Raw genomic sequence first — 55,166 nt, forward strand, 5'->3', positions numbered from 1 at the left:
TCACCACATAGTCGTCGGCACCGGTGGCAAGGCCGCGGATGCGCTCCTGCTCCTCGCCGCGGGCGGTGAGCATGATCACCGGCAGACGTTCCGTCTCGGCACGCGAGCGCAGGCGGCGGCACAGTTCGATGCCGGACAGACCCGGCAGCATCCAGTCGAGAAGCAGCAGGTCCGGCTGGCTCTCGCGCAGGAGAAGATCGGCCTCGTCACCGCGCATGCAGGTCTCGACCGTGTAGCCCTCGGCCTCGAGATTGTAGCGCAGCATCATGATGAGAGGCTCTTCGTCCTCGACAATAAGGACCTTCGGCATGTCGGATACCCTTGTCCAATCGACCCGGCCGGGAGGCATCGGCGCGGCTTTTCGCTCGCGCCGCCTTGCCGGCTCTCGTTGTCAGCGGCGGCGGACGGCAGGGCCGTCCGCGCCATCGTCAGGTTGCCAGGGCGTCCTCAGGACGCGGTATCGGTCTCGATGCCGGTCTCGTCGACCTTCTGACGCTCGTCGGTCGGCAGCACGCCGGTCGACATGTACATGACGTTTTCGGCGATGTTGGTTGCATGGTCGCCGATGCGCTCGATGTTCTTGGCGCAGAACAGCAGATGGGCGCAGACCGAGATCTGCCGCGGATCCTCCATCATGTAGGTGAGGAGTTCGCGGAAGATCGAAGTGTAGAGCGCGTCGACCTCGTCGTCGCGGTCGCGCACGGAGGCCGCCGCCACGCCGTCCCGGCCGGCATAGGCATCCAGCACATCCTTGAGCTGGCTCTGGGCGAGCTCGGTCATGTGCTCCACGCCGAGGGCGAACTTCTTGGAGTCGAAGGTACCCTCGATGGCGATGACGCGCTTGGCGACGTTCTTGGCGAGATCGCCGACGCGCTCAAGGTCGTTGGAGATGCGCATCGCCGAGATCACGTCGCGCAGGTCGCTGGCGACCGGCTGACGGCGGGCGATGATCAGGATCGCCTGCTCCTCGATCTCGAACTGCAGGGCATCGACCCGCTTGTCCTGTGCGATCACGCGGCGGGCAAGTTCCTTGTCCATGCGCACCAGGGCCTGCACGGAATCGTTCAGCATCATCTCGGCGAGGCCGCCCATCTCCGACACCCGGCCGGCGACTTCCTTCAGCTCCTCGTCGAACGACGAAACGGTATGTTGGCTCATGTCTCTTCTCCATTCGGGGCGCGGCAAGGTGCACGCGTCATCCCGTCTGTTCCCGCGGCTGGTCCAGACTAGCCGAAGCGGCCGGTGATGTAGTCCTGGGTGCGCTTGTCCCGGGGGTTGGTGAAGATGTCGTTCGTCGCCCCTTCCTCGACCAGGTTGCCGAGGTGGAAGAAGGCCGTGCGCTGCGAGACGCGGGCGGCCTGCTGCATGGAGTGGGTGACGATGACGATTGTGTAGTTCTCACGCAGCTCGTCGATCAGCTCCTCCACCTTGGCGGTGGCGATGGGATCGAGGGCCGAGCAGGGCTCGTCCATCAGGATCACTTCCGGGCTGACGGCGATGGCGCGGGCAATGCACAGGCGCTGCTGCTGGCCGCCGGACAGGCCGGTGCCCGGCTCGTCGAGGCGGTCCTTCACCTCGTTCCACAGGCCGGCCTTCTGCAGGCTGGAGGCGACGATCTCCTCCAGCGCCGCCTTGTTGCGGGCCAGGCCGTGGATGCGCGGGCCGTAGGCGATGTTGTCGAAGATCGACTTGGGGAACGGGTTCGGCTTCTGGAACACCATGCCGACCTTGGCGCGCAGCTGCACGGGGTCGACCTTGGGATCGTAGATGTCCTCTCCGTCGATCAGGATGTTGCCCTCGACGCGGCAGACGTCGATCGTGTCGTTCATCCGGTTGATGCAGCGAAGGAAGGTCGACTTGCCGCAGCCCGACGGGCCGATGAAGGCGGTGACCGTCTTCTCCTCGATGCGGATGCTCACATCCTTGATGGCGTGGGTGTCGCCGTAGAAGACCTGGACCTTCTCGGCTGAAATCTTGGCCTCGTTCATGGCGGCGACTTTCTCAGGCTTGGTCATTTGGTTCATGGCTTGGAAAGCCCCCTTACCAGCGACGCTCGAAACGACGGCGCAGGATGATCGCGACGATGTTCATGGTCATGAGGAACAGCAGCAGGACGATGATGCCGCCCCATGCCCGCTCGTAGAAGGCCGGGTCCGCGCGCTTGGCCCACTCGTAGATCTGGGCCGGCATGGCCGAGTTCGGATCGAGGAAGCCGGATGCGAGGCTGCCGGGGTAGTTGGAAGCGATGAAGCCGACCATGCCGATGAGCAGCAGCGGCGCGGTCTCGCCGAGTGCCTGGGCAAGGCCGATGATGGTGCCGGTGAGGATGCCGGGTGCGGCCAGCGGCAGCACATGGTGGAACACCGACTGCATCTTGGAGGCGCCGACACCCAGCGCTGCATCGCGGATCGACGGCGGCACCGCCTTCAGCGAGGCACGCGTCGAGATGATGATGGTCGGCAGCGTCATCAGCGTCAGGACCAGGCCACCGACGATCGGTGCCGACTGCGGCAGGTGTGCGAACTGGATGAACGCCGCAAGGCCGAGGATACCGAAGACGATGGAAGGCACCGCCGCGAGGTTCGAGATGTTGACCTCGATCAGGTCGGTGAAGCGGTTCTTCGGTGCGAATTCCTCAAGATAGATCGAGGCGGCGACACCGATGGGCAGCGACAGGAACAGCACCACCAGCATCATGTAGAGCGAGCCGATCATCGACACGCCGATGCCTGCCTGCTCGGGACGCGAGTCCGAGGCGTCGGACCCGGTGATGAAGTCCATGTTGAAGCGCTTCTCGACGACACCCTTGTCGGCCATCTGGTCGACCAGGTCGAGATGTGCGGCATCGAGGTTCTTGTCGTTGACGAGCGCTTCGCGGGTGACGCGTCCCTTGAGGTAGCCGTCGACCCGCGAGGAGGCCAGCAGCTCGAACGTCACCGTCTCGCCGATGCGGCCCGGATTGGCGAGCACGAAGCTGCGCACCTGGGCGGCGGCGCCGGAGGACAGCATCTTGCGCAGGTCCGCCGGCTTCATGTCTGTGGAGATGCCGGCGCGGCCCAGCTCCGCGACGAGAGCCTGGTCGATCATCGCATTGTAGCGCGATGTCTTGACGATGGAGGCTTCCGCCTGCTCCACCGCGCTCTTTTCCAGCGTCACCGGAACGGAGACGAAGGTCTGGTTGAAGGCGGTGAGGCCGTTGCTGAAGATGGCGTAGAGAAGCGCCATCAGGAAGAACAGGCCGATCAGGATCGCTACGATGCCGTAGATCTTGAAGCGGCTCTCGGCGGCATTGCGGCGGCGCGTCAGGGCGTCGACCTCGAGCAGCGACGTCTTCTTGCGGACGGCCTGCCCGGCTTCCTTGCCCGCGGGATAGCTCATGGCCGTGTCGGTCATTCGTACTGCTCCCGGTATTTGCGCACGATGTAGAGCGCGAAGATGTTCAGCCCCAGCGTGACCACGAAGAGGGTCATGCCCAGCGAGAAGGCGACCAGGGCCTCAGGGGAGGCGAAGTCGGCATCGCCGGTGAGCTGGCTGACGATCTTGGCGGTGACGGTGGTCATCGCTTCGAAAGGGTTGAGGCTCAGCTTGGCGGCGGCGCCCGCACCCAGCACCACGATCATGGTCTCGCCGATGGCACGCGAGGCGGCGAGCAGGATGGCGCCGACGATGCCCGGAAGCGCGGCCGGCAGGATCACCTGCTTCACCGTCTCCGAATGGGTGGCGCCGAGACCGAGGGAGCCGTCACGCATGGCCTGCGGAACGGCGTTGATGATGTCGTCGGATAGCGAGCTGACGAAGGGGATCAGCATGATGCCCATCACCAGACCGGCGGTCATGACCGCCGTGCCGCCGGCCATCCAGTTGACGCCGAGCAGGCCGCCATTGCCGAAGACGTCGACCAGCAGCGGGCCGACCGTAAGCAGCGCGAACAGGCCGTAGACGATGGTGGGGATGCCGGCGAGCACCTCCAGCAGCGGCTTGGCCACGGCGCGGACAGCCGGGGTGGCATACTCGGAGAGATAAATCGCCGCGAAGAGGCCGACGGGAACCGAGACCGCCAGGGCGATCAGCGAGATGTAGAGCGTTGCCCAGATCAGCGGCACGATGCCGAGCTCGGAGCCGCCGCCGAAGCTCGGGCTCCAGGTCAGGCCGAAGAAGAAGTCGGCAGCCGGGTAGAGGCGGAAGAACTCGACCGTGTTGAAGATCAGCGACAATGCGATGCCGACGGTCGTCAGGACGGCGATGGAGGCGGCTGCGATGAGGATCCAACGCACGACCCGCTCCACGGAGTTGCGGGCGCGAAAATCCTTGTTGGAGCGCTGCCAGGCCCAGGCCGCGCCGAGAACGGCAAGGCCGAGAACCACGATGGCCCGGCCGAGGTCGCCAAGGCCGGACAACTCGCGGTAGCGCTGTGCAGCGTGCAGGGTCTCGGAGGTCACGTCCGAGCCGAGTGCGACGCCGACCTGGCCGAGACGGTCGCGCACGTCGGTGAATTCGGTGCGGATCGATCCCGCCTGCTCGGAGGTGAGAGCGCCGGCGGCGACCGCGGTATCAAGTCCCTCGGCGACGCGGCGCACGTCGCTCATCACCAGGTCCAGCGAACTCTGGTCGATGGAAGCCTGCGAGATCATGGACGACACCTGGCCGTTGATCACCACGGGCTGGATGGCAAGCCAGAGCACGAGGGCGAGAAAGGCCGGGATCATCGCGGCGAGCGCAACGTTCCAGCCATAATATCCGGGAAGGGAATGCAGCAGGCGGATGTCTCCGCCGGCGCTGGCCATCGCCCGGCCGCGACCCAGAACGAAGCCGGCCGCCGCAAGGGCAAGTATCACGAGAACGATCAGCGGCAAGGACATGAGGCTGAAAATCCGGAGCTCGGGGAAGAAAAAGGGGGCGGCAAAGCCCTGAAAGGCGCCGCCCCCTTGCTAGTCCGACCGGCTCAGTGCGTGAGCGTGGTCTCGGAGGCGACCGCTTCCTGGACCTTGGCCAGCTCCGGGTCGGAGACCAGGCCGTACTGGGCCAGCGGGCCGTCCGGACCGGCCAGCTCGTCGGAGACGAAGAACTGGGCGAACTCCTTCAGGCCCGGGATCACGCCGATGTGCGCCTTCTTGACGTAGAAGAACAGCGGGCGGGAAACCGGGTACTCGCCGGAAGCGATCGACTGGGTCGAGGGGACCACGTCCGACATGGTCGCGACCTTCAGCTTGTCGGTGTTGTTCTCGTAGAAGGCGAGACCGAACACGCCGATGCCGGCCTTGTTGGCGTCGAGACGGGCGAGCGTCTCGGTGTAGTCGCCATCGATGTCAACCGAACGGCCGTCGGTGCGAAGCGTGATGCACTTCTTCGCAGCTTCCTTCTTGTCCATGCCGCCGTCGACGAGGGCCTTGAGCGCGCCGCTGTCTTCGCAGCCCTGCATCATGACCTTCTCTTCGAAGACTTCACGGGTGCCGTGCTTGGTGCCCGGGACGAAAGCCTGGATTTCCTGCTCCGGCAGGGCGTCGTTGACCTGCTTCCAGCTCGTGGCGGAGTTGGCAGCGAGCTTGCCGTCGACGACGACTTCAGCGGCGAGCGCCTTGTACCAGTCGGTCGGGGTGAAGGCGAAGTCGGCGCCATTGATGTCCGAGGCGAAGACGATGCCGTCATAGCCGATACGGACTTCCATGATGTCGGTCACGCCGGCCTCGGCGCAGGCCTTGATCTCGCTCTCGCGGATGGCACGCGAAGCGTTGGCGATGTCGATGGTGTTCTCGCCGACGCCGGTGCAGAACTTCTTCAGACCGGCGGAGGAACCGCCCGACTCGACCACCGGGGTCGGGAAGTCGGTGTTCTCGCCGAAGGCCTCGGCAACGATGGAGGCGTAGGGAAGAACCGTCGAGGAGCCGGCGATCTGGATCTGGTCGCGAGCGATGGCGGCGCCAGCGAAGGCGACCGAAGCGACCGCGGTCGCGCTGAGAAGAGCTTTGATGTTCACCTGACCTCTCCCTGGATTTCAGGATTTCTCACGTTACCTCGCAGACTTATTCCCGCGAGGTCGAGGGCACCCTAGTCCTGGCCCGTGATGCTTATATGAAGGTCCGGTATCAGTTTTGTGACAGTTCAACGCCTTGATCGGAAATGACTTTTCGATCAGCAACAGAGAGTTCGGCGTCTTTTGCGACAGGAAACCTGGCGGTGAAGACCGCACCCTTGCCGGGCGCGCTGTCGATCTCGAGCCTTGCCTTGTGACGGGTCAGGATGTGCTTGACGATGGCAAGCCCAAGGCCGGTGCCCTTGGTTTCCCGGCTACGGGACGCATCCACCCGGTAGAACCGTTCCGTCAGGCGTGGGAGGTGTTCGGCCGCAATACCGGGACCGAAGTCGCGCACGCTCATGACAAACGTGCCTCCCGTGCGCGCGCCCTCGCCCGCAGGAGGGGCAAGAGAGAGCCGGATCTCCACCTTCTTGCCGGTGGCGCCATACTTGATGGCGTTGCCGACCAGGTTCTCGATCACCTCAAGCAGTTCGTCCCGGTCGGCCCGCACCGGGCACGGCGTCGGCGGCGTCTCGATATCGAGCACCACATCGGCCTCGTCGGCGACGGGTTTCAGCGCGTCGCAGGCATGCCGCAGCAGGGATGCCAGATCGAGCACGGTTTCCGGCTGGACATGCGCCTTCAGCTCGATACGCGACAGGGACAGCAGGTCGTCGATCAGCCGGCGCATGCGGTCGCCCTGCTGCTGCATGATCGACAGGAATCGCTCACGGGCGACGGGATCATCGCGCGCCGGGCCCTGCAGCGTCTCGACGAAGCCGGTCAGCGAGGCGAGCGGCGTGCGCAGCTCGTGGCTGGCATTGGCGACGAAGTCGGCCCGCATGCGCTCCAGACGCCGCTGCTCGGTCAGGTCCTGCAGGGTCACCAGAACGAAGCGCCCTGCCCCGCCTGCCGCTCCCGCACGCGCCGGCTCGCCGGGCTGCGCAACCAGCTCCGCGATCGGGGTGACATAGGCCTCGAGCCAGCTTTCGGTGGGAACCCGCTCGCTCCACTCGATCCGCTGGGCCGGGCCGCCTCCCATCACCTTGTCGAGCGCTTCAAGAAGAACGGGCACGCGCAGGCGCAGCGAAATCGGGTCGCCCGGCAGCGGATCGCCGAAGCGCACGCGCGCTGCCCGGTTGACGTAGCGGGTGATGCCGCGCCGGTCGACGATGAAGCAGGGGTTCGGCAGCGCGTCGGCCAGCTGCTTCATGCCCGTCTCCGGCCACGGCGTCAGGGACCGGGCCTCGCGGCGGCGGCGGGTGACCAGAAGGCGGCGCGTAGGGGGAACGAGCGCGGCAAGGAGCAGGAGCGCCCCCCCAACGGTGACCAGAAGTGGCGGCACCCGGGCAACGAAGATCGCCATCAGGGCGACCGCGACGAGAGCGACCAGCACCCAGCGCTGCTCGGCGATGCGCTCGCGAAGCCGGCTGCGCAGGCCGGGACGCGCTGCGGGGCGCTCTGTGGTGTCGTCGCTCATTCCGGTCGCCGGTCGGGTCTTTCGGTTTGCCGTCCGGCGATCATGCCCGCAGGGCGGCGGAAAGACGCTGAGCGGAACGGCCGGAAACGGGACGCTCTGAATAGCATGGTCAACATGACAGCCCCAAGACGGAAACCGAAGACGGGAAACAATCTGGAGCCCCGCTTTGCGAAACCCCGTGCGGATGCTATCTGCCGGATGAAGCATCGCCCCGAGGGGCACGATGTCTGGGAGGTTTCGCGCGATGACACCGGCCAGGGCGGCGGAGCTGCTGCCGCAGGCATTGGCGGCACAGGACTGGGAGACGGCCCGCAAGGCGCTCAAGCGTCTGCTGCGGGCTGACGCCGGCAACGCCTCGCTGCACTACAATCTCGGTCTGGTCCTGCGCCGCCTCGGCGAGGCGGACGCAGCGGAGGCGAGCTTCGCGGCCGCCCTCAAACTCGCGCCGGATCATCTGAACGCCCTGTTCGAAAAGGCGGCCGCCGCCATGGATGCCGGCCGGCATGAGGCCGCGGAAGCCGGCTTTGCGCTTTATGTCGGGAAAGCCCCGCAGGATGCGGACGGATGGCTGAACCTTGCCCGCCTGTACCTGCGCCGCGATGCGGCACACGAGGCGGAAGAGGCATTCGGCCGGGTGCTCTCCTTGCGCCCCTCCGACAGGGACGCGGCCATGGGCCAGGCGGAGGCTGGGTTGCGGCTGGGACGGCCGGAGGCGGCCTCGACCCTGAGAACCCTGTTCGCCGAGTTGCCCGGCGAACGGCCACGCCTGCTGAAGGCGATAAGCCAGGGACCGCGCGGGACGATCCCGCTTTCGAGCCTTGCCTTGACCAGCAAGACACAGCCTGCCGGCGCCGGCTGAAGGCTATCGCTCGCGCGGCGCGCGGAAGCTCTTCCGGTAAAGCCCGGGGTCCTGCTGCAGGCCGTCCTGCACCTTGAGATGCCGGGCGAGTTCGCCCCTGTCCATCGCGCGGATGTCCAGCTCCAACGCCTCCCGGCGGATCGGAAAGGCCTGCGCGACCGGCGTTCCGGCGGGCAGGCGCCCGGAAAAGCCTGCATCCTGCCAGATGGCCGGGAAATGGACGAAGCCGTCGCGGTAGCGGTCGCAGTCGACAAGGCCGGCGAGCGTGCGGAACGGCAGATCCTCGCGGTTGAGCGGATGGGTGAAGAGCAGAGACACGCCGCCGGGCGCCTCGACCGTCCAGAAGTTGGTGAACTTGAGCACGAACTGCCCATCGGGAAGCCCAAACGGCAGCCCTTGCGCCTGTTCCGGCACATGCAGGCCGACAGGCGAGCGCGTCTGGCGCGCCGTCTCCGTGACCGGCGGCGACCAGTCCCATGAGATCTCGCCGCCCGAGATATCGAGATCGGCGGCAAGGCGGAACATCACCCCTTGGGCCAGGGCATCGATCAGCGGCGGGCAATGCTTGAACGTGCGCACCTCCGCCCCGCCCAGAACCTCGCTGGCAACGAGCGAGGGCGCCGCCTTCAGCCAGTCGGGCAGGCTGGCGCGCGCCGGCACCGGCTCCGGCACATGGCCGGCCAACTCCGGCAAGCAGCGGAAGGAGAGCTTCATCGCCGCGCCGGGCGGACCCTGGCAGCCGCCTCCAGTGCATCGAGACAGGTAGGCCAGCCTTCCGGTGAAGCCATCGCCTCGCGATAGGCGATGCCGTCCTCGCCATGGCGGAGGAAATCGCCATGGGTGAGCTCGATGCGGGTGCCGTCGGCCATCTGGCGGAACTCGATCATCACACGGCTGGCAGCGGCAGGATCCGGAACCGGCTTGCGGTCGAACGAAATCTGCCAGGCCAGGCGCAGATAGAGCGGGCGCTCGATGGACAGGACCGTCCCCCACACGATGCGGGCGCCGCCGGGCAGCCGCTCGGTGCAGGCGCCGCCCGCAACCGGCTCGATGGACAGATCGGCCGCGGGATCGCGCGAGAACGTGTACTCGTGCGGCCACCATTCGCCGATACGGTCGACCAGAAGATCGAAGGCCGTCTCGCGTGCCAAAGGCAGCGTGCGCTCAAAGACAATGGGCCCGTCCCTGTCGGACATGTCAGCTCCCGAATGAATCGCCGGAAGAAGGGACCTCAGGGTCGCAGTCGACCGGCTGGCGCGTCAACTGTTGCCCGAACGCCGCTTGGCCAGCACCCAGGCCGTGGCCGCGGCAACGGTGATGACGACGAAGATCACGCCGATCACGTTGATCATCGGCGACAGGCCGAAGCGCATGCGCGCGCCGATCTCGGTGACGAGCGTCCAGCTGGAGCCGATCGCGAAGAAGGTCGTGTTGTAGTTCTCGATCGACTGCAGGAAGGAGATCAGCGAGGCGGTGAGTACGGTCGGCATCAGGAACGGCAGCGTGATGCGGCGGAAAACGAAGACCGAGGAGGCGCCGAGGTCGAGGGCCGCCTCTTCCAGCGCGCGGTCCTGACGCTGCAGGCGCGCCATGAACATCAGCATGCAGTAGGACGCGATGAAGGCCGCCTGCGCGATGGCCGCGGTGAAGAGCCCGGCCTCCATTCCGAAGGCATCGCGCCAGAAGATCATCGTGGTGGCGCCGAGCACGATGCCGGGGGTGAGGATCGGCGAGACCAGCACGGTGTAGAGCAGCGTCGAGGCACGCGATTGCAGCCGTGTCAGGATCAGCGCCCCGGCAAGGCCCAGCGGGATGGAGATGACGATGACGCCGCCGGCGATGGCCAGCGAATGCAGCAGGCCCTGCACGAAGCGAGCATCCTGCGGCAGCACCTGGAACCATTTCAGCGTGAAGCCCTGCCAGTCGGTGACGGAGGGCGTCGGATTGGCGTTGAACGCGGCCGCGACCATGAACATCAGCGGCAGGAACATGTAGGCGAAGAACAGCAGCAGGTAGCCGGACAGCACCGCGTCCGACCAGCCCCTGGTCCGGCGACGGCGCGGCACCGCGCCGCCGGCGGCGCTTTCTGCGGTGGCGACGGTCATTTCGCGATGTCCCTGATGCCGACCCGGAAGACGGCCATGTTGATGAGGATGAAGACGATGCAGGCAACGAGCAGCGCCAGCGAATAGGCTGCGCCCTCGTTCCACGAGCCCGCCTCGAAGAAGCGGCGATAGATCACCTGCGCGAACCAGTCCGGATGCAGGCCGCGGCCGACGATCTCCGGCACGGCGATGGACCCGGCGGACAGCATGAAGGTCATGATCGCGCCCACGGCAATGCCCGGCTTTGCATGGGGCAGCACGACGCGCCAATGGATGCGCCAGGTAGAGCTGCCGAGATCGCGCGCCGCCTCGATCTGGTTCTTATCCAGCGTGTCGATGGTGTTGTAGATCGGGAACACCATGAAGAGCACATAGGCGTAGACCATCACGGTGAACACGGCGCCGTTGGAGGCGACGAAGCGCACGCCCTCGCCCGCCTGCATGTCGATCAGGCCCATGACGTCGAGGACGCCATTGAGGATGCCCTGCTTCTCCAGGATCATCACCCAGGAAAAGATGCGCAGCAGCTCGTTGATCGCATAGGGGATCACGAGACCGAGCATCATCAGCGCGACCTTGTTGGCGCTCTTGGCCGTGGCCGCGGCATAGGCAACCGGATAGCACACGACGAAGGACAGCAGCGTCACGCAGAGCGCATAGACGATGGTCGAGAGAAAGATGCGGAAATGCAGCTCGCTCATGTCGGTGAAGTTCTTCGCCGAATAGCGCTCGTTGATGCCGGCGGTCGAGGTCATCTCGGCCTCCTGCACCTCCAGTTCGGCGATGCGCGCCTGAAGACCGGCCTTCTCCTCCTCCAGGGCCGCGATGCGGGCCTCGATCTCGTCACGCGGCAGGGTTTCCTGCGGCGAGGCGAAGGGGCTCGGGGCAACGCCTGGTGTGGGAGTTGCCGGCGACGGCGTGGATAGCGACGGGCTCGGCACGCCGGGGCTCGGCAGCGAAGGCGTCGGAAGCGAGGGACTGGGCGCTGCGGGCAATGACGGCGCCAGGGAGGGAGAGGGAACCAGCGACGGAGAGGGCACGAGCGAAGGCGTCGGCAGGCCAGCAGCGGGAGCCGCATCACTCGCCTGCCCGGCCGCAAGCTGGCCGTTGAGGTCGCGAAGGTCCGTATCGATGTCGAACACGCGGGTATAGGCGCGGTCGATCTCCAGCGACAGGGTCGCCGCGTCGCCCGACCGGTCGACATAGGTAAAGGCGCGCTCGATCATGCGGGCCTGCGGCAGCACGATCAGAATGGCGATCCACACGGCAGTCAGCGCCAGGAAGATCCCGGTCAGGCCCTTGCCGTAGCTCTTGACCAGACTATTCACGAGCGAGCTCCCCGACCGGCATCACGATGGCATCGGTAGGCCGGAAGCCCAGATCCGTCTCGCCGGAGGCCAGCGAAGAGGACGCATCGCCCGAATTCGGCAGATGCACCGTCACCGGCGCATCGCCGGCCCGGCAATGCAGATTGACGAAAGGCCCTTCCAGGTCGCGGCGCTCGATGGTGGCGCGCAAGCGGTTGCGCGGCTCGCCCGCGACGCCGGCCGACCCAAGGCCCATGCGCTCGGGGCGCACGAAGATCATGACCTCGTCGCCGACGCCGGCCTTGCCGCGCAGATGGGCGAGCATCTCGCCCTGGGGCGTGTCGACGCGCGCGACCTCGCCCTCGACACCGGACAGGCGGCCGCGGAAGACGTTCTGCTCGCCGACGAAGCTCGCGACGAAGGGGGTCGCAGGCAGATTGTAGATCTCGTCGGACGTGGCGACCTGCTCGACCACACCGCGGTTCATCACCGCCACGCGGTCGGACATGGTCAGGGCCTCGCCCTGGTCGTGGGTGATGTAGATGAAGGTGACGCCGGTCTTGCGCTGCAGGTCCTTCAGCTCGCTGCGCATGTGCTGGCGAAGCTTTAGATCGAGGGCGGAAAGCGGCTCGTCGAGCAGCAACACCGCCGGCTCGACCGCAAGAGCCCTTGCGATGGCGACGCGCTGGCGCTGTCCGCCGGACAGCTCGGTCGGCTTCTTCTCGCCCTGCCCCGTCAGCGCGACCATGGCCAGCAGTTCCTCGGCCCGCTCGCGGCGCACCTTCTTCGGCACGCCACGCGCCTCGAGGCCGAAGGCGACGTTTTCCCAAACGCTCATCAAGGGGAAGAGCGCAAGGTTCTGGAAGATGAGGGCCGTCGGACGGGCATTGGGACGGATGCCGGCCATGCTTTTCCCGCCGATGCGCACATCGCCGGCGCTGGGATCGAGAAACCCGGAGATCATCCGCAGAATCGTGGTCTTGCCACAGCCCGAGGGGCCGAGAATGGAAAAGAACTCCCCGGCATTGATCGTCAGGTCAGTCGGTTGAACGGCGGTGAAATCGCCGAAGCGCATCGACACCCCGTCGAGGACAACGTCTTGTCCGTGCATTTGCCCCTCGTCTGGCATGTGGTCCGGACCCGAAAGCACCCGGCCGGAAACAAAAAAGCGGATCGCAGCGCAAGGCTGCGATCCGCATGATCCAAGCGCCTCAGGCGTTGGTGATCTTGTCCACATACTCCTCACGCAGCGTGGCGAACCACGGCGTGTCGGCCTGCCACCACCACAGGTTGGCGAGGTTCTCGGCATTGTAAACGTCGGCGAACTGGGCCTTGTAGTTGTCGCCCGCGTATTCGGCGGCACCGGAAACGGCCGAGTTGTAGCCCGTGTTCATCGCCAGCAGGCCAGCCATCTTCGGGTCCAGCATGGCGTTGAGGAAGGCATATCCCTGCTCCAGGTTCTCCGCACCCGAAGGGATGCCCATGGAGTCCATCCAGGTGATGCCGCCTTCCTTGGGCATGCGGTACTTCCACTTGGCATCCTCGCGGTTCAGCAGGAGGCCGGTGGTGTCCCAGGTCTGGCCGATGGTCGCGCCGGCCTGCTTGAACGCGTTGGTCGCCTCAGTCGCATTGTTCCAGAACGCGGCGATGTTGGCCTTGCGCTCGATGATGAACTTGGCGCAGGCGTCCCACACGCGGCGGGCATCTTCCTCGGTCTTGTAGACGTCGAGCATGCGGTTGGACTTCACCTCGCCGGTGGCGTCCAGATAGAGGCCGACGCCCATGATCACCGACTTCTGGCGGAAGGCAGCCTTGCCGGCAGCTTCCGGCGACCACATCGTGCCGTAGGAAACGTCGTCGGCGTTGAACTGGCTGCTGTCGAGGGTGATCGCCTCGGTGCCCCAGTTGAACGGCAGCAGCATACGCTTGCCGCGATAGGTGCCGCCCAGCTGGACGCTGTCGCGCAGCATGGAGGGAATCAGGTTGTCGAGGGCGAGCTTGCTCTCGTCGACCGGCTGCAGCAGGCCGTCCGGATAGTAGTTGTTGCCGTTGGTGATCGACGGGAAGATCACGTCGAAGCCCTTGCCGCCGGCGGCGCGCAGTTTCTGCTCGGCCTCGTCGTTGGAGCCATAGGTCGACAGGTTCACCTTGATGCCGGTGTCGCCCTCGAACTTGTCGATCATGTTCTGCTGGATGTAGTCACCCCAGGCGAAGACGTTGACCTGGCCGGACGAGGCCAGCGCATCGCCGGCCTTCAGGATGGCCGGGGCGGCAAGCAGGGTCGATGCGGCTGCGGAGCCCTTGAGCACCGAACGGCGGGAAATGGACATGTCGGACCTCTCCGTTTTAATTGGTCTTGCGAGCGGCGACGGAATGACGGGTCTCCTCCCCGCATCGCTCGCTCGGCCATAGGTCAGTTTGACAACGTTAGTGTGACACGGAAGGGAGTGACATTGGCCGACCGGCTCGCGCGACCGGAGCACGATGGGCTCCCCGCGCGGCAATGTTCAGCAACACCGCCCCTCACATGCAGGACTGACGTTATGGGGGCAGAAATGATCTTTCAACCGAAAGATTAGCCGGCTGCGAAGCAAACGCCGGTCACCCCACTCACTTGCCTGACCCGACTTTTTCCCTGCGGGCAAAAGCGAAAATCAGAAACGGACCCCCAAAAGCTATGGTTTCCCTGCGACATGATCGGGACTTCGACCCGCGCCACGGCGAGGTGGTCGAGATTTCAGCCGCGGTACGCCGCCTTACCGCTCCCAATCGCGGTCCCTTCACCTGGCATGGCACGAACAGCTATCTGATCGGGCGCGACGAGGTGGCGGTGCTCGATCCCGGCCCTGCCGATCCCGATCATGTACGGGCGCTCGTGGCTGCGGCCGGCGCGACCCGCATCTCGGCGATCCTGGTGTCCCACACCCATGTGGACCATTCGCCGGGCGCAAGGCTGCTCAAGGAGATGACCGGCGCCCCGCTCGTCGGCTGCGGTCCGCACCGGGCAGCGCGCGCGCTGCTGCCGGGCGAGATCAACCCGCTGGATGCCAGCGCCGATACCGACTACGCGCCCGACCGCGAGCTGTGTGGCGGCGACAGCGTAAGCGTCGACGGGCTGACCCTGACGGCGGTGGAAACGCCCGGCCATACCGCCAACCACCTCGCCTTCGCACTGGACGAGGGCCGCGTGCTCTTTTCCGCCGACCATGTCATGGCGTGGTCGACATCGATCGTTGCGCCGCCGGACGGCTCGATGAGCGCCTACATGGCCTCGCTTGCACGGCTCTCGGAACGCAATGATGCAAGCTACCTGCCCGGCCATGGCGGCGCGGTCGTCGATCCTGCCGAGTATGTGGCCGGCCTTGCCGCCCATCGGCAGGCGCGGGAAAAAGCGATCCTCGACCGGCTCACCGCTGGGGACCGGACGATCCCGGAGATGGTGGCGACGATCTATGCCGATGTCGACCGCTCGCTACACGGGGCGGCAGCGCTGTCGGTGCTGGCACAGGTCGAATGGCTGATGGAACGCGGGCTCGTCGGCATCGCCCCCGGCGAAACCCCGACCCTCACGCTGGGCAGCCGCCTGGAGCTGCCCTGACCGACACGCCACGACCGGCGCCGCGCTCCATCGCCTTTGACGGGCGGCGGGGAACGTGGCATGTGACGGCGGAATGCGGGTCGATGCCCGCCCGACACCTCCCACCGAACGAGACCTCAATGCGCATCAAGGCCGTATTGTTCGACCGCGACGGAACCCTGACCGACTTCGACAGCACCTGGGGCCCAGCCATCGCGCTTGTCCTGAAGGACCTGGCGCGCGGCGACGAAGCGCTTCTGGCGACGCTGCAGGAGCTTGCCATGTTCGACGTCGCCCAGGCGCGGTTTACCGGCCCGTCGGTCCTCAAGGTGCAGTCGCCGAAGGACTATTCGGCCGGCTGGGCAGAGGTGATCGGCGAACCGGACTCGCAGGCGATGCTGGAGCGCATCGAGACGATCCTGCTGGACCATTGCGACCGCACGGTCACTCCGTTCGACAGCGTGGTGGACACACTGACCGCGCTGAACGGCAGCGGCATGCCGCTCGGCATCGCCACCAACGGCACCGAGGCGTCCGCGCGCAAGCAGATGCAAGCTCTCGGCCTCGGCGAGGCCTTCACCTTCCTGGCCGGCTATGACAGCGGCCACGGGTCGAAACCCGAGCCCGGTCAGCTTCTCGCCTTCGCCCGCCATGTCGGGCTCGAGCCGGGCGAGATCGCCATGGTCGGAGACAGCCTGCACGACATGCACGCGGCACGGGCCGCCGGCATGATGCGCATCGCGGTGACGACGGGGGCGATCCCGCGCGAGCGGCTGGTGGGCGAGGCGGATCTGGTGATCGAGCGCATGTCCGATCTGCTGCCCGTGGCTCTCGGCAGGGCAGCCTGACCATGGCGTCCGTGCGCGCAGTGCTGTTCGACAAGGACGGCACGCTGATCGACTTCCAGAACACCTGGGCGCCGACGTTCCACACCTTGATGAGCGAGCTTGCGGCCGGAGACCGGCTGAAGGCCGAGCGGCTCGCCGCGGCGGCGGGCTTCGATCTGGAGGCGGTACGTTTCGAGGCGGACTCGGTGCTGATCGCCGGTTCCAACGACGATATCGCCGACGCCTTTGCCGAGATCCTCGGACTGTCCGATCCCAAGGCGCTTGCCGAGGACATCAACGCCCGCATCGGCGCCATGAGCCTGCCGCACCTGTCGCCCTTCGACGACCTGGTGCCCGCGCTCGACCGGCTCGCCGGCCATGGGCTGGCGCTCGGCATCGCCACCAACGATGCGGAAGCCTCCGCTCTGGCGCAGCTCGACGCCCTTGGCCTGACGCAGCGCTTTGCAGCGGTGATCGGCTTCGACAGCGGGCATGGGGCGAAACCCTCGCCCGGCATGGTCTCGGGATTCTGCGCAGCTCTCGGTCTTGATCCGCAGGAAGTGGTGATGGTCGGCGACAGCCTGCACGACATGCATGCCGGCCAGGCGGCCGGCACGAGGACACTGGCGGTCACGACCGGCACCGTCGGGGCAGAGGTGCTTGCCCCGCACGCCGACCATGTCGCCGGCTCCTTGAGCGCGGCCATCGACTGGATCGAGACGCTGATCGTCCGAAACTGACGCCCGGGCGACCGCTGGACAGGCCCCCCGTGGCCGGTGCTATGCTTCTCCGCAAGAAAAGCCTCGTCACAAGAGGCACTTGCCGGAGGAGAGGGAACCCATGACAGAGCCGAGGATGGCCGGTCTGATGCAGGACTGGTCGTTGACCTGTACGCGTATTCTCGACCACGCCGCGCGCAATCACCCCGAGCGCGAAATCGTCTCGCGATCGGTCGAAGGACCGATCCACCGCACCACCTACAAGACGCTGCGCACCCGCTCGCTGCAACTCGCCAAGCGGCTGCAAAAGGCCGGCATTCGCGAGGGCGACCGCGTGGCGACGCTCGCCTGGAACACCTGGCGCCACATGGAGGCGTGGTACGGGCTGATGGGCATCGGCGCCATCTACCACACGGTCAACCCGCGCCTGTTTCCCGACCAGATCATCTGGATCATCAATCACGCCGAAGATCGCTTCCTTCTGGTCGACCTGACCTTTCTGCCGCTGGTGGAGAAGGTCTTGCCGCATCTGACCACCGTCGAGCAGGTGATCGTGCTCACCGACGAGGCGCACCTGCCCGCGACCGGGTTCGATGCCGTTCCCTACGAGGAATGGCTGGCCGAGACCGATGCCGACTTCGCCTGGGCGGGGCTCGACGAGAGCGCGGCTGCCGGCATGTGCTACACCTCCGGCACGACCGGAAACCCGAAGGGCGTCGTCTACTCGCACCGCTCCAACGTGCTGCACGCCCTGACCGCGGCAACGCCCGACATGCTCGGGCTGTCGTCCCGCGATCGCGTGATGCCGGTGGTCCCGCTGTTCCATGCCAACGGCTGGTCCCTCGCCTTTTCCGCACCGATGGCGGGGGCCGCCCTGGTACTGCCCGGGCCGCGCATGGACGGCGAAGCCCTGTGGGAGCTGCTTGACGGGGAAAAGGTGTCCCTGACCGCGGCCGTGCCGACGATCTGGCTGATGCTGCTCCAGCACCTGGAGGCGAGCGGGCGCAAGCTGCCCTATCTCGACCGGGTGGTGATCGGCGGATCCGCCTGCCCGAGAGCCATCACCAAGGCCTTCGAAGAGATCTACGACGTCCGCGTGCGCCACGCCTGGGGCATGACCGAGATGAGCCCGCTCGGTTCGGTCTGCGCGACCCGGCCGGAAGTGGCGGATCTCGAAGGCGAAGCCCTGCTCGATTTGCAGGAGAAGCAGGGCTTTGCGCCCTTCGGCGTGGAGATGAAGGTCACCGACGACGAAGGCAAGGAGCGCCCCTGGGACGGCAAGACCTTCGGCCGGCTGAAGGTGCGCGGCCCGGCGGTGGCGCGCACCTATTTTAAGGAAGAGGACACGCCGATCCTCGACGACGAAGGCTTCTTCGATACCGGCGACGTCGCCCATATCGACCCCTATGGCTACATGCAGATCACCGACCGCGCGAAGGACGTGATCAAGTCGGGCGGCGAGTGGATTTCCACCATCGAGCTGGAGAACCTTGCCTTGCTCCATCCGGATGTGGCGGAGGCCGCCGTCATCGGCGTGCCGCACCCGAAATGGGACGAGCGGCCGCTGCTGGTGGTGGTTGCCAAGGAAGGGCGGACACCGAGCGAGGAAGCCATCCTGAAGGTGCTGGAGGGCCGGATCGCCAGTTGGTGGATGCCGAATGCCGTGGTCTTCGTGGACGAGATCCCGCACACGGCGACAGGAAAGATCAAAAAGACCAGCTTGCGCGAACAGTTTGCCGACTTCCGGTTCGCCGACACGGGCTGAGAAACGCAAGGCGGTTCGCATTCGTCTCCGGTCGTGGTAAGCGGTTGGGTCGAAACGCGGTCGATGTCACAGGAAAGTTGCCGCCCGCCGCATGCGCAAGATCCTGCCCCCTTTCCGGTCGCGCCTCGCGGCAGCCAGTCTCCAGTTCGGGCGGCTTGCCCTGCCCGTTCTGGTGATCTCGGCGCTGGTCCACCGGGCCGATATCGTCACGACCCCGCAGTTCCTGGTCCTGTTGACGCTCGGCCTGTTGCTGGGCGCGCTGGCCTGCGGCTCGGCGCTGGCCGCAGGGCTGGTCCTGTGGCGGCGCGGCGGTCACGGCTGGGCCAAGGCGGTGCGCGGTTTCCTCTACGGGTTGATCGCGCTCTCCCCAGCCTTCGTCGCGCTCTACGCCTTTGCGATCTACCCCCGCCTTTCCGACGTCAGCACGGACACGCAGAATCCGCCGCAACTGGCGAGCGGTCGACCCTTCACCACCGGCGAATCACAAGCCGAGGCCTATCCCGACCTGGTATCGCGACGCTTCCGCATTCCGCCCTCGGATCTGCACCAGGCAGCGCTTCAGGTCGCCATACGCAACCGCTGGACCGTCACCGCGGAACTGCCCCCGGGAATGCCGGACGAGCCCACACGCTTTCAGGCGGTCGCGACCTCGCTCGTCTTCGCCTTTCGCGACGACATTGCCCTGCGCATCCTGCCGGACCCGGTCGGCGCCCGGCTCGACATCCGCTCCGCATCGCGATTCGGCGCGCATGACCTTGGAGCCAATGCCAACCGCATCCGCAGCTTCTTCGAGGATCTCGACGCGGTTCTCGTTGCAGCCTATGGAACGCTGGAGCCGGTGAACGAGGACGAGGAGCTGCCGGCAGATCTGCCCCTGCTCGATCCCGATGCCCCGCAGCGCGAAAACGCGCCTCCGCCGCTGCCCGGCAACAAGCCGGGAGCGCAGGAGACGGACAGTGTCAGCGAGCAGACAGGCGAGCAGCCGGCCACGCTGGAACAGCTGCCCGATGATTTGTCGGAAATTTATGAGGAAGACCGCCGGGAGGCAGCGCCGGCGCAGTGACGCCTTTTGGATATCGTCAGCCTGTTGATTTCACTTCTTCTTTGCGGAAAAGAAAAAGCCTTCCGATCATCTTTGGGGCTTTTTCCCGGCAGCCAAAAATCGCGAAAGGTTACAGGACGTTAGGAAGTGTGACTGGCATCACAGTCTTTTCTTGGCGCATCCTTAGTTTTGTCCAAATCACAGAGGATTTGTGCGCATCGCCGAAGGGATGTTCCTCGGCGCAACCAAAACCCGGACCATGTCATGACTTCCAAGTCTCCCCAAGCCGCCGCTCCCGCTCCGCGCCCGAGCCTCGCTTCGCTCTACAAGCCGGTCGGCATCGGTGCCGTTACGGCTGCGACTATCTGCAAGACCGGCATGGTCAAGGCGACGGCCCCCAAGGCCAAGTGATCCCGGCAGCCGCCGGGAGGGACCAGGCAGCGGCGCCCATCGGGCGCCCCCTCACCCGAAGTGCGGCAAATCCGACAAGAAAGCGCTATAGGTTGCCGGGATCGGAAACGAAACACTCCGGGAGCCTTTTCGCATGATCACCGCCTATACGCTCGACGCGGGCAGCATTGTCGAAATCCGCTGCTCAAGCGAAATGCGAATTCCCGATCTGGCGCTCTGGGTGGACCTGTTCTCTCCCACGCGAGAAGAACGAGCGCTGGCGGAAGCCTGGATCGGCACAGAGATCCCGACGCGCGAGGAAATGGCGGCGATCGAAACCTCCGAACGCCTCTACGAACTTCAGTCCGCTCTGATCATGACGGCGGTCATGCCGCTGATTGCCCGCAATCCCGATCCGAAATCCGCGGCCATGACCCTGGTGGCGACGAAAGATCGCCTCGTCTCCCTGCGCCATGGCGAGCCGGCCTCGGTGGCGATTGCGGTCCGCCGGATCCAGCATGAAGGAATACCGATCCGGTCTGCCTGCGACATCCTCTTCACCTTGCTGGATGCGATCGCGGACCGGGCTGCCGATGTGGTGGAAGAGTGCTCGACCGAGTTCGACGCGGTCTCCAGCCAGGTGTTCGGGACAGGCCTCGATACCCGCAAGAGCACACAATACAAGGCGACGATCCAGAAGATCGGCCATATCGGCCTCAAGGTCGCCCGCATGCACGACGCCTGCGCAAGTCTGGAGCGGCTGTTCCTGTTCCTCGCCCTTCATGCCAAGACGCTGAACCTCAACAGCCAGCAGAAGAGCGCCGCAAAGGCGCTCGGCCGGGATATCCGCTCGATCCGCGAACATGCGGGCGGCCTCGATGCACGGCTGAACTTCCTGCTCGACGCGACGGTCGGCCTTGTCAATCTGGAGCAGAACCAGATCATCAAGATCTTCTCGGTGCTTGCCGTTATCTTCCTGCCGCCGACGCTCATCGCCTCCATCTACGGCATGAATTTCCAGGACATGCCCGAGTTCACCTGGCCCTACGGCTATCCGTTCTCGCTCGGCATCATGATCGCCTCCGTGGCTGTCACCTTCCTCTACTTCCGCTGGAAGAAGCTGCTTTGAGCACCGACGCCCCTGCCCTAGTTTGCCTGCCGATGACCAAGCTGAAAGCCGATACGAATCAATGAAGACCCTGGTCGACAAGATCGCCGGCGCGCTGCGTCTTGGCTGGCGCCGGGCACCCGCATCGCGGCGTCCGCAGACCACAGGCTCGTGGTCGCGCGAGGCTGTGCTGAAGCGCGTGGCGCCCCTTTCGCTGCGCGACAGGTTCCTTCCCGAATTCGATCCCGACTACTATCGCGCGCTCTATCCCGACCTTGCAGAGTTCGATGACGAGGCGCTGGAGCGCCACTACCGCGACACCGGCCGGGCCGAGGGACGGGTCGCCTCGCCGCTCGCAGCGCGCGGCTACTTCGTGGACGCGCTGCAGGGAGGCGAAAGGGCGCTGGAACTGGGCGCCTTTCACCGTCCGCTGATGCAAGGGGCCCATACCAAGCATTTCGACGTGCTGCCGCGGGCCCAACTGGTGGAGCGGGCGAAGGCCATCGGCGAAAAGCCGGAAGGCATTCCGCAGATCGACTTCGTGTCGCCTTCGGGCGACCTTGCCGTCGTCGACGAACCGTTCGACATGGTCGTCTCCTCGCACGTCATCGAGCACCAGCCCAATCTCGTCGCGCATCTGACCCAGGTGGACCGCATACTCGACAAGGGCGGCGTCTACGCGATGATCGTCCCGGATTGCCGCTTCTGCTTCGACCACTTCATTCCGCCCTCCACCCTCGGCCAGGTGATCGAGGCGCATTACCAGAATCCGAAGGTCCACACCGTGCGCAGCGTCGTCGAGATGCGGGCGCTGACCACGCATAACGATGCAGCACGCCACTGGAAGGGCGACCACGGTACGCTCGACCATACGGTCGGGCGAACCCGCAACGCGATCCGAGAGTGGGAGCAGAGCAAGGGCAGCTACATCGATGTGCATGCCTGGCGCTTCACGCCCGACACCTTCACCCAGATCATCACCACGTTGAACGGGCTCGGCCTGATCGGCCTCACGCCCTACCGGGTATACCCAACCCCTTATCTGGTAAGCGAATTCTGCGCGGTGCTGGCCAAGCAGGACTGATCTCTTGCCATCCCCGCTCATCACAGGCGATCCACAACCCGCTGCCCCGGCAGTGGAAACGGGATCGCTGTATGAGCCGGGTTACTGTTTGTTAATCGCTTTCCCCGATCCTGTTGCAAAGGGGCAACAGCCTTGCTTGCGAGGCCGAGCAACCAGCGTCGGGACGGTATCGCCATGACAAACAACCGGATCACGACAATCTCCACCGACCGCGACAGCACCAAGCTTGGCTGCCGCCGGGCGACCGCGGTCGCACTCGCGCTCCTTCTCCCGCTTGTAGCCGCAGGTTGCGGCAGCGTGTCCATGCCCATCGGCAGCTCCGACTTGGAATCGCCGCTCGACCTGACCGGCTCCATCGATTCCCAGCAGAACGCCGCGGATGTGGACATCAGCTCGCAGGACCGGGCCATCATCGCCCGCGCCATTGCGACTGCACACGAATCCGGCATGGCCGAACCGCCGTTCTCCTGGAACAACCCGATCACCGGGAACTCCGGCACCATCGTCGCCGTGAAGGACGACACCCAGTCCGGCGGCACCGGCTGCACCCGCTTCGAGACGACCGCCAACACGATTGGCGGCGTGCGCGCCTATCTCGGCACCGCCTGCCGCGATCTCATGCAGGAATGGGCGATCATCGACCTGTCGGTGAAGGCCGCCGAGGCGGAGACCGCGAGCTGACACTCGCCCGCCGGTCCTGCTGACGGGCGCCGCCTGCCTTGCAAATTCCGACAGGGTAGAAGGCTCCCTGCCACTGGATTTTATTCCTATCAACAACCATATGGTTCCTGAGCACAGCGCGGGTGTATACCCGTTGCAACACACACCATTGCGGTCTGAACCATGCGTGATCCCTATTCCGTTCTCGGCGTCGCGAAATCGGCGAGCGAGGCCGACATCAAGCGAGCCTTCCGGAAGCTCGCGAAAAAGTATCACCCGGACCAGAACGCCGACGATCCGAAGGCGAAGGAGCGCTTTGCCGAGGCCAACCAGGCCTATGAAATCCTTGGCGACAAGGAAAAGCGCGGCCAGTTCGACCGGGGCGAGATCGACGCCGAAGGCAAGCCGCGCTTTCAGGCGCACGGCTTCGGCGGCGGGTTCGACGACTCCGACATTTTCCGTCAGTCGCGTGGACAGTCCTCCGGCTTCGGAGGGTTCGGCCAGGGCGGTGGCTTCGACGACATCCTGAACGATATCCTCGGCGGCCTCGGTGGCCGCGCCAGAGGCGGAGCCGGCTTTGCCGGCGGCGGAGCAGGTGCGGGTGCAGGCGCAGGCCCTGGTGCGGGCCCGCGAGCACGCCCGACACGGCGCGGCGGCGATGCCAATGTCACCGCGAAGGTGACGCTCGAACAGCTCGTCCACGACCGAAAGGCGCGGGTTACCCTGCCTTCCGGCAAGACCCTGGATGTGAAGCTGCCGGACGGCACGACAGACGGCGAGAAGATCCGCCTGCGCGGACAGGGCGAGCCGGGCGAAAACGGCGGACCTGCGGGCGATGCCATCGTCGAGGTGCGCCTTGCCCGTCATCCGCTGTTCGCGCCGGCCGGCGACGACCTGCGACTCGACCTGCCGATCACCCTTTATGAGGCCGTTCTGGGAGCCAAGGTCCGCGTGCCGACGCTCGACGGGGCAGTGAACCTGACTGTCGCGCCGAACGCTCAGGCCGGCAAGACGATGCGACTGAAGGGCAAGGGCTTGCCCAACCGGACCGGCGGGCGCGGTGATCTGCTGGTGACGCTGCGGATCGTGCTGCCCGAGGAGGGTGATGAAGAGCTCGCAACCCTGATGCGGGCCTGGAAGGAACTGCGCCCTTACCGAGCCCGCGGGCCCGAGTTCGACTGAGGCGACAATGAACGACGAGCCACGGCCTGCACGGCGCAACGCGCGCAAGCGCGAGAACCCGGTGCTGCGGTGGCTCGCCTTCGCGCTCTGCGCCGGCGCCTTTCTCGGCGCCCTGCTCTGGAAGGCAATGGGCTGGTAGCCCGTCACCCTTCCCTGTCAGCGGCTCTTTCGCGACCGGTCCATGAACGCCGTGAAGGCGGCTTTCGCCTCATCGGAGGCGAGCCGTTCCGAAAAAAGGCGAATCTCCTCGTCCATCCGACTGCGCAGTTCGGTGCGGTCGCCCCATAGCAAGCCGCGCGACAGGCGCATGGCCTCCACCGGCTTTGCCGCAATCGCGCTGGCGGCGGCAAGGGCGCGCGCCTCCAGTTCGTCTTCCGTCACGATGTGATTGACGAAGCCCGCGGCCTGCGCCCGCGCGGCATCGAACGGCTCGCCGAGACACAACAGCTCGAAAGCGCGCGCATGCCCCATGGTGCGCGGCGCCAGCAAGCTGGCACCCGCCTCCGGCACGAGGCCAAGATCGAGGAACGGCGTTCGGAACAACGAGCGCGGACTGGCAAAGACCATGTCGCAGTGAAAGAGCAGCGTCGTGCCAATGCCGATGGCAAGGCCGTCGACCGCCGCCACGATAGGCATCTCGCAGCGTGCAAGGGCATGCAGGAAGCGCACCACCGGCGTGTCCTGCATCCCTCCTTCTGCCATGGCGAGAAAGTCGCCGATGTCGTTGCCCGCGGTAAAGGCTCCCGGCACGCCGCATAAGAGGTGCACGCGTACGCCGTCTGCGGGCTGCTCCAGCGCCTCGGCAAGCGCTGCATACATTTCGCCGGTCAGCGCGTTCTTCTTGTCCGGCCGGTTCAACCGGATGCGCTGGACGGCCCCGCTTGTCTCGATCTCGATCATCGCGCTCTCCCCACTCCGCATTCAGGCCAGCGGATCGTAGTCCAGCACGGCTGAAGCGGCCGAGACGACCTGCTCCTTGAGCGATGCGGTCTCGGCCAGACGGGCGGTTGCGAAATAGCGGGCCAGCAACAGCCGCCGGGCACCGTCGGGAGAGGTATCGCCGCGCCCGGCGAGCGCTCCCTTGAGGAGCATCGCACCGCCATAGGCGATGCCGAAAAGCCGCAGGAACGGGGTGGCGCCGGCCAGCGCCTCCTGCTGGCGGCCTTCGGCCAGCGCGGCCAGCATCCACTCCGTCGCCTCCGACAGGCTGGTCAGGGCTCCGGCAAGACGCTTGCCGGCGTCGGCAAACTCCGCGCCGGCTTCGCTTGCGGCCTCGGCCACGGCCGACAGCTCACGGACCAGGCCGCGAAACTGCTCGCCGCCGGACAGCGGCAGCTTGCGGGTTACCAGGTCTATGGCCTGGATGCCGTTGGTGCCCTCGTAGATCGGCGCGATACGCGCGTCGCGATAGTGCTGGGCGGCCCCGGTTTCCTCGATGAAACCCATGCCGCCATGCACCTGCACGCCGAGGGAAGCGACCTCGACGCCGATATCGGTGGCGAAGGACTTGGCAAGCGGGGTCAGCGTGGCCGCCCGCTCGCTCCAGTGAGTGCGCGCAGCCTCGTCGCCGGCCAGCCGTGCCATGTCGATGGCATGGGCGTTGGCATAGCAGATCGCGCGGGCGACCTGCGTCCAGGCCTGCATGTCGAGCAGGGTACGGCGGATATCGGGATGAGCGGCAATCGGGCTCATTCCCTCGCCGGTCTGGCCGGCCGCTCGCCCCTGCCGCCGATCCAGCGCATAGGCCAGCGCCTGTTGAGTGGCACGCTCGGCAACGCCGAGCCCCTGGATGCCGACAGCGAGCCGCGCGTTGTTCATCATCGTGAACATGCAGGCCAGTCCCCGGTTTTCCTCCCCGATCAGCCAGCCGATGGCCCCGTCATTGTCGCCATAGACCATGGTGCAGGTGGGCGAGGCATGGATGCCGAGCTTGTGCTCGACGCCGGCGCAGCGCACATCGTTGCGCTCGCCGAGCGACCCGTCGGCATTGACCAGGAACTTCGGCACGAGGAACAGCGAGATGCCGCGCGTGCCTGCCGGCGCGTCTGGCAGCCGCGCCAGCACGAGATGGACGATGTTGTCGGTGAAGTCGTGCTCGCCATAGGTGATGAAGATCTTCTGGCCGAAGATGCGATAGGTGCCATCCCCCGCCCGCTCGGCACGGGCCCGCAGGGCGTTCAGATCGGAGCCCGCCTGCGGTTCCGTCAGGTTCATGGTCCCCATCCATTCGCCGGAGACCAGCTTGGCGAGATAGGTTTTCTGAAGGTCCGCACTGGCGTGCTTTTCAAGCGCCTCGACCGCACCCATGGTCAGGGTCGGGCCGAGGGCGAAAGCCATGGAAGCGGAGTTCCACATCTCCAGCGCCGCGGCATGCAGCATGGTGGGCAGGTCCTGTCCGCCGAAGTCCGGCGCGCCGGTCAGCGCGTTCCAGCCACCCTCGATCCACGCCCTGTAGGCATCGCGCCAGCCCTCGGGCATGGTCACGACGCCGTTCTCCAGCCGTGCGCCCTGCCGGTCGCCGACGACATTCAAGGGAGCGATTTCCTCGGCGGCAAAACGGCCGGCCTCCTCCAGGATCGCATCCACCAGATCGTCGGTCACCTCGCCATGCCGATCATGGGCCAGAACGTCTCCCAGTCCCGCCACCTGCTTCAACGTGAAGGCGATCTCCGATACGGGGGCACGGTACATGTCTCACTCCCTTGACAGGCCGGTGCTTGACGAAAGACGGCTAAGGCCGCAGAACCGCCCGGCATCATTTCGGGCGCGAGGATGGCTGCGGCTAACGTAAACGTCAACACGTGACGTGGCGAAAACCGACCGGCTCTCCGAACGCCGCTACGGGAAGCAGGAAAACGGACATGCGGCGCTGGCAGATCGACCCGCAGGGAACCGGCTGGCGCACCACGCCGGAGTTCGATGCGGCCGTTGCCGACCTTCTGGCAGGGCGGCTGGTGGCAGTCCCCACCGAGACCGTCTACGGGCTTGCGGCCGATGCAACCAACGCGCGCGCCTGCGCCGCGATCTACGCCGCCAAGGGGCGTCCCAGCTTCAATCCGCTGATCGCCCATGTCGCCTCCAGCGAGGCTGCCGGCCAGCACGGTGTTCTCGACGAACGCGCGCAGAAGCTGGCGGCCGCGTTCTGGCCCGGACCGCTCACCCTCGTCGTGCCGAAGCGCCCCGGCAGCCCCGTCTGCGACCTTGCGACCGCCGGCCTCGACACCATCGCCTTGCGTGTACCGGCCGCGGGGATCATGCGCGAGCTTTCGCAGGCCAGCGATCGCCCGATAGCCGCACCCAGCGCCAACCGATCCGGCCGCATCAGCGGAACGACAGCGGATGCGGTCGCCGGCGATCTCGCCGACAGTCTTGCCCTGCTGATCGATGCCGGCCCGACCCCGGTGGGCGTTGAGTCCACCATCGTCGGCCTTGCCGGCAACCGGGCAACACTTCTGCGGCCCGGCGGCATCGCCCGTGAGGAGATCGAGGCAGTTCTCGGCGAACCGCTTGCGGCCCCCGCGAATTCACCCGGCGCAGCGCCGGAGGCGCCGGGCATGCTGACGTCGCATTACGCCCCGCGTGCCGGCCTGCGGCTCAATGCTACCCATGTCGAGCCAGGTGAGGCACTGCTTGCCTTCGGCACGCCGCTTCCTTCCGGCGCCGAACGCGCATCCGCCATCGCCCAGTTGAGCGAGAGCGGCGACCTGCAGGAGGCGGCCGCGCATCTTTTCACCGCCATGCGCGAGCTCGATGCCAGCGGGACGACGCGGATCGCTGCAATGCCGGTTCCCGAAAGCGGGCTCGGCGAGGCCATCAACGACCGGCTGCGCCGGGCGGCGGCACCTCGCGATTGAGCCGCCAAGCCCTCACGCCAGCGCCCGAACAGGCGTCCGCTTTTCGCCGGGGCGGCACCTTCCGGTAACGCAGCGTCACAGCAAGATGACACACCTCTCAACTTGAATACCTGTTATTTCTTACATTGAAAATTTATCGGCATCTTGCGGATTTGAACCTTTTCTCAAGTAGCTTTTCTCTTTTCCGCATATTCCACCTTCTGAAACGGCTACGAATCGATTAGTATTATCATTGCCTTCACAGGCGATGCAGCGGACCTCCCCTACGGGCCTAGCTCGCCCGCACCTCTCACCGGGGCCGGCACTCTCGAGCCGCCCCGGCTTTCTTTTGCCCGCCGCCCTGTGAAACCTGCCAACGTCACCACCGCACCCTTGCCTTTGGCTCATTGACACGCCCCGCCGCGCCCGGTCAGATGAGCCACCAAGCGCCCGAAACGGCCCAAGCAAGGAAACGCACTTGGCAACCCTTTACCTGCATCACTCCGCGTATCTCGACCATCTGACCCCGGTAGGACATCCCGAGCGTCCCGACAGACTCCGAGCCATCGACCGCATTCTGGAGCATGAGCGCTTCCAGACGCTGCAGCGGGAAGTCGCGCCGATGGGCCGGGTTCAGGACATCGCGCGGGTGCACCCCTCCTCCTATATCGACATGCTTCACACGATGGCCCCACAGGACGGGCTGGTTCGCGTCGATGCCGACACGACCATGTCGCCCGGCACCTGGGAAGCAGCGATGCGCGGCGTGGGTGGTGCCTGTCAGGCGGTGGACGAAGTGATGAGCGGCAAGGTGGGCAACGCGTTCAGCGCCTCGCGCCCGCCCGGACACCACGCCGAAACGGCCCGCGCCATGGGCTTCTGCCTGTTCAACAATGCCGCCGTCGCAGCCCGCTACGCCCAGCAGGTGCACGGCGCCGAGCGCGTCGCGATCGTCGATTTCGACGTGCATCACGGCAACGGCACGCAGGACATTTTCTGGGCCGATCCGACCGTGATGTATTGCTCGACCCATCAAATGCCGCTCTACCCCGGCTCGGGTGCCGCAAACGAGCGCGGCGAGGCGAACACCATCGTCAATGCGCCTCTTGCGGCAGGCGATGGCGGAGACGAATTCCGCGAGGCGATGGATCTTGCTATCCTGCCGCGGGTCGAGAGCTTCCGGCCGGATCTGGTAATCATCTCCGCCGGCTTCGACGCTCATGCGCGCGACCCGCTCGGCGGGCTGAACCTGGTCGAGGCCGATTTCGCCTGGGCGACGGTCAAGCTGATGGATATCGCCGACCGGAGTTGCGGGGGACGCGTCGTGTCGCTTCTGGAAGGCGGCTACGATCTGGAGGGACTTGCACGCTCGGCCGCCGCCCACATCATGACCCTCATGAAGGCTTGAACCGCCATCCACAGGCGGAGACTGCGTGTCCTTGCCTCGCCTTGCCGGGCAAAGGAGCGCCCTGTAGGTTGGCATTCCAATCGACGCAGCAAGCAGGAGCCGACGCGTGACCCGAGACGATACCGACCCGGCGATCGAGGCACTCGCCTTCGAGGTGGCTCTCAAGGAGCTCGAGGAGATCGTCGGCCGGCTCGAGCGCGGCGACGTCCCGCTGGAAGAGAGCATCAAGCTCTATTCGCGCGGCGATCTGCTGCGACGCCATTGCGACAAGCTGCTGAAGGCCGCCGAAGCCAAGGTCGAGCGCATTCAGCTGGCCGAGGACGGCAGCGCTGCCGGCACCGCACCGCTCGACGTCGACTGAGCCCGCACGGGGCTAGTCCTTGATGTAGAGCGCGATGCGCGACAGGAAGGCCGCCGACCGCTCTGCGCGGCGCAATCCCCCTGCCGCGAACAGGGCATCGAGATCCTCTTCCAGATAGCTGCGGTAATACGGCTCATGGAAGAGATCGGGAAACAGCTCCAGCAATCCGTCATTCTCCGGCAGATCGCCTCGCTGCAGGCTGTCGATGAAGATCAGCCTCCCGCCCGGTTTCAGCACCCTGGCGAATTCGCGCGCCACAACGCGGCGGATCTTCGGCGGCAGTTCATGGAACAGATAAACGCAGGAGACGGCATCGAGGCTGCCCTCTGCAAAGGGCAGGCTCTCCGCATTGGCATTGACGAAGCCGGCTCGACGCGCCCTCGTTTTCGGCAGTGCCTCGCGCGCGTGTTCCAGGTACGGCAGTGACAGATCGACCCCGACGCCGCGAAGACGCGGAAAGGCGGCAAGGGCCGGCGCCAGCAGCCCGCCCGTCCCGCAGGCGATATCGGCATAGGCAATCTCTCGCTGGTCCCTTTCGCGCACCAACTGCGACAGATGGACAAGACCCTGCCGGCGCATCGCCGCGCTCGCGCCCTTGAACAGCACCTCGACCTGAAAATCGTAGATGCGGGCACTGTCGCGCGACAGCCATCCTTCGCTCTGGAAATGGAAGTTCTGCCGATAGTATCGCGGCAAGCCGGGGGCACCCTCTCGGGTTGCCTCATAGACTTCCTGATGGCCGCCACTCACGCGCCGCCTTGCGACCTTCGGGACATCGGCGAGGAACCGCCTGCTGAGATCGAGAAAGGCGCGCGGGCTGCCGAACTCGCCTTCCGGCATGGGGTAGTGTCCCGCCTCGACATTGGCGAGATCGCGCGCGAACAGCGCCCCGATCTGGGAGAACAGGCGCCGGAGGTCCGGCGTCGACACGCTCTTCCGGGGCGCGGACCTGCTTTCCTCGCCGCCGGGCTGCTTCGGCTCGGGCTTGCTGTCGTCGCGTGCGGCCCTGGCGATACGGCGGGAGATCGACTGGGCGATTTCGCCGTGGACCGCGAACCAGGCGACGCGGGAGCCCTGGCGGGCGACGTAGCGCGCCCTCCGTCCCCAGGTGAAGGCTCGTCCGGCAAGGCTCGTTTCCGCCATGGCGCTCTCCCGTCTTTCGAGCCGGGTTGCCGCGGCGGCTCGCTCAGCCGCGCGACAGGACCGCGACAACCTCAATATGGGGCGAAAAGCGGAACTGATCCACCGGGAGGACGGACGATATCCGATAGCCGCCATCGACGAGGATGCGCAGGTCGCGGGCAAGCGTCCCGGGATTGCACGAAACGGCAACCACCGCCGGCACCTTCGAACGCGCCAGTTCCTTCGCCTGCGCCTCCGCGCCCGCCCGCGGCGGATCGAAGACCACCGCCTCCATTCCCCGCCCGTAGTCGTCGAGTTCCACGGCTGTCAGCGGATTGCGGAAGAGATCGCGGCGCTCGGCACGGATCTCCCGCAGTGCTCCGGCACCGGTTCTCATTGCCCGGTCGAGCGCTGCAAGCGCAGCAGCCTCGCCCTCGACCGCCCGCACCGTCGCCTTGCGGGCAAGCCGCAGGGCAAACGTGCCCGAGCCACAGAAGAGATCGGCAACCTTGCGCGCCTTGCCAACGCCGGACAGCACGCGGGCGGCGAGCGCCTCCTCTCCCGCTTCCGTCGCCTGAACGAACGCGCCGGGCGGCGGGACCAGGGGAACACCGCCCATGTCGATGGCCGGTGCGCGCGCCTGGACGAGAACCTCGCCATTGAGCGACAGGCGGGCGATCCCGGCGGCCATCGCTTCCTCGATCAGGGCCGCCGTCGCGCGCGGCTCGACCTTCGCGGTGGAAGCAAGCGCAAGATCCGCACCGGCGGGCGTTGCGAGGACGGTGAGTGTCACCTCTCCCTTGCGCGGCATCACCCGCGCCGCCAGCGTCTTCAGCACCGGCAACAGGTCTACGATCTCCGGGACCAAGACCGGACAGCGGGATACATCCACGAGGCGATGGCTGGAGCGTTCATGGAAGCCAAGGAGAATGCGGGCACCGGCACGCGTTGCAGCAAAGACCGCACGGCGACGGCCGCGCCCGCCTGCGTCCACCGTCGGCTCGATCAGCGGTTCGACGTCCTCGAGCCCGCGCGCGGCAAAGGCTGCGACGACCTGCTGGCGCTTCCACTCCAGGATCGCGGCCTGATCCATATGCTGCAACACGCAGCCGCCGCAGGTGCCGAAATGCGGACAGACGGGCTCCACGCGATCGGGGGACGGAGACACCACCTCCAGCATCCGGGCGCGCGCGCCCTCCCGGCGGACCCGCACGGTCTCTCCGGGCAAGGTGAATGGAACATGGACGGGACCGTCCGGAGTGTCCGCCCTGCCCTCGCCCTTGTGGGCAAGAGCGGTGATGTCGAGTGTCGCGTCCTGGGTCATGGGGCACCGGTTACTCCGCCGCCGATGCGCGCGCAAGCAGGGATGCGGACGAGCGCACGAAAGGAGCGCTCTCAGCTGTCCTTGATCGCTGCCAGAAGCCACTCGCGGTTGCCGTCGCCGCCGGTGATCGGCGACGGTTCGAGACCGAGCACGGACCAGCCGCCCAGTCCGGCGAGCCAGCGTGCGAGATCGCGGGCGACCTCCTCGCCGACCTGCGGGTCCACGAGACCACCCTTGCCCACCGCCTCGCGACCGGCCTCGAATTGCGGCTTCACGAGAAAGAGGCCGCACGCGCCCGGCGCCGCAAGGTCCAGTGCGGGCGGCAGCGCAAGGCGCAGGGAAATGAAGCTCATGTCGGAGACGACGGTGGCCGGGTGCTCGCCATCCAGATCATCGCGCGTCAAGGCGCGGGCATTGATCCCATCACGCCTGACCACGCGCGGATCGTTCGCGATCGTCGGGTGCATCTGCCCATGCCCGACATCGATGGCATGGACCTTCGAAGCGCCGGCCTCCAGCAGGACCTGCGTGAAGCCGCCGGTCGACGCGCCGAGATCGAGGGCAATCCGGCCGGCGACATCAAGGGAAAAGTGCTCGAGCCCGGTCTTCAGCTTCAGTGCGGCGCGCGAGACATAGCCGCCGGCAGGATCATCGACGTCCAGCCGGACGCCCACGGCCACCTTCTGACCCGGCTTGTCGACGGCCATGCCATCGACCCGTACATGCCCGCGCAAGATCGCATCGCGGGCGCGGGCTCGGCTTTCGACAAGCCCGCGCGTCACCAGAAGCTGGTCCAGCCGCTCACGCCCCGCCATCGGTCAGAAGCAGTTGGCGATGCCGGTGAGCAGCCGGTCGACATAGATGCGCTCTCCATACATCCACCACAGGGTGCCCGTCGCGACGAAGGCCGCCGCGAAGAACAGTCCAGCAGGAAGGAGCAAGTCCGAGCGCATGTCGAAGGTCCGGTTCACATCACGTGTCACGAAGCATTATCGATCAGGCGGCGCAGTTTCACCATGGCATTTTTCGGGTCCTCGTCATACGCGATGGTGCCAACGAACCGGTTGTCCTGGTCCATCAGGAAAACTGCCGCGGAATGGTCCATCGTGTAGTCCCCGTCATCCAGCGGCACCTTGCGGGCATAGATGCGATACGCCTTGACCATCTCCTCGGTCTGTTCCGGCGTCCCGGTCAGCGGCCGGATGCGCTTGTCGAAAGCGGCCACATAGTCGCGCATGACCTCCGGCGTGTCGCGCTCCGGATCGACCGAGACGAAGGCGAAGTTCATCTTGTCGGCATCCGGGCCGAGCTGCTCGATCCACATCTGCGTTTCGGCCAGGGTGGTCGGGCAGACATCCGGGCAGAAGGTGAAGCCGAAGAAATAGGCCGACGGCTTGCCCCGGAAATCCGCATCGGTGACCGTCTTGCCGGTAGAGGCGTCGATCATCGTGAACGGGCCGCCGATGCTGGCGAGAGGCGCAATGAGCCCCTCGCCTTCCGGCGCGACATACTGCTTGTAGCCGACGAAGCCCATGGCGCCGAGCAGGACGATCACCGCCCCCCAGGCGACGTAACGAAGGATTTTCAGTGCGGACATTCTGGCTTACTCCTTCGCGCCGGGCTGGCCGTGCCCGGGCATTCCGTGTCCCATTCCATGGCCGGACATGCCCTTGGCCCCCATCTTCTCGACCGTCAGCGATACCTCGACCGTGCCTGCCTTCTCGAAGGTCAGGGTGACGGGCACGTTCTCGCCTTCCTTGAGAGGACCGGTGAGCTCCAGGAACATCACGTGATAGCCGCCCGGCTTCAGCTCGAGCGTTCCGCCGGCCGGCACTTCGACGCCGTCCGCCATCTCGCGCATTTTCATGACGCCGTCCTGCACGGCCATCTCGTGGATCTCGGTTCGCGTGGAGACCGGCGAAGAGACGGAAACGAGGCGGTCCGCCTCGCCGGAATTGACGATGGTGAGGAACCCGCCACCGGCGCGGGCGCGCGGCGGCGTGGCGCGTGTCCAGGCTCCCGAGAGAGTCAGGTTACCGGCGGTCACGTCGGCCGCGAACGCGGGCAGATTGAAGGCGGGCAGTGTGGCAACCGCAATCAGAGCGGCAAGGGCAAGCTTTGCAAATCTGGTCATGTCATCGTCTCCCGATGGACGTGTAGCAGCTCCGTCCTGCAGCGACATGGACATGGCGCAAGGACGGAAAAGATTGCCGGCGGCCGCGAGGGCGGCGCCGCCGGTTCAGGTCCTTGCGGGAGGTGGAGCGCGGATTGCACTTGATTGCTGCGGGCGAGCGGAAAGCGACGCCTCACCATGCGGAAGCAGCGGCTTGAGCCCCGGGGACGGCGCAGGAAGCGCGGGCTCAGCGGCAAAGGCCGCTGCCGCAAAGGACAACGCGCCGGAATGCGCGCAGACCGGGCCGCAGGGACAGAAACCTGGGACGTGATGAGACGGGGTAGAGGCGGGCTGCGCTTCGCCTGCAGATTGATCTGCGCTGCCGAGGCAAAGCACCGACAAAGGCCCGGCACTCTGGTCGCCGGCCTTTGCAAGCGTCAGCGGCATAGCCGCCAGCTGCAGCATGAGGGCAAGCGCGCAGGCCAGCACGAATGGCAGGGCCTCGCGGCGTAAAGCGCCCAGCATGGTCAGGCTTCGGATCATGGCGCGACAATGCCCCAAGCCACGCTGCGGGTCGAGCGATGAGATGCCGCAGGTCCTGCAAGCGACACGGCCATGTTCAGCCCCGAGGCGGTGCGGTCTCGCCGGCGTCGCCCGCAGGCTCCGGCGTTGTGCCTTCCGGCCGGGTTTGGTCCGCAGCTGCGTCTTCGTCTGGCACGCTTGTCCAGAATTCTTCGCTGACCGGGGCGGACGTCTCCTCGGAGTTCTCCTCGTTGATGTAGTCGTAGGCCGGGAACTCTTCCGGGGGAATGACCGAGGGGTCCTCCAGATCCAGCGGCTCGGGGCTGAGCACCGTACCGACCTGCGCCGAAGCGGCGTAGTCGAAGTCCGTCTTGTCCTCGACGGACGGGGCTGCGCGCTGGAACAGGCGCGAGAGAATGTAGAGCCCCATCAGGCCCTGGATTACCGCCACCTGCAGGAAAAGCCCCCAGGGACCGACCGACTGCATCAGGTAGGAGGCCGTGAGCGGGCCGAACGAGGAACCGATGCCGAAGGCGAGGTTCATGCCCGAGGATGTCTCGACATAGTCGTTGCGGTCGGCATGGTCGAAGGCGTGCGAGGCTGCGATCGCGTAGGCCGGCTGGGTGGCGACGCCCGCCAGCAGCGCCAGCAGGATCGCCATCGTGACGCCCTGGATCGGCACGGTCATGAAGATGATGCAGACGACCACAGCCGATACGGCAAGGCCAAGGAGCACAAGCCGGCGATCGAGCCTGTCGGACAGGCGGCCGATGGGCCACTGCGTGATCGCGCCGGCGCCGACGAAGGCCGCCGCGAAATAGGCAGCCTGGCTGGTCGTCAGCCCGATCTGGATCGCGTAGAGCGGCGCCAGCATCCACAGCGCACCCTGGGTGACGCCGATCAGCAGAACCGCAACAAGAGCCGTCGGCGAGTTGCGGTAGAGCTTCACCGGGCGGAACCGGACCACGGTGATCGGGGCCGGCTGGTTCGCGGTCGTCAGCGAGACCGGAATGACCGCCAGGCTGACGGCGACCGAGGCGATGGCGAAGGGCACGAAGGTGGTGATGTCCATCACGGTCAGCGACAGCTGACCCGTGGTCATCGCCGCATAGACCAGCACGATGTAGATCGACATGATCGTACCGCGGTTCTCGTTGGACGCCTGCTCGTTCAGCCAGCTTTCGACGATCATGTAGAAGCCGGCCAGACAGAAGCCGGAAATGATGCGGATCGCGCTCCAGGACAGCGGGTCCACCATGATCGGGTGCAGGATCGCCGCCGCCGACATCAGCGAGACGAGCGCGGCGAATGCACGGATATGACCGGCACGCATGATCACGTAAGGCGCGCCGAGGCAGCCCAGCACGAGACCGAAGAAGTAGCTGGAGGAAACCAGACCGACCTGCAGGTCGGAAAAACCGGCCTGAGAACCGGCGAGCGGTATCAGCGTGCTCTGCAGGCCATGGCCGGTGACGAGCAGCGCAATCGCGATGAGAAGGGCCGAAACCGGGGCAAGCGCCTGCGCCATGTCGCGCTCTTTCCTGACTGTGCGGGCCGGCGCTCGCGGCCCGTCAATGGCGTTTTCGAAGGTTCAGGCAACGCACAGCTTGCAGCTTGCCGCCACTTCACGGACCGATGGCAAGCGCGCTTGATCGCTCGCAGCATGTCGAGTGGACCGTTTCAATATTCGCGCGGCAGTGTCAATGCGCGGTCAGCGCATGGCGCTGCCCGCTCCCGGTATGGGTCGCAATATCGCGCTGGCCTGCCGGTTTCAGGCCAGCCGCGCGGCAGCCCCCGCTTCGCGCCCAAGGGCAGCGAAAACGCTCTGCAGAATGCCGCGCGCATCGAGCCCGGCCTCGGCATACATACGCTCCGGCCGATCATGCTCGATGAAGCGGTCGGGCAGGCAGAGCGGGCGGACCTTGAGGCCCGCATCCAGCGCCCCGCGCTCGGCCAGAAGCTGCAGCACGTGGGACCCGAAACCGCCGACCGAGCCTTCCTCGACCAGCACCAGGACCTCGTGCTCGCGGGCGAGCCGCATCACCAGATCCTCGTCGAGCGGCTTGGCAAAACGCGCATCGGCGACGGTGGTCGACAGGCCGGCCGCGTCCAGCTCGTCCGCCGCCAGCAGGCATTCGCGCAGACGGCTGCCGAACGACAGGAGAGCGACCTTGGTTCCCTCGCGGATCACGCGCCCCTTGCCGATCTCGAGCACTTGTCCGCGCTGCGGCAGGTCGATGCCGACGCCCTCGCCACGCGGGTAGCGGAAGGAGATCGGGCCCTCGTCATAGGCCGCGGCCGTTGCAACCATGTTGCGCAGTTCCGCCTCGTCGCCGGCCGCCATCACCACGAAACCGGGCAGGCACGCCAGATAGGCCGTATCGAAACTGCCCGCATGCGTCGGACCATCGGCGCCGACGAGCCCGGCGCGGTCGATGGGGAAGCGGACCGGCAAGCCCTGGATGGCAACGTCGTGCACCACCTGGTCATAGCCGCGCTGCAGGAAGGTCGAATAGATCGCGCAGAACGGCTTGTAGCCCTCCGTCGCCATGCCGGCGGCAAAGGTTACGGCATGCTGCTCGGCGATGCCGACATCGAAGGTCCGCTCAGGGAAGGCTTCGCCGAAGAGGTCCAGCCCCGTACCGTCGGGCATGGCCGCGGTAACGGCGACGATGCGCTCGTCGTGCCGCGCTTCCTCGACCAGGCTTTCGGCAAAGACGCGGGTGTAGCTCGGCGCATTGGCCTTGGGCTTCGACTGCTCGCCGGTGATGACGTCGAACTTGGCAACGCCGTGATACTTGTCAGCCGAGTTCTCCGCCGGCGCGTAGCCCTTGCCCTTGCGGGTGACGACGTGGATCAGCACCGGGCCCTGATGGGTGTCGCGCACATTCTTCAACACGGGCAGCAGATGGTCGAGATTATGGCCGTCGACCGGGCCGACATAGTAGAAGCCGAGCTCCTCGAACATCGTCCCGCCGGTCCAGAAACCGCGGGCGTATTCCTCGGCACGCGCCGCCTTCTGCTGCAGGTGGCGTGGCAGGACCTTGGCAAGCTGCTTTGCGGCGTCGCGCAGGGTGAGATAGGTCCGTCCGGAGACGAGACGCGCCAGATAGGCGCTCATCGCACCGACCGGCGGAGCGATGGACATATCATTGTCGTTGAGGATGACGATCAGGCGCGAGTGCTGGGCGCCCGCATTGTTCATCGCCTCGTAAGCCATGCCGGCGGACATGGCTCCATCGCCGATCACCGCGATGATGTTGTTCGCACGCCCCTCCAGGTCGCGCGCGACAGCCATGCCGAGCCCGGCGGAAATCGAGGTCGAGGAATGGGCCGCGCCGAAGGGGTCGTATTCGCTCTCCGAGCGCTTGGTGAAGCCGGACAGTCCCCCGCCCTGGCGCAGGGTGCGGATGCGGTCGCGCCGGCCGGTCAGGATCTTGTGCGGATAGCACTGATGGCCGACGTCCCAGATCAGCCGGTCGTCGGGCGTGTTGAACACATAGTGGATCGCGGTGGTCAGCTCGACCACGCCAAGGCCCGCGCCGAGATGCCCACCCGTGACGGATACGGCGTCGATCACCTCCGCGCGCAACTCGTCTGCAAGCTGGCGCAGATCGCGCTCAGGCAGCTGGCGAAGGTCGCTCGGCGAAAGGACGGTGTCGAGCAGAGGCGTTTCGGGGCGTTTGTACACGGAAGCGATCCCAGAGGTTCTACGCGAGACACGGGAGGTCAAAGCGCTCCCGATCGTGTGGCGGCCATGCCGGTGAATACCACCATGTTCACATAGGGCGCAAATCCGGGCGGCGCATCCCCCTCTGCAATGACCGCAAAATGCGGCAACCAGACTGAGGAAAGATCACTATTCGAGCCACGAGACTACAACCAAGGGTAAATTAATCCCTGTTGAAAATTCCAATATTGCGAGAAAATTCCAGTCGATACGGTGCATTTAGGGGATGCAAGGGACACAAAAAGATACTAAATACAGGTTGTGGTCGATGGGGCCACGTGCACAGTGATCGACTTGAGGCCGTGCCCTTGGCACGGCCTCCTTTTTTGTGCATCGGAATGAATTTCCGCTGCTGCGCGGATGCGCCGCAGGGCAGCAGTCGCTCTCAGGCTTCGCGGATTTCGGTCGACTCGATGACGATGCCGAACCCTTCCAGACCGACATAGCGGCGCTGGCGGGACGCAAGCAGGGTGATCGAATTGACGCCGAGATCCTTCAGGATCTGTGCGCCGAGACCGACCTCCCGCCACTGCTCCTCGCGCGCCTGGGCCGACTGGTGCTCTTCCGTCTCTGCCGCCGCCAGATCCGTGCGGGCGCGCCGGGCCTGACGCGCAACGCCGACCGAGCCTTCGCGCAGGTACACGACGATGCCGCGACCGCGCGCTGCAAAGTCGCGCATGACGTCGTCCATCACCCGCGCATCGCCGAAGACATCGTCGAGGACCGATTCCAGCTGCAGGCGGACCGGCACGTTGCGACCATCGAGAATGTCGCCGAAGACCACCGCAACGTGGTGCATCGGATCGTAGGGCGTCGAATAGGTGACCGCATAGGCGGGCCCGGCAATGGTCTCGATCGGCTGTTCGGCAACCCGCTCGACCAGGCGCTCCATGCGCTGGCGCCAGGCGATAAGATCGGCCACCGAAACGGACTTGAGATTGTGGCGGGCGGCAAACTCGGCCACCTCCGGTCCGCGCTTCACCGTGCCGTCGTCGTTGACCAGTTCGGAGATCACGCCGACTTCCGGAAGCCCGGCGAGGCGGCAAAGGTCGACGGCCGCCTCGGTATGACCCGAGCGCATGAGGACGCCGCCCTCGCGGGCAACGAGCGGGAAAATATGCCCGGGGCGCGCAAAATCCGCCGCGCCGGCATTGGGGTTGGCGAGGCCGCGCACGGTCGAGCACCGCTCCTCAGCGGAGATGCCGGTGGTGAGGCCATGGCGGTAGTCGACCGAGATGGTGAAGGCCGTCGACAGCGGCGCGTCATTGTCGGCGACCATCGGATCGAGCCGCAGGCGCCGCGCGGTGTCGCGGGTCATCGGGGCACAGACGATGCCGGAGGTGTGGCGGACCATGAACGCCATCTGCTCCGGGGTGATGAGCGAGGCCGCGACGATCAGATCGCCTTCGTTCTCCCGGTCGTCATCGTCGGTGACCACAAGCATTTCGCCACGCTCGAAGGCGCGCAGCGCCTCCGCGACACGTGTCTGGGACATGTCCACGTTGGTAATTCCTTTCAAGCCGAGCAGGTCGTTCGGAGTGACCGCACCGCCGGTGGCGGCGGCGATCCTTTCCGCGCTTTCACGCGAAACCCAAACGCCCGGGTCATTGCACAGGGCGGTCACAGCCGCCGGCGACAGGCCGGCACGGCGGGCAAAGGCCGACCGGGTTTCCTTGTTGAGAGTGAGCCAAGCATCTAGACGCATGCCGATATGCTAATGCGGCAAGAATTCAATCGCAATGAAAAATGATCCGGATTTCAGTGATACTGAAATCAGCCAACCTGACCGCGATGGCGCAGGTAGTGGTCGGCGATCACGCAAGCCACCATCGCCTCGCCGACAGGCACGGCGCGGATGCCCACGCACGGATCGTGCCGCCCCTTGGTGCGCACGTCGACATCCTCGCCGGAGCGGGTGACGGAGCGACGCGGGGTCAGGATCGACGAGGTCGGCTTGACGGCAAAGCGGGCAATAACCGGCTCTCCGGAGGAAATGCCGCCGAGAATGCCGCCGGCATTGTTGGACAGGAAGGCGGGACGGCCGTCCGGGCCAATGCGCATCTCGTCCGCATTCTCCTCGCCGGTCAGAGCCGCGGCCTCGAAGCCATTGCCGATCTCCACCCCCTTCACCGCATTGATCGACATCAGCGCAGCGGCAATCTCCTGGTCCAACTTGCCGTAGAGCGGCGCGCCAAGGCCAGCCGGAACGCCCTCGGCGACCACCTCGACAACAGCACCGACCGAGGAGCCATCCTTGCGGATCTGGTCGAGGTATTCGGACCAGCGCGCGGCCGTCGTCGCATCGGGGCAGAAGAAGGGATTGTTGCCGATCTCGTTCCAGTCCCAGCGGTTGCGGTCGACCTTGTGCGGGCCGATCTGGACCAGCGCACCGCGCACGATCAGGCCCGGAACAACCTTCCGGGCAATGGCGCCGGCAGCAACACGGGCCGCCGTCTCGCGGGCCGAGGACCGCCCACCGCCGCGATAGTCGCGAATGCCGTACTTGGCGTCATAGGTGAAATCGGCATGGCCGGGACGGTAGCTCTCGCGGATCTCGGAATAGTCCTTTGAGCGCTGGTCCGTGTTCTCGATCATCAGCGAGATCGGTGTTCCGGTGGTGCGCTGCACGCCGTGATCGTCGCTCATCACGCCGGAGAGAATGCGCACCGCATCGGCCTCGCGCCGCTGGGTCGTATATTTCGACTGGCCCGGCTTGCGCTTGTCGAGGAAGGTCTGGATTTCCGCCTCGGTCAGTTCGATGCGCGGCGGGCAGCCGTCGACGACGCAGCCGAGGGCCGGGCCGTGGCTCTCGCCCCAGGTGGTGACGCGGAAAAGGTGACCGAAGGTGTTGTGCGACATCTGCGTGACCCGAAACATGACCGACAAGCGGACTGGCACTGGTCTTCTAAAGCGCCGGGCCGCCAAGGGAAACCGCAAAAGCAATGCAGAGGCGCTCAGGCGGTGGCCCCGGGCTCCTTTACCGCGGAAAGCCGCTGCTTGAAGTCCTGCGCCGCCCGCGCATAGCCGCCATCCGCTCCGTCGATGAAGTGGATATGTCGGTTGTCCTCCAGGCTGAAAACAAGGCACGTCATCAGCGCTTCATCCGAAACGTGAAGGCCGTAGGCAAGTCGCCCGCTCGCCTCTTCACGGGCCAGATACCCCGTGAGCGCTTCCCGCTCGCGGCTGTCGAGATCCAGCACGAGGCGCAGTGTGTCGTCGAATTTGCGAAAGTCCGTGTTGAGCGCGACCTGATGCAGATAGCGCTCGGGCTCGAAGGGGCCGAGCCGGCGCCCGGTGGCAACGCCGACGACGAAGGCGGCGCATGCCGCCAATCCGGCGAGATAGGCGCGCCAACGCCCCCGCTTCCAGCCGACCATCCGCGCTTCCAGCTTCAGCCCGGCCGGCGGAAAGCGAAACCGCAGGGAACTGCGCCGCACCGGCGCGCTGGCCGGATCCGCTCCGGTAAGGTCGATGTCGAGCATCCCGCGAAGATCCTCGAGAATCCCGCTCAGCTCCTCCACTCGGCCGCTCGTGGGCCGCATCAGCAGCGTCACCATCCGGCCGCGCCGTGCCGGCAGCGGCTCCCATCGGCAGGACAGACCGTCGAGCGGCGCGGGCTCCACCAGATCCGGCTCGACAAGGCGATAGGGTTCCACCCGCTCCTCGTCCTTGAGAATCGTCTCCGCCAGTTCGATGCCGCCGCCGGAGAACATCGCAAGGTTGTTGCCGTGGCTGAGTTCGAACTTGGCGACACGCAGATCCGCACCGGCCCGGCGCAGTGCCGCGACCGGGATGGCGGCGACGCGAAGCCGCAGAGCACTGGTTTCCCGTGCCATCACACGAACCGAGACCAGAGCGCGGCTGGCGGCATCCACCAGGCTCGGCGGCACCGCAATCAGCGCGCCGTCCCCGCCGAACACGAAGGGGAGATCCATGCGGCCGGCCACGTTCAGCACGGCGGTCACCACCGCCGCAGCCACCATGTTCACATCCTTGTAGCGACCCGCAGCGATGGCATCGCGCGAACGCACGATGTCGGAAGCCAGCAACGTCCAGTCTTCCGGCAGCGGAACGAAGGCCGCCGCGTCGCTGACCTTCGCAAAGTCGCTGAACACCGGCAGGGACTGGTAGAAAAGTCCGCTTTCCGTACCCAGGTTGGTCATTGCACCACCATTCCGCCCCGTACACAGTGTCCGCCAGCCACGTCAGAGGCGCAAGCCGGCGTGGCCGGCGCGCTGGCGATAGCGCCGGCAGACTTGAAACAGTCAGGAAAGAAAGAAGCCGGCGGGCAGGTGCCCGTCAGGCCTCCAGCAAGTGCAGCCGCAGCGCGTTGATACGCCGGGAGAGTTCCCTCGCCTCGTCCGGCTCGAGATCGACGGCCGCAGCGATGCACTGGGGCACCGAGCGCGCAGCCTGCTCCAGCTCTCGCCCCTTCGGCGTCAACTGGACGCGCACGACACGCTCGTCCTCCGCATCGCGCGAGCGACGGATGAAGCCCAGAACTTCCAACCGCTTGAGAAGCGGCGTCAGCGTATTGGACTCAAGGTCCATGTGACGGCCGATATCCTTCACCATCCGGTTGTCGGCCCGCCACAGCAGCACCATCACCAGATATTGCGGATAGGTGAGCCCCAGATCGGCGAGCGCCTTTCGGTACAGGTGATTGAAGGCGTGCGAGGCCGCATAGACGGAAAAGCACAGCATCTCTTCCGGCAGGCCGCAGGTCGCTTCCTCGTCAGTCGTCTTGTCGAGTGCCATGTTCGATCCCCTTCTGTCTGCCGCCCATATAAGTCGCGCACGATCATATCGCAACGGTCCACAGCTTCAATTGGAAAAATCGTACACGATTTAATCGAAAGCGATTGACATGCGGAGGCGCGGCCTCTAGATACGACATCGTCAACGATTTGATCGCTCACGATCTAAATGGATCAACCTCATGACCAACTCGAGCTCACGCCTACACCTGTCGCGTCGCACAGCCCTCATCGGCGGTGGCGCGCTCGGCATCGGCCTTACCCTTCTTCCCAGCCTGGGCCTGACCCTGGCAGCTCAAAGCGCAGACCACGGAGACATGACCATGACCACCTTCACCACCAGCGACGGCGCCGAAGTCTTCTACAAGGACTGGGGCACGGGGCAGCCGATCGTCTTCTCCCACGGCTGGCCCCTGTCGGGAGATGCCTGGGACGCGCAGATGTTGTTCTTCGGCATGAACGGGTACCGCGTGATCGCCCACGACCGGCGCGGTCACGGCCGCTCCTCCCAGCCGTGGGACGGCAACAACATGGACCGCTACGCCGACGACCTGGCCGAGCTGATCGAGCATCTCGACCTCAAGGACGCGATCCTCATCGGCCATTCCACCGGCGGCGGCGAGGTCGCCCGCTACATCGGCCGCCATGGCAATGACAGGGTCGCCAAGCTGGTCCTGGTCGGCGCCATCCCACCGCTGATGCTGCAAACGGCGGACAATCCCGATGGCGTGCCGATGGAGGTGTTCGACGATATCCGGCGCGGGACTTCGCTCGACCGCTCGCAATTCTACAAGGACATCACCACGCCCTTCTACGGGTTCAACCGTGAGGGTGTCGCGAACAACCAGGGCCTGCGCGACAGCTTCTGGCTGCAGGGCATGGCCGGCGGGATCAAGGGGCAGTACGACTGCATCCGCGAGTTCTCGGAAATCGACTACACGGACGATCTGAAGGCAATCGACCGGCCGACGCTCATCATCCATGGCGACGACGACCAGCTCGTGCCGATCAAGGCAACCGCGCACCGCGCCGCGAAGATCATCCGGGATGCCACGTTGAAGGTCTATCCGGGCGGTGGCCACGGCCTTGCGCAGCTTCAGGCGGAGCAATTCAACGCCGACGTTCTGGCCTTCATCCGTGGGGCTTGAGGCCACCGCCTCCGATCAGACTGGGGCCGCTGTCCGGCGGCCCTGCCCCCTTTCGAGAAGGAGGCCGCGGGAGACGCGCCCCGCCATCGAAAGGCCACGCTTGCCCCTTACCACCCGCTTCGTTCGCCGGTCCCGCTCAGGTCCGGGCGCAGCCGCTGCCCTTTCGGCAGAGCTTGCATCGCCGCCCAAAGCCCCGAAGGACCAGCGACTTGCATCCGCGCTTCTGCCGATCCCCACTTGACGCCGGAGCCCGGTTTTTGTTCGATCCTGCTCCGAGCCAAACAGGCGGCTCCACGGAGAACACGATGAAACGCATGCTGCAGATGACCCTCGCCGCCATCATGCTGTCGCTCGCTGGAACGGCAGCCGCCCTGGCGGGCGAGGTTGAGGCGACGATCGTCGAGATCCGCCCGGACGCTTCTGTGATGATCCTGTCCGACGGACAGACCTACTCGATTCCGGTCGACTTCTTTGTCGACGACCTGAAGGCGGGCATGCGTGTGCTGGTGTTCTATGACGAAGCGACCAGCAACCGGATGCTGACCGACGTCCAGGTCCTGGACTGACCGCCTCAGGCGGTCAGACCCATTCCAGTTCCCCATCTTTCCAGACGAGGAAGCGATCCTGCGGAATGTCGAGTGCCGGAATCTCCGGCTGCGGCACCGACAGGAAGCGCCCCTGCAGCACGCGCATCACGCCGCCGTGGGAGACCACGACCGCGGGGCGCGTGATCGTTGCCAGCCACGCATCGATGCGGCTCGCCAGCATGCGGTAGCTCTCGCCCTCAGGCGGCACGAAGCCCCACTTGTCGGCCTTTCTGGCAGCGGTCAGTTCCGGCGCGCGCCCTTCCAGCTCGGAAATGGTCGAGCCTTCCCACGCGCCGAAGGTGATTTCCCGCAGCCGCTCGTCACGTTGGCAGATGTCGGGGGACAGGCCGAGTTCGTCGCAGACCAGCTCCATCGTCTCGACCGCCCGCGACAGGGGCGAGACGAAATAGGAGAGATCGTCGAGAGCGATGCCGTTTTCCTTCAGGTAGTCCCGAAGCGCAGCGCCGTTGCGCTTGGCCTGGTCACGCCCGGTATCGTTGAGCGGGATGTCCCGCTGACCCTGCATGCGGCCTTCGGCGTTCCAGTCCGTCTGCCCGTGGCGGATGAAGACGAGGAAGGGGGGAAAGAAGCGGGACGCACCCGCATTGGCATTGCTCATCATACCTCCGAAGACGCGACGCTACGGCGAACGTCCGCCCGCCCCCCGGCAGGCCCCGCCGCATTGCGGCACTCTTGCGTTTGTTCGGAAAAGGTCAGTCCTTGACCACCGAGATGTCGGGAGCGTCCACCGACTTCATGCCGACAATATGGTAGCCGCAATCCACATGCTGGATTTCGCCGGTCACGCCGCGCCCGAGATCGGACAGCAGGAACAGGGCGGCATCGCCGACTTCCTCGATGGTGACCGTGCGACGCAGCGGGGAGTTGTACTCGTTCCACTTCAGAATGTAGCGGAAGTCGCCGATGCCCGAAGCGGCAAGCGTCTTGATCGGGCCGGCGGAAATCGCGTTGACGCGGATGGCGGCCTTACCCAGGTCGACAGCGAGGTAGCGCACGCTCGCTTCAAGCGCCGCCTTGGCAACGCCCATGACGTTGTAGTGCGGCATGACCTTCTCGGCACCGTAATAGGTGAGGGTCAGCATGGAGCCGCCGTCGGTCATCAGCTTCTCGGCACGCTGCGCGACCGAGGTGAAGGAGTAGCAGGAGATCTGCATCGTGTTGCGGAAGTTGTCCGCGGAGGTGTCGACGTAGCGGCCCGTCAGTTCGTCCTTGTCGGAGAAGGCCACCGCATGGACGAGAAAGTCGATCTTTCCCCACATCTGCTCGATGCGTGCGAAGACGTCGTCGATGGTGGTCTCGTCCAGCACGTCGCAGTGGCCGACGACCTGGGCACCCAGTTCCGTGGCCAGCGGCTCGACCCGCTTGCGCAGCGCATCGCCCTGATAGGTCAGGGCAATTTCGGCTCCCGCGTCGGCGAGCGCCTTGGCGATCCCCCAAGCGATGGACCGATTGTTCGCGACACCCATGATAAGGCCGCGCTTCCCAGCCATCAGTCCCTGCGTCATCGCCATGCTCACGTCTCCAGCAAGTCCATACATTCAGCGGTCGCCATACAGGCCGAACGCCAACCGCCCCCGCACCGCAACCGGCAGTCCGGGACGGTTCCTATGGCACAGCCCCCCAACCGCTTCAAGCCACTGGCCGCTGCCTGTCCCGCGTCGACTGCCCCGCAAAATGTGATATGCGTGACCGCCGGAATTTCCGCACTCCCCGTTTCCACCATGCCGGTCCAGCCCATGCCCGAATCAAGCCTGCTCTCCCCACTCGTCGATATCGTCGGAGCGCGCAACGCGCTGACCGATCCTGCCGACATGGCGCCCTACCTGCGCGAGTGGCGCGATCTGTACCAGGGCGAGACCCCTCTCGTGCTGCGTCCGGGCACGCGCGAGGAAGTGTCCGCGATCCTCGCCTATGCCGACCGGACAGGTCTCAAGATCGTGCCGCAGGGCGGCAATACGGGCCTCGTCGGCGGGCAAATTCCCAATGATTCCGCTAGGGAAATCGTACTCAGCCTGGGCCGCCTCAATCGCATTCGCGAGGTCGACGCACAGGGCTACACGATGACCGTGGAGGCCGGCTGCACCCTGCAGGCGATCCATGATGCAGCTGACGAGGTGGAGCGCCTCTTCCCCCTGACGCTCGGCTCTCAGGGGTCGTGCCAGATCGGCGGCAACATCGCCACCAATGCCGGCGGCACCGCCGTGCTGGCCTACGGCAACACCCGCGATCTCGTTCTCGGACTGGAAGTCGTGCTGCCCGACGGGCGTGTCGTGGAAGGCCTCAGAGGTCTTCGCAAGGACAATACCGGTTACGATCTGAAACAATTATTTATCGGTTCGGAGGGCACTCTGGGCATCATCACGGCGGCCGTCCTGAAGCTTTATCCACGCCCGCGGGCACAGGATGTCGCTTTCATCGGGCTGGCGTCGCCGGGAGACGCCCTGGAGCTGTTCACCCGCGCCCGTGCACGCGCCGGCGCCATGCTGACCGGATTCGAGCTGATGCCTCGCGTCGGCCTGGAATTCTCGGTCCGCCATCTTGCCGGGGCCCGCGATCCGCTGCAGGGGCCCTGCCCCTGGTATGTCCTTATGGAGCTGTCCTCCGGAACGGAAGGCGAGGAGGGCGAAAACCCGACGCGCACCTTGATGGAGACCATCCTGGGCGAGGCCTACGAGGCCGGCCTGGTCGAGGACGCGGCCCTTGCCGAATCGGTCGCGCAGGCGGCTGCCTTCTGGCACTTGCGGCACGGCATGTCCGAGGTGCAGCGCGAGGAAGGCGGCTCGATCAAGCATGACGTCTCCGTGCCGGTCGCCAGCGTTCCCGCCTTCCTGTCGGAGGCGATTGCCGCCGTCGAGGCCATGGTGCCGGACTGCCGGCCCGTGCCTTTCGGCCACATGGGCGACGGCAACATCCACTTCAACGTCAGCCAGCCGGTGGGCGCCGACAAGGCGGCCTTCCTCGCGCGCTGGGACGAGATGAACGAGCTCGTTCATGGCATCGTGCTGAAGTTCGGCGGATCGATTTCGGCCGAACACGGCATCGGCCGGCTGAAGCGCGATCTCCTCGGCGAAGTCAAAAGCCCGGTGGAGATGGACCTGATGCGGCGCATCAAGGCTGCCTTCGACCCCAACAACACCCTCAATCCGGGTCGGGTTCTCTAAGCCTCAGAACAGATCGAGCTGGCCGGATGTGCGTCCGGCCGGCTTGGCTTGCCGCGTGCCGGCCCCGGCCGCGCGCTTAGGAGAGGCCGATTCGGCCGGCGCCTCAGCCGGTGCGACCTGCTCGGTCAGCGCCTCGTCGTCGTCCCGTGCGGAGTTGACTCGCTGGGATACGGGCACAGCCTCGAAAAAGCTCTCCGGGGCAGGCCGCAGCAGCGCGAGCGCCTCCTTGACCGACGTGCCGCCGACATCGAGCCAGGTATCGAAATCCTCCGGCGCGATCACCGCCGGCATGCGGTGATGGATCGGAGCGAGTGCTGCATTGGCCGGAACGGTGAGCAGTGCGCCCGTCTCGATCTCTCCGCCGTCGGGATCGCACCATTCCTCCCACAGTCCGGCGAGCGCGACCAACTTGCCGTCTCGCGGCCTCATGTACCAGGGCTGCCTGGAGCCATCGTCGGGACGATGCCATTCGTAATAGCCGCTGGCGGGAACGAGGCAGCGCCGATGGCAGATCGCGCCCCTGAAGGACGGCTTCTCGGCCACCGTCTCGGCTCTTGCATTGATCAGCAGCGAAAACGCGGAGGGATCTTTCACCCATCCCGGGACGAGTCCCCAGCGGACCAACGCAAAGCGCCGCGCCCCATGAGCGTGACGGATAGTGGCGATAGGCTGGGTCGGCGCGATGTTGAAGCGCGGCGGCATCCCCTCGGCGCCGGGCGCAGCCCCCAGATATTCGAAGACGTTTCGCAGCTCTTCAGCGGAAGCCTTCAGGGCGAACCGTCCGCACATGAATTCCCGTCCTTCCAGGCCCGCACGCCCACCGGCGCGCGGCATTGCTTGTTATCGTACTCGCGTAATTAGGCAAATTGAAACCCGACACAATTAAGACTGCGAGGAATGGATCGTCAAAGGACGTCAAATGACCGTCGCGCTACCGACATTGGGAGAAGGGCATCTTTCGGCCGACAGGCTGGCTGCGGCGAATATCAATCCCCGCACCGGACTGGCGACCGATTACCTCAATCATTTCAATGAGGTGGTCATGCTGCTCGAAATGCTCCCCGACATGCCGGATTGCGCGGAAGACGTCCTGGACTGGCAGCCGCTCAGCTACGAACAGCATTTCGAGGCGTCGAACTTCGCCGAGAAGCATCTTGCCGTAGAGGCCTTCCAGGCTGCTCCGCCCGCCGTGCGCAAGGCCCTGAAGGACGTCGTGGCAACGCTCGACACCGCCGTTTGCGAAAAGCAGGGACGCCTGCGCGAGACCGACGACATTACCGCCGTCGCGCCGATCGTCGCCCTGCAGACGGTGGAAGAGATCAAGCCGCTGATCGCCACCGCCAGCGCCATCATCCACGGTCATCTCGATCCCGCGAGCGTCGCGGAGACCGACTCCCAAGCCTCTATCGACGCGCTGTTCGCGTAGGCGAACCCGCCGCTTATCGGCCTTGCCGGAACGATGCGCCGTGGCATGCTGCGGCCATGAGCGATTCGAACCATCCCCGCCTCGGCGTCAGTGTTTTCCTTCGGCACGAAGACAAGGTCCTGCTGGTGAAGCGCGGCAAGGAGCCCTTTGCCGGATACTGGAGCCTGCCGGGGGGATCGGTGGAATTCGGAGAGCGGCTCCGCGAAGGCGCCGCGCGCGAACTCTTCGAGGAAACCGGCCTGTCGGCGCAGATCGAGCCGGCCCCGGCGGAACTCGTCGAGCTGGTGCCAGAAGACCATGCCCCGGGGCGACACTTCGTGATCGCGGTGTTCCGGGCAAGCTATCCGCAAGGCACGCTGCAGCCGGGCGACGACGCGGCCGACGCGGCCTTTTTCGCGCCCGGCTCATTCGCCGGGCTCACCATGACGCCGGGCACCGCCGCCCGCCTGCTGCGCCTTATCGGCGATGGCCCCGCATCATGATTGCGCAACGCCGAGGCCGGCTCGGCTCCCCTTGCGGAACAACATCAGACAGCGCATCTTGCCGGCCATGAAACGACAGTTCCGCCCGCTTCGGCATCCCCTGCGCATGTTGCCGCTCGCGCTTCTGCTCGCCGTCCAGCTGCCGATTGCGGCGGCTCAGCCGGCCGCAGCACAGGAGCCTGCGCGACCGGAGGATCCGCCCTACGAGGCCGAGCTGATGCGGCTGTCGGAGATCCTGGGCGCGCTCCATTACCTCCGCCCGCTCTGCGGCTCGCCCGACGGCAGCGTCTGGCGCGACGAGATGGAGTCCCTGCTGGATGCCGAGGTGCAGGACGATGAACGCCGCCGCCGCTTCATCGAACGTTTCAACCAGGGTTATCGCGGGTTCTCCTCGGTGTACGTCAAATGCACGCCAGCAGCAGAAGCTGCACTTGCCCGCTATATCGAGGAAGGCGGCGCGCTGATCCGCAACGTCACCACCCGCTACAACCGTTGAAATCCTGAAGCGGCGTTAACCATATTCTTCGGAATTTAGCGAAGGTTTTAAGCTTTTCTTTACGATCCTGCCGCGACTCACGCACAGTGAGGGCTGCACGACGCATCGACCGGACGCGTCGACAGGAAATCAGGCAGCCACAATGCACGACAGCGAAAACACCGAAACCGAGTTCGATGAAGGCCCGGTCACCGATCAGGACATCCGGCGGATGGCCCTCGGCTACATCGATCATGCGTTTGCGGAGGCCGTGGCCGACGGTCTGGATTCTGCAGCTGTCGCCCATGCGGCGCTGTTCACCGCCTTCGTCGACCTGGTAACCACCTATGGTGAGGAAGCCGTCGCACAGCTTGCCGAAGGCCTGCCCGAGCGCGTTCGCCGAGGCGACTACACGCTGTTCAAGCCCATGCACTGACGGCCGAGGGCAGCTCCCGGCGCGCCCTCACAAAAGGTAGAGATGGACGAAGATCGCCAGGCCGAAGACGCATAGGGCTCCCCCGGCAACGCGATTGATCCACAAGAGCCAGGTGTCGTTCATTCTTTCGCGCAAATGCGAAACGAGCGACGCCAACAGGACCCACCAGACCAGCGCGCCTGTCAGAACGCCGAGCACCAAGGTGGCGGCGCCGATATAGTTGCCCGGATCCGGTGCCCATTCGCCGAGACTGCCGAAGATCGCCAGAAACCCGAGCACCACGCCCGGATTGGTGGCGGTCATCGCGAACCCGCCGACCAGGCCGGACATAAGTCCTTGCGGCGCCTCGTCGCCGGCCTCGAAATGCGGCCGAGACATCAGGATGCGAAGGCCGAAGAGAATCACCAGCACGCCGCCGACCGACTGGATGATCCGGCTGTGCTGCTCGACGAAGTCCGACACCACGGTCACGCCGAAGGCCGCGAAGGTGGCATAGAGCCCGTCGGCGAGCATCGCGCCGAATCCGGCACACAAGCCGGGCAACAGCCCTGAGCGGAACGCGCGCTGGATGACAGCGATATTGACGGGGCCGACCGGCGCACTGGTGGCGATACCGATGCCCAGCCCGATGAAAAAGAATAACGGTTCCTGCAAAACTGCCAGATCCCTTGCCCGCGGCTCGATCCCGCAGCCTGCCTTGCGAACAATCCCTAACCAACGCCGTCGGCAAGCTCAACCGTCGAGGCGCAACACGCGTGCGGCCTACAGCGTTGCCGTGCTCGCCAAGGCGTGATTCCCCCTCGCCCGCGCTTGGTATAGGGTCACCCGCGAGACCCGCCCCCGACAACAGGAACGACCGACATGCACCTTGGCCCGGCTCTCGCCGCCCTCCTGCTCACCGTGGCGCTCAACAGTTCCGCCATTGCGCAGGCTGCGACCGTGAAGACGGAACGGATCCAGGTGACGCCCACCGAAGAGCCTGCGGACGGCACCCGCATCCCCTCCGATGCGCTTGAGGTTCCCGCCGCTGCTCCGGAGCCGGGCACCGCCGCCTCGGGCGCCTATGGCGCGCAGCCTCTCCATCTTCCGGAAGTGAAATACGGCGACGCCGACCTCCCCAAGGCGGTCGCCCGCATGCGGTCCCAGCTGCTTGAGGCCGCGCATGCCGGGGATCTCGACCGCTTCCGCATGGTGCTGGAGGGCAACGAGATGATGCCCACCCTCTCCTTCGGCGAGACGGGCGACCCGATCGAGTTCATCAAGTCGAGTTCGGGCGACGGAGAGGGCCTGGAGGTGATGGCCATCCTGACCGAGCTGCTGGAGACGGGCTATGTCCATGTCGATCAGGGCACGGCGCAGGAAATGTACATCTGGCCGTATTTCTCCCGCATCCCCCTCGCCCGGCTGACCAACGAGCAGAAGGTGGAGATGTACCGCGTCGTCACGTCCGGCGATCTTGCCGACATGGAGGCAACCGGCGCCTGGACCTTCTATCGCGTCGGCATCGGCCCGGACGGGACGCTGCATTATTTCGTCGCGGGCGACTGACGCTCGCGGGGCGAGACCCAGGACGAAACGAAAAGGCGGCGGAGGATGACCTCCGCCGCCTTTTCTCATTTCAGGCCCTCAGCGCTTTACTGGCGCGTCATCACCACGAAGTCGGTGCCGAGCCCCGAATGCAGGCTGAACGGACGGTCGGTGACCATCAGCGAGGAACCGAGGGCGAGGTTCCCCTCCACGAAGGCGCGGGCCTCGTCGGTCCACTCGATGCGGTCGAGCACGCTTTCCGGCGAGCGGTTTTCCGCCTCGTCCGCGACAACGGTCATCCAGCGCGGTTCGGCGCCGGGCGCAACGCCGGCAATGGCAGTGAACAGATGGGTGCCGAGCGGCTGGTCCGGGTCCTTCAGCACCACATTGGCCGAATAGACCTCCTTGAACTTGCGCCGCACGTAGAGCCGGCCGGTTGCCGGCCCCACCTCGCCCGCATCGGCGTAGAGCGCGCGCAGCACAAGGTCGGTCGGCTCGCCGGTGATCGGCAGTTCGGCCCCCTCCTGGAACAGGCGGATCGCCGCGCGGGTCTTGCGCCCCATCACGCCGTCGGCCGGCCCCGGATCGTAGCCGAGACGGTCGAGAACCCGCTGCATGTCGCGCACACGCTCCCGCGCGGAGGTCGGCGTCACGAGAATGCGCAGCGGCTCGCTCGGCAGTTGCAGCGCCGGCTCGGTCGGGCCGATCGAACCGACGGTGCCGGCCTCGCCGTCCGTGACGGCGCCGGGCAGGCCCGGCCGCAGTTCTGCAGCCAGGCTGGCGACTTCCGTCTCTGCCAGGCGCAGGGCGGGCAGCGCCGCATGGGTGACGGCGCGCGGTTCGGCCCGCTTTCGCGTCACAACCACATGGGCGCCGCGATCCGTCATCGAGAAGAGCTGCTGGGCAAAGCCACGCGGCATGCGGATGCAGCCATGGGAGGCCGGATAGTTCGGCACCACGCCTTCATGCAGGGCGATGCCCGACCAGGTCAGGCGCTGCATGTAGGGCATCGGTGCGTTGTTGTAGAGGTTCGAGAAGTGACGGCGGCGTTTCTCCAGGATGCTGAAGACGCCGGTCGGCGTGCCGTGCCCGCGCTTGCCCGACGATATGCGGGTGGTCTCGATCAGCTGCGTTCCGCGGTAGACCTCCAGCTTCTGGTCGTCCAGCGAAACGAGGATCTGCAAGGGCATGTCGGTAGCGTCGGCCTGCGCCGCTGCACCCGCGCCTGCAATCGGGGTCATCGGAGCCGCATCGCGGGCGATCGCGGTGCCGCCCGCCATCGCCATCGTTCCGGCGGCGATCAACAATGCGGCAAGGGTGGACGAGAACCGGCCGGCGCCGGGAAAGGTCTCGCGGGGAATCTCGATCATTCGAACAACCTTCGCAGTCTCACGGATGCGGCTTGGGCAGAAGGTAGCGCAAAGCCGTAAACCCCTCGTTATTTGCCGCAGATCCTGCCTCGAAACCCGCTCAACTTGCCGTGATTGCTGTCACAGCCCGGCGCTTGTTGCGCCTGTGTGCCCGATTCGCGCTTGTCCACATCAAACAGCGCTTCTTCATGAAAATAACCTTGCCCTTGCGGGGCGTTTCCCAATTGCGACTCAGGTCGCGATTCGGAATCGTTTAACCAAGACGGCCATCTCCGGCCGGACACCCAAAAGACAAGACGAGAGATCGCGCCGCCCCTGTAGGGGCCGGCAAAGGAGATTGCCGTGTTCAAGAGCCAGAATAGCCAGAACCGCACCAACACACCGCGCTTCACCGACATCAACGATATCTGCATGTCGGATTGCCCGGTGGAGGTGGATGCGCTGCCGGCGGTCAACAAGTTGCTCCATCACCACGCCTGCTTCCGCAACATGAGCGAGACGTTCGAGGCGGGGATCTTCGACATCATCGAGATGAACTTCGTGGAGTGCAATCCGGCCCAGGAGCGCGCCTTGCGAGAGCTGGTGCACCTGCTGTCGCGGCGGATCCTCGACATTTTCGAGGCATCGCTCCTGATGAAGCAGCTGGCGCTCGAGGACGGCACGGCGACGCTCTCCAGCGGCCAGATCGCCGCCTTCATCGAGACCGCCCGCGAAGAAGCGCAGATCCAGTGCCTCGACATCAACGAGCTGCGTCCGGCCTCCGAGGAATTCGCCTATGCCGCCGTGCTGAAGACGGTATTCGACGAGCTGCGCGCCTATCTCGGCCTGCCGACGTTGGATCTCGAATTCCTGATCGTAGACATCAAGGCCTGCCTCGATCTCGTCGTCCAGCGGCACGTCTGGCGGCGCATCCGCATCGAGACCGAGACCCACCGCCGGGTCGGCGAGCAGATCGAATCCCTGATGGCTCTCGCCAGCGATGCCGGCCACAACCGCATCCCGCGGCTCTTCACCATTCGCCCGATCCCGGCGAGCGCCCGCATCGCTTCGATCACCGCCGCTTTCGGCAACGGTCGCGGCTCCCTGCCGAGCCCTGCCTGATCCTGCTCTTTCTTCCGCCAGGCCTTTTCGACTGAAAAACCCCGCTCGGAACCGCGCGGGGTTTTCCATTGGAACTGTCCGGAAGGGATTTCCGGCGCGCCGACGATCTCGTCAATTTCAGGCGGACAGCGACCGTAGAGAAGC

The 55,166-nt window shown here is 65.8% G+C and carries 57 protein-coding genes (2 of these 57 only partly in view); 24 read left to right on the forward strand and 33 right to left on the reverse strand.

The features are described 5' to 3' along the window. The 7 genes from phoB to ACVJ6E_RS04215 all read right to left on the reverse strand — a co-directional run. Positions 1 to 310, reverse strand: partial view of a phosphate regulon transcriptional regulator PhoB gene (gene phoB, locus ACVJ6E_RS04185; RefSeq protein ID WP_067220934.1) — the start only. Its footprint begins 389 nt before the window's first position; the window shows 310 of its 699 coding nt (coding positions 1-310); its start codon is at positions 308 to 310; its stop codon lies beyond the left edge, outside the window. Positions 311 to 447: 137 nt separating this feature from the next. Next, positions 448 to 1,158, reverse strand: coding sequence for a phosphate signaling complex protein PhoU (gene phoU / locus ACVJ6E_RS04190; RefSeq protein ID WP_067220932.1), 711 nt, complete (start codon positions 1,156 to 1,158; stop codon positions 448 to 450). 68 nt (positions 1,159 to 1,226) lie between these two features. Further along, entirely contained in the window at positions 1,227 to 1,988 is a 762-nt protein-coding gene (gene pstB, locus ACVJ6E_RS04195; RefSeq protein ID WP_371811355.1) for a phosphate ABC transporter ATP-binding protein PstB, read from the reverse strand. A gap of 52 nt (positions 1,989 to 2,040) precedes the next feature. After that, positions 2,041 to 3,393, reverse strand: a complete 1,353-nt coding sequence (gene pstA, locus ACVJ6E_RS04200) for a phosphate ABC transporter permease PstA (protein WP_120268775.1) — start codon at positions 3,391 to 3,393, stop codon at positions 2,041 to 2,043. Next, complete coding sequence (gene pstC, locus ACVJ6E_RS04205) at positions 3,390 to 4,859, reverse strand: phosphate ABC transporter permease subunit PstC (RefSeq protein WP_067220924.1); 1,470 nt, start codon at positions 4,857 to 4,859, stop codon at positions 3,390 to 3,392. Before pstC ends, pstA begins: the two co-directional genes overlap by 4 nt. Before the next feature lie 83 nt (positions 4,860 to 4,942). Further along, a complete protein-coding gene (locus ACVJ6E_RS04210; RefSeq protein WP_120268774.1) occupies positions 4,943 to 5,974 on the reverse strand; it encodes a substrate-binding domain-containing protein in 1,032 nt (343 codons plus the stop codon). 109 nt (positions 5,975 to 6,083) lie between these two features. Further along, positions 6,084 to 7,493, reverse strand: a complete 1,410-nt coding sequence (locus ACVJ6E_RS04215; protein ID WP_120268773.1) for an ATP-binding protein — start codon at positions 7,491 to 7,493, stop codon at positions 6,084 to 6,086. A gap of 244 nt (positions 7,494 to 7,737) precedes the next feature. On the opposite strand from ACVJ6E_RS04215, the gene ACVJ6E_RS04220 reads away from it, so the two are divergent. Beyond that, on the forward strand, positions 7,738 to 8,352 hold the full coding sequence (locus ACVJ6E_RS04220; protein WP_158592676.1) for a tetratricopeptide repeat protein: 615 nt from the start codon (positions 7,738 to 7,740) through the stop codon (positions 8,350 to 8,352). 3 nt (positions 8,353 to 8,355) lie between these two features. Here the strand turns inward: ACVJ6E_RS04220 and ACVJ6E_RS04225 are convergent, their stop codons facing one another. The 6 genes from ACVJ6E_RS04225 to ACVJ6E_RS04250 form a co-directional block, all read right to left on the reverse strand. After that, complete coding sequence (locus tag ACVJ6E_RS04225) at positions 8,356 to 9,066, reverse strand: hypothetical protein (protein WP_120268771.1); 711 nt, start codon at positions 9,064 to 9,066, stop codon at positions 8,356 to 8,358. Then, positions 9,063 to 9,548, reverse strand: coding sequence for an SRPBCC family protein (locus ACVJ6E_RS04230; RefSeq protein WP_120268770.1), 486 nt, complete (start codon positions 9,546 to 9,548; stop codon positions 9,063 to 9,065). Before ACVJ6E_RS04230 ends, ACVJ6E_RS04225 begins: the two co-directional genes overlap by 4 nt. A 63-nt stretch (positions 9,549 to 9,611) precedes the next feature. Then, complete coding sequence (locus ACVJ6E_RS04235) at positions 9,612 to 10,457, reverse strand: ABC transporter permease (protein ID WP_120268769.1); 846 nt, start codon at positions 10,455 to 10,457, stop codon at positions 9,612 to 9,614. Next, positions 10,454 to 11,785, reverse strand: coding sequence for an ABC transporter permease subunit (locus ACVJ6E_RS04240; protein WP_491676396.1), 1,332 nt, complete (start codon positions 11,783 to 11,785; stop codon positions 10,454 to 10,456). Before ACVJ6E_RS04240 ends, ACVJ6E_RS04235 begins: the two co-directional genes overlap by 4 nt. Beyond that, positions 11,778 to 12,875, reverse strand: coding sequence for an ABC transporter ATP-binding protein (locus tag ACVJ6E_RS04245; RefSeq protein ID WP_120268768.1), 1,098 nt, complete (start codon positions 12,873 to 12,875; stop codon positions 11,778 to 11,780). The genes ACVJ6E_RS04240 and ACVJ6E_RS04245 overlap by 8 nt, the downstream gene beginning before the upstream one ends. A gap of 100 nt (positions 12,876 to 12,975) precedes the next feature. Next, positions 12,976 to 14,094 (reverse strand): extracellular solute-binding protein, encoded by a 1,119-nt coding sequence (locus ACVJ6E_RS04250; protein WP_120268767.1) that lies wholly within the window; start codon positions 14,092 to 14,094, stop codon positions 12,976 to 12,978. Between the two features lie 347 nt (positions 14,095 to 14,441). On the opposite strand from ACVJ6E_RS04250, the gene ACVJ6E_RS04255 reads away from it, so the two are divergent. From ACVJ6E_RS04255 to ACVJ6E_RS04305, 11 genes are all read left to right on the forward strand, one after another. Next, a complete protein-coding gene (locus ACVJ6E_RS04255; RefSeq protein WP_120268766.1) occupies positions 14,442 to 15,362 on the forward strand; it encodes an MBL fold metallo-hydrolase in 921 nt (306 codons plus the stop codon). A 119-nt stretch (positions 15,363 to 15,481) separates the two neighbouring features. Further along, positions 15,482 to 16,189 carry an HAD family hydrolase gene (locus ACVJ6E_RS04260; RefSeq protein ID WP_120268765.1) on the forward strand — a complete coding sequence of 236 codons (708 nt, stop codon included), beginning with the start codon at positions 15,482 to 15,484 and terminating at the stop codon, positions 16,187 to 16,189. 2 nt (positions 16,190 to 16,191) lie between these two features. After that, positions 16,192 to 16,908 (forward strand): HAD family hydrolase, encoded by a 717-nt coding sequence (locus ACVJ6E_RS04265; RefSeq protein ID WP_120268764.1) that lies wholly within the window; start codon positions 16,192 to 16,194, stop codon positions 16,906 to 16,908. A 115-nt stretch (positions 16,909 to 17,023) separates the two neighbouring features. Beyond that, positions 17,024 to 18,652, forward strand: coding sequence for a long-chain-fatty-acid--CoA ligase (locus ACVJ6E_RS04270; protein ID WP_120268763.1), 1,629 nt, complete (start codon positions 17,024 to 17,026; stop codon positions 18,650 to 18,652). A 91-nt stretch (positions 18,653 to 18,743) separates the two neighbouring features. Beyond that, a complete protein-coding gene (locus ACVJ6E_RS04275; RefSeq protein WP_120268762.1) occupies positions 18,744 to 19,715 on the forward strand; it encodes a DUF1499 domain-containing protein in 972 nt (323 codons plus the stop codon). 243 nt (positions 19,716 to 19,958) lie between these two features. Next, positions 19,959 to 20,105, forward strand: coding sequence for a hypothetical protein (locus tag ACVJ6E_RS04280; RefSeq protein WP_158592675.1), 147 nt, complete (start codon positions 19,959 to 19,961; stop codon positions 20,103 to 20,105). Positions 20,106 to 20,238: 133 nt separating this feature from the next. Further along, the gene (locus tag ACVJ6E_RS04285) at positions 20,239 to 21,213 is read left to right on the forward strand and encodes a magnesium transporter CorA family protein (protein ID WP_120268761.1); all 975 of its coding nucleotides are present in this window, start codon (positions 20,239 to 20,241) and stop codon (positions 21,211 to 21,213) included. Between the two features lie 61 nt (positions 21,214 to 21,274). Further along, positions 21,275 to 22,276: a class I SAM-dependent methyltransferase gene (locus tag ACVJ6E_RS04290; RefSeq protein WP_120268760.1), complete on the forward strand. Its 1,002-nt coding sequence runs from the start codon at positions 21,275 to 21,277 to the stop codon at positions 22,274 to 22,276. 174 nt (positions 22,277 to 22,450) lie between these two features. Then, positions 22,451 to 22,957 carry an RT0821/Lpp0805 family surface protein gene (locus ACVJ6E_RS04295; protein ID WP_199681156.1) on the forward strand — a complete coding sequence of 169 codons (507 nt, stop codon included), beginning with the start codon at positions 22,451 to 22,453 and terminating at the stop codon, positions 22,955 to 22,957. Between the two features lie 162 nt (positions 22,958 to 23,119). Continuing rightward, a complete protein-coding gene (locus ACVJ6E_RS04300; RefSeq protein WP_120268759.1) occupies positions 23,120 to 24,118 on the forward strand; it encodes a DnaJ C-terminal domain-containing protein in 999 nt (332 codons plus the stop codon). 7 nt (positions 24,119 to 24,125) lie between these two features. Then, positions 24,126 to 24,257 (forward strand): hypothetical protein, encoded by a 132-nt coding sequence (locus ACVJ6E_RS04305; protein ID WP_256431520.1) that lies wholly within the window; start codon positions 24,126 to 24,128, stop codon positions 24,255 to 24,257. Positions 24,258 to 24,274: 17 nt separating this feature from the next. Here ACVJ6E_RS04305 and ACVJ6E_RS04310 read toward each other — a convergent pair whose 3' ends face one another. Continuing rightward, the gene (locus ACVJ6E_RS04310) at positions 24,275 to 25,018 is read right to left on the reverse strand and encodes a crotonase/enoyl-CoA hydratase family protein (protein WP_120268758.1); all 744 of its coding nucleotides are present in this window, start codon (positions 25,016 to 25,018) and stop codon (positions 24,275 to 24,277) included. Between the two features lie 21 nt (positions 25,019 to 25,039). Beyond that, positions 25,040 to 26,809, reverse strand: a complete 1,770-nt coding sequence (locus ACVJ6E_RS04315; RefSeq protein ID WP_120268757.1) for an acyl-CoA dehydrogenase — start codon at positions 26,807 to 26,809, stop codon at positions 25,040 to 25,042. Between the two features lie 170 nt (positions 26,810 to 26,979). Here ACVJ6E_RS04315 and ACVJ6E_RS04320 point away from each other — a divergent pair, with 170 nt between their 5' ends. The 3 genes from ACVJ6E_RS04320 to ACVJ6E_RS04330 all read left to right on the forward strand — a co-directional run bounded on the left by ACVJ6E_RS04320 (position 26,980) and on the right by ACVJ6E_RS04330 (position 29,720). Continuing rightward, entirely contained in the window at positions 26,980 to 27,972 is a 993-nt protein-coding gene (locus tag ACVJ6E_RS04320; RefSeq protein ID WP_120268756.1) for an L-threonylcarbamoyladenylate synthase, read from the forward strand. Between the two features lie 457 nt (positions 27,973 to 28,429). After that, positions 28,430 to 29,359 carry a histone deacetylase family protein gene (locus ACVJ6E_RS04325; protein WP_120268755.1) on the forward strand — a complete coding sequence of 310 codons (930 nt, stop codon included), beginning with the start codon at positions 28,430 to 28,432 and terminating at the stop codon, positions 29,357 to 29,359. Between the two features lie 106 nt (positions 29,360 to 29,465). Beyond that, positions 29,466 to 29,720 carry an exodeoxyribonuclease VII small subunit gene (locus ACVJ6E_RS04330; protein WP_067220865.1) on the forward strand — a complete coding sequence of 85 codons (255 nt, stop codon included), beginning with the start codon at positions 29,466 to 29,468 and terminating at the stop codon, positions 29,718 to 29,720. Between the two features lie 12 nt (positions 29,721 to 29,732). Here ACVJ6E_RS04330 and ACVJ6E_RS04335 read toward each other — a convergent pair whose 3' ends face one another. The 12 genes from ACVJ6E_RS04335 to ACVJ6E_RS04390 all read right to left on the reverse strand — a co-directional run bounded on the left by ACVJ6E_RS04335 (position 29,733) and on the right by ACVJ6E_RS04390 (position 43,289). Beyond that, positions 29,733 to 30,863, reverse strand: coding sequence for a class I SAM-dependent methyltransferase (locus ACVJ6E_RS04335; RefSeq protein WP_120268754.1), 1,131 nt, complete (start codon positions 30,861 to 30,863; stop codon positions 29,733 to 29,735). A gap of 43 nt (positions 30,864 to 30,906) precedes the next feature. Further along, a complete protein-coding gene (locus ACVJ6E_RS04340) occupies positions 30,907 to 32,166 on the reverse strand; it encodes a class I SAM-dependent RNA methyltransferase (RefSeq protein ID WP_120268753.1) in 1,260 nt (419 codons plus the stop codon). A 71-nt stretch (positions 32,167 to 32,237) separates the two neighbouring features. After that, positions 32,238 to 32,981 carry a TlyA family RNA methyltransferase gene (locus ACVJ6E_RS04345; RefSeq protein ID WP_120268752.1) on the reverse strand — a complete coding sequence of 248 codons (744 nt, stop codon included), beginning with the start codon at positions 32,979 to 32,981 and terminating at the stop codon, positions 32,238 to 32,240. 3 nt (positions 32,982 to 32,984) lie between these two features. Further along, entirely contained in the window at positions 32,985 to 33,149 is a 165-nt protein-coding gene (locus ACVJ6E_RS04350) for a hypothetical protein (RefSeq protein ID WP_158592674.1), read from the reverse strand. Then, positions 33,146 to 33,763 carry an SCO family protein gene (locus tag ACVJ6E_RS04355; protein WP_120268751.1) on the reverse strand — a complete coding sequence of 206 codons (618 nt, stop codon included), beginning with the start codon at positions 33,761 to 33,763 and terminating at the stop codon, positions 33,146 to 33,148. Before ACVJ6E_RS04355 ends, ACVJ6E_RS04350 begins: the two co-directional genes overlap by 4 nt. Positions 33,764 to 33,769: 6 nt before the next feature. Continuing rightward, the gene (locus ACVJ6E_RS04360) at positions 33,770 to 34,300 is read right to left on the reverse strand and encodes a copper chaperone PCu(A)C (protein ID WP_120268750.1); all 531 of its coding nucleotides are present in this window, start codon (positions 34,298 to 34,300) and stop codon (positions 33,770 to 33,772) included. 598 nt (positions 34,301 to 34,898) lie between these two features. Then, positions 34,899 to 36,329, reverse strand: coding sequence for an MFS transporter (locus tag ACVJ6E_RS04365; protein ID WP_120268748.1), 1,431 nt, complete (start codon positions 36,327 to 36,329; stop codon positions 34,899 to 34,901). A gap of 243 nt (positions 36,330 to 36,572) precedes the next feature. After that, complete coding sequence (gene dxs / locus ACVJ6E_RS04370; protein WP_120268747.1) at positions 36,573 to 38,492, reverse strand: 1-deoxy-D-xylulose-5-phosphate synthase; 1,920 nt, start codon at positions 38,490 to 38,492, stop codon at positions 36,573 to 36,575. Between the two features lie 424 nt (positions 38,493 to 38,916). Next, positions 38,917 to 40,236, reverse strand: a complete 1,320-nt coding sequence (ribB, locus tag ACVJ6E_RS04375) for a 3,4-dihydroxy-2-butanone-4-phosphate synthase (protein ID WP_120268746.1) — start codon at positions 40,234 to 40,236, stop codon at positions 38,917 to 38,919. 68 nt (positions 40,237 to 40,304) lie between these two features. Beyond that, on the reverse strand, positions 40,305 to 41,390 hold the full coding sequence (gene aroC, locus ACVJ6E_RS04380) for a chorismate synthase (protein WP_120269247.1): 1,086 nt from the start codon (positions 41,388 to 41,390) through the stop codon (positions 40,305 to 40,307). A 95-nt stretch (positions 41,391 to 41,485) separates the two neighbouring features. Beyond that, complete coding sequence (locus tag ACVJ6E_RS04385; protein WP_120268745.1) at positions 41,486 to 42,694, reverse strand: DUF3095 domain-containing protein; 1,209 nt, start codon at positions 42,692 to 42,694, stop codon at positions 41,486 to 41,488. Positions 42,695 to 42,830: 136 nt separating this feature from the next. After that, entirely contained in the window at positions 42,831 to 43,289 is a 459-nt protein-coding gene (locus ACVJ6E_RS04390; RefSeq protein WP_120268744.1) for a MarR family transcriptional regulator, read from the reverse strand. Between the two features lie 322 nt (positions 43,290 to 43,611). Between ACVJ6E_RS04390 and ACVJ6E_RS04395 the strand changes: the two genes are divergently transcribed. Beyond that, positions 43,612 to 44,436, forward strand: coding sequence for an alpha/beta fold hydrolase (locus ACVJ6E_RS04395; protein WP_120269246.1), 825 nt, complete (start codon positions 43,612 to 43,614; stop codon positions 44,434 to 44,436). 305 nt (positions 44,437 to 44,741) lie between these two features. Next, a complete protein-coding gene (locus ACVJ6E_RS04400) occupies positions 44,742 to 45,002 on the forward strand; it encodes a DUF1344 domain-containing protein (RefSeq protein ID WP_120268743.1) in 261 nt (86 codons plus the stop codon). Between the two features lie 13 nt (positions 45,003 to 45,015). Here the strand turns inward: ACVJ6E_RS04400 and ACVJ6E_RS04405 are convergent, their stop codons facing one another. Together ACVJ6E_RS04405 and fabI are read right to left on the reverse strand one after the other, a co-directional pair. Beyond that, positions 45,016 to 45,642, reverse strand: coding sequence for a histidine phosphatase family protein (locus ACVJ6E_RS04405; protein WP_120269245.1), 627 nt, complete (start codon positions 45,640 to 45,642; stop codon positions 45,016 to 45,018). A gap of 94 nt (positions 45,643 to 45,736) precedes the next feature. Further along, entirely contained in the window at positions 45,737 to 46,555 is an 819-nt protein-coding gene (gene fabI, locus ACVJ6E_RS04410) for an enoyl-ACP reductase FabI (RefSeq protein WP_120268742.1), read from the reverse strand. A 225-nt stretch (positions 46,556 to 46,780) separates the two neighbouring features. Here fabI and ACVJ6E_RS04415 point away from each other — a divergent pair, with 225 nt between their 5' ends. Beyond that, positions 46,781 to 48,205, forward strand: a complete 1,425-nt coding sequence (locus ACVJ6E_RS04415; RefSeq protein WP_120269244.1) for an FAD-binding oxidoreductase — start codon at positions 46,781 to 46,783, stop codon at positions 48,203 to 48,205. A gap of 3 nt (positions 48,206 to 48,208) precedes the next feature. On the opposite strand, the gene ACVJ6E_RS04420 is transcribed toward ACVJ6E_RS04415, so the two are convergent. Further along, positions 48,209 to 48,994, reverse strand: coding sequence for an SOS response-associated peptidase (locus tag ACVJ6E_RS04420; protein ID WP_120268741.1), 786 nt, complete (start codon positions 48,992 to 48,994; stop codon positions 48,209 to 48,211). A 130-nt stretch (positions 48,995 to 49,124) separates the two neighbouring features. On the opposite strand from ACVJ6E_RS04420, the gene ACVJ6E_RS04425 reads away from it, so the two are divergent. The 4 genes from ACVJ6E_RS04425 to ACVJ6E_RS04440 all read left to right on the forward strand — a co-directional run bounded on the left by ACVJ6E_RS04425 (position 49,125) and on the right by ACVJ6E_RS04440 (position 51,024). After that, positions 49,125 to 49,631 (forward strand): hypothetical protein, encoded by a 507-nt coding sequence (locus tag ACVJ6E_RS04425; RefSeq protein ID WP_120268740.1) that lies wholly within the window; start codon positions 49,125 to 49,127, stop codon positions 49,629 to 49,631. A 56-nt stretch (positions 49,632 to 49,687) separates the two neighbouring features. Then, positions 49,688 to 50,113 carry an NUDIX domain-containing protein gene (locus ACVJ6E_RS04430; RefSeq protein WP_120268739.1) on the forward strand — a complete coding sequence of 142 codons (426 nt, stop codon included), beginning with the start codon at positions 49,688 to 49,690 and terminating at the stop codon, positions 50,111 to 50,113. A 67-nt stretch (positions 50,114 to 50,180) separates the two neighbouring features. Then, positions 50,181 to 50,609, forward strand: coding sequence for a TIGR02301 family protein (locus ACVJ6E_RS04435; protein WP_120268738.1), 429 nt, complete (start codon positions 50,181 to 50,183; stop codon positions 50,607 to 50,609). A gap of 142 nt (positions 50,610 to 50,751) precedes the next feature. Then, positions 50,752 to 51,024, forward strand: coding sequence for a hypothetical protein (locus ACVJ6E_RS04440; RefSeq protein WP_120268737.1), 273 nt, complete (start codon positions 50,752 to 50,754; stop codon positions 51,022 to 51,024). Positions 51,025 to 51,051: 27 nt separating this feature from the next. Here ACVJ6E_RS04440 and ACVJ6E_RS04445 read toward each other — a convergent pair whose 3' ends face one another. Then, positions 51,052 to 51,678, reverse strand: coding sequence for a LysE family transporter (locus ACVJ6E_RS04445; protein ID WP_208996692.1), 627 nt, complete (start codon positions 51,676 to 51,678; stop codon positions 51,052 to 51,054). 207 nt (positions 51,679 to 51,885) lie between these two features. Here ACVJ6E_RS04445 and ACVJ6E_RS04450 point away from each other — a divergent pair, with 207 nt between their 5' ends. Beyond that, on the forward strand, positions 51,886 to 52,572 hold the full coding sequence (locus ACVJ6E_RS04450; RefSeq protein WP_208996691.1) for a hypothetical protein: 687 nt from the start codon (positions 51,886 to 51,888) through the stop codon (positions 52,570 to 52,572). A gap of 86 nt (positions 52,573 to 52,658) precedes the next feature. Here the strand turns inward: ACVJ6E_RS04450 and ACVJ6E_RS04455 are convergent, their stop codons facing one another. Further along, the gene (locus ACVJ6E_RS04455) at positions 52,659 to 53,921 is read right to left on the reverse strand and encodes a L,D-transpeptidase family protein (protein WP_120268735.1); all 1,263 of its coding nucleotides are present in this window, start codon (positions 53,919 to 53,921) and stop codon (positions 52,659 to 52,661) included. Positions 53,922 to 54,263: 342 nt separating this feature from the next. On the opposite strand from ACVJ6E_RS04455, the gene ACVJ6E_RS04460 reads away from it, so the two are divergent. Beyond that, complete coding sequence (locus tag ACVJ6E_RS04460; RefSeq protein WP_120268734.1) at positions 54,264 to 55,022, forward strand: hypothetical protein; 759 nt, start codon at positions 54,264 to 54,266, stop codon at positions 55,020 to 55,022. A gap of 117 nt (positions 55,023 to 55,139) precedes the next feature. Here ACVJ6E_RS04460 and ACVJ6E_RS04465 read toward each other — a convergent pair whose 3' ends face one another. Beyond that, on the reverse strand, positions 55,140 to 55,166 hold the 3' portion of the coding sequence (locus tag ACVJ6E_RS04465) for a class II glutamine amidotransferase (protein ID WP_120268733.1). 792 nt of this gene lie beyond the right edge of the window; the window shows 27 of its 819 coding nt (coding positions 793-819); the start codon falls outside the window, past its right edge; its stop codon occupies positions 55,140 to 55,142.

It is taken from the genome of Stappia sp. G46H5W, assembly GCF_058448995.1.

What these genes read in the sequence shown, in the direction of transcription:
- ACVJ6E_RS04320 (WP_120268756.1), top strand. Translation starts at nt 26,980, where the DNA reads ATGCGGCGCTGGCAGATCGACCCGCAGGGAACCGGCTGGCGCACCACG.
- ACVJ6E_RS04220 (WP_158592676.1), top strand. Translation starts at nt 7,738, where the DNA reads ATGACACCGGCCAGGGCGGCGGAGCTGCTGCCGCAGGCATTGGCGGCA.
- ACVJ6E_RS04400 (WP_120268743.1), top strand. Translation starts at nt 44,742, where the DNA reads ATGAAACGCATGCTGCAGATGACCCTCGCCGCCATCATGCTGTCGCTC.
- ACVJ6E_RS04310 (WP_120268758.1), bottom strand. Translation starts at nt 25,018, where the DNA reads ATGATCGAGATCGAGACAAGCGGGGCCGTCCAGCGCATCCGGTTGAAC.
- ACVJ6E_RS04420 (WP_120268741.1), bottom strand. Translation starts at nt 48,994, where the DNA reads ATGTGCGGACGGTTCGCCCTGAAGGCTTCCGCTGAAGAGCTGCGAAAC.
- ACVJ6E_RS04250 (WP_120268767.1), bottom strand. Translation starts at nt 14,094, where the DNA reads ATGTCCATTTCCCGCCGTTCGGTGCTCAAGGGCTCCGCAGCCGCATCG.
- ACVJ6E_RS04290 (WP_120268760.1), top strand. Translation starts at nt 21,275, where the DNA reads ATGAAGACCCTGGTCGACAAGATCGCCGGCGCGCTGCGTCTTGGCTGG.
- ACVJ6E_RS04355 (WP_120268751.1), bottom strand. Translation starts at nt 33,763, where the DNA reads ATGTCCGCACTGAAAATCCTTCGTTACGTCGCCTGGGGGGCGGTGATC.
- ACVJ6E_RS04225 (WP_120268771.1), bottom strand. Translation starts at nt 9,066, where the DNA reads ATGAAGCTCTCCTTCCGCTGCTTGCCGGAGTTGGCCGGCCATGTGCCG.
- ACVJ6E_RS04260 (WP_120268765.1), top strand. Translation starts at nt 15,482, where the DNA reads ATGCGCATCAAGGCCGTATTGTTCGACCGCGACGGAACCCTGACCGAC.
- ACVJ6E_RS04430 (WP_120268739.1), top strand. Translation starts at nt 49,688, where the DNA reads ATGAGCGATTCGAACCATCCCCGCCTCGGCGTCAGTGTTTTCCTTCGG.
- ACVJ6E_RS04455 (WP_120268735.1), bottom strand. Translation starts at nt 53,921, where the DNA reads ATGATCGAGATTCCCCGCGAGACCTTTCCCGGCGCCGGCCGGTTCTCG.
- ACVJ6E_RS04415 (WP_120269244.1), top strand. Translation starts at nt 46,781, where the DNA reads ATGCCCGAATCAAGCCTGCTCTCCCCACTCGTCGATATCGTCGGAGCG.
- ACVJ6E_RS04265 (WP_120268764.1), top strand. Translation starts at nt 16,192, where the DNA reads ATGGCGTCCGTGCGCGCAGTGCTGTTCGACAAGGACGGCACGCTGATC.
- ACVJ6E_RS04305 (WP_256431520.1), top strand. Translation starts at nt 24,126, where the DNA reads ATGAACGACGAGCCACGGCCTGCACGGCGCAACGCGCGCAAGCGCGAG.
- ACVJ6E_RS04395 (WP_120269246.1), top strand. Translation starts at nt 43,612, where the DNA reads ATGACCACCTTCACCACCAGCGACGGCGCCGAAGTCTTCTACAAGGAC.
- ACVJ6E_RS04435 (WP_120268738.1), top strand. Translation starts at nt 50,181, where the DNA reads ATGAAACGACAGTTCCGCCCGCTTCGGCATCCCCTGCGCATGTTGCCG.
- ACVJ6E_RS04425 (WP_120268740.1), top strand. Translation starts at nt 49,125, where the DNA reads ATGACCGTCGCGCTACCGACATTGGGAGAAGGGCATCTTTCGGCCGAC.
- ribB (WP_120268746.1), bottom strand. Translation starts at nt 40,236, where the DNA reads ATGCGTCTAGATGCTTGGCTCACTCTCAACAAGGAAACCCGGTCGGCC.
- ACVJ6E_RS04365 (WP_120268748.1), bottom strand. Translation starts at nt 36,329, where the DNA reads ATGGCGCAGGCGCTTGCCCCGGTTTCGGCCCTTCTCATCGCGATTGCG.
- ACVJ6E_RS04405 (WP_120269245.1), bottom strand. Translation starts at nt 45,642, where the DNA reads ATGAGCAATGCCAATGCGGGTGCGTCCCGCTTCTTTCCCCCCTTCCTC.
- pstA (WP_120268775.1), bottom strand. Translation starts at nt 3,393, where the DNA reads ATGACCGACACGGCCATGAGCTATCCCGCGGGCAAGGAAGCCGGGCAG.
- ACVJ6E_RS04440 (WP_120268737.1), top strand. Translation starts at nt 50,752, where the DNA reads ATGCACGACAGCGAAAACACCGAAACCGAGTTCGATGAAGGCCCGGTC.
- ACVJ6E_RS04295 (WP_199681156.1), top strand. Translation starts at nt 22,451, where the DNA reads ATGACAAACAACCGGATCACGACAATCTCCACCGACCGCGACAGCACC.
- ACVJ6E_RS04345 (WP_120268752.1), bottom strand. Translation starts at nt 32,981, where the DNA reads ATGGCGGGGCGTGAGCGGCTGGACCAGCTTCTGGTGACGCGCGGGCTT.
- pstB (WP_371811355.1), bottom strand. Translation starts at nt 1,988, where the DNA reads ATGAACGAGGCCAAGATTTCAGCCGAGAAGGTCCAGGTCTTCTACGGC.
- phoU (WP_067220932.1), bottom strand. Translation starts at nt 1,158, where the DNA reads ATGAGCCAACATACCGTTTCGTCGTTCGACGAGGAGCTGAAGGAAGTC.
- ACVJ6E_RS04255 (WP_120268766.1), top strand. Translation starts at nt 14,442, where the DNA reads ATGGTTTCCCTGCGACATGATCGGGACTTCGACCCGCGCCACGGCGAG.
- ACVJ6E_RS04315 (WP_120268757.1), bottom strand. Translation starts at nt 26,809, where the DNA reads ATGTACCGTGCCCCCGTATCGGAGATCGCCTTCACGTTGAAGCAGGTG.
- ACVJ6E_RS04335 (WP_120268754.1), bottom strand. Translation starts at nt 30,863, where the DNA reads ATGGCGGAAACGAGCCTTGCCGGACGAGCCTTCACCTGGGGACGGAGG.
- fabI (WP_120268742.1), bottom strand. Translation starts at nt 46,555, where the DNA reads ATGGCGATGACGCAGGGACTGATGGCTGGGAAGCGCGGCCTTATCATG.
- ACVJ6E_RS04390 (WP_120268744.1), bottom strand. Translation starts at nt 43,289, where the DNA reads ATGGCACTCGACAAGACGACTGACGAGGAAGCGACCTGCGGCCTGCCG.
- ACVJ6E_RS04235 (WP_120268769.1), bottom strand. Translation starts at nt 10,457, where the DNA reads ATGACCGTCGCCACCGCAGAAAGCGCCGCCGGCGGCGCGGTGCCGCGC.
- pstC (WP_067220924.1), bottom strand. Translation starts at nt 4,859, where the DNA reads ATGTCCTTGCCGCTGATCGTTCTCGTGATACTTGCCCTTGCGGCGGCC.
- ACVJ6E_RS04360 (WP_120268750.1), bottom strand. Translation starts at nt 34,300, where the DNA reads ATGACCAGATTTGCAAAGCTTGCCCTTGCCGCTCTGATTGCGGTTGCC.
- aroC (WP_120269247.1), bottom strand. Translation starts at nt 41,390, where the DNA reads ATGTCGCACAACACCTTCGGTCACCTTTTCCGCGTCACCACCTGGGGC.
- ACVJ6E_RS04450 (WP_208996691.1), top strand. Translation starts at nt 51,886, where the DNA reads ATGCACCTTGGCCCGGCTCTCGCCGCCCTCCTGCTCACCGTGGCGCTC.
- ACVJ6E_RS04385 (WP_120268745.1), bottom strand. Translation starts at nt 42,694, where the DNA reads ATGACCAACCTGGGTACGGAAAGCGGACTTTTCTACCAGTCCCTGCCG.
- ACVJ6E_RS04230 (WP_120268770.1), bottom strand. Translation starts at nt 9,548, where the DNA reads ATGTCCGACAGGGACGGGCCCATTGTCTTTGAGCGCACGCTGCCTTTG.
- ACVJ6E_RS04275 (WP_120268762.1), top strand. Translation starts at nt 18,744, where the DNA reads ATGCGCAAGATCCTGCCCCCTTTCCGGTCGCGCCTCGCGGCAGCCAGT.
- ACVJ6E_RS04215 (WP_120268773.1), bottom strand. Translation starts at nt 7,493, where the DNA reads ATGAGCGACGACACCACAGAGCGCCCCGCAGCGCGTCCCGGCCTGCGC.
- ACVJ6E_RS04245 (WP_120268768.1), bottom strand. Translation starts at nt 12,875, where the DNA reads ATGCACGGACAAGACGTTGTCCTCGACGGGGTGTCGATGCGCTTCGGC.
- ACVJ6E_RS04270 (WP_120268763.1), top strand. Translation starts at nt 17,024, where the DNA reads ATGGCCGGTCTGATGCAGGACTGGTCGTTGACCTGTACGCGTATTCTC.
- ACVJ6E_RS04340 (WP_120268753.1), bottom strand. Translation starts at nt 32,166, where the DNA reads ATGACCCAGGACGCGACACTCGACATCACCGCTCTTGCCCACAAGGGC.
- ACVJ6E_RS04300 (WP_120268759.1), top strand. Translation starts at nt 23,120, where the DNA reads ATGCGTGATCCCTATTCCGTTCTCGGCGTCGCGAAATCGGCGAGCGAG.
- ACVJ6E_RS04280 (WP_158592675.1), top strand. Translation starts at nt 19,959, where the DNA reads ATGACTTCCAAGTCTCCCCAAGCCGCCGCTCCCGCTCCGCGCCCGAGC.
- ACVJ6E_RS04285 (WP_120268761.1), top strand. Translation starts at nt 20,239, where the DNA reads ATGATCACCGCCTATACGCTCGACGCGGGCAGCATTGTCGAAATCCGC.